Genomic DNA, 57,671 nt, shown 5'->3' with positions numbered 1-57,671 from the left:
AGGGGTGCAGTTAACTGGCTTTTTTCTAGATAATCTGCTGCACCGGCTTTCATAGCCTCCAGGTCGATTTCCCAGTCTCCTTGACCAGTGAGTAAAATGATTGGGGATGAACAGCCATTAGCTATGGCTTCACGCAGTAATTCTAATCCGCTGTGTACGCCTAAGCGATAGTCTACAAGATAAACATCATGACTGTGCTGGGCGATCGCCTCCTTTGCCGCTGCATAACTATCTACCCATGACAACTCGCAACCAGCCACTTGAAATTCTCTAAACCAATCACGAGTTAAAACATAATCATCTTCGTCATCATCAACTAAGAGAACTCTGATTGGAGTTTCTGTCATGTCTGCCTCCCACGGCTTCTAGTGGCAGTTGCACTATTTCAAACCAATATTTTCCTATATTTTTCATGACTTCCACTAAAGAGGCAAATGTCACTGGTTTGACAATAAAAGAATTTGCACCTAAATCATAGGTATGATATATATCTTCTTTTGACTCCGAGGTTGTCAGTACAACAACGGGAATATGCCGCAGAGATGGGTCTTGTTTAATATCTTTTAGCACTTCTAGTCCGTTTTTTTTAGGCATATTTAAATCTAGCAAAATTAACCCTGGACGTGGAGCCTGATTTTTGTGGGCGTACTTGCCGCGATTATACAAATAATCCAGTAATTCTTCACCATTGCTGACAAAGTATAAATCCATTGGTAATTCACTTTCTGCCAATGCCTCACGCACTAACATACTGTCATCTTCATCATCATCAGCTATTAATATTGTGATGGTTATTTTCCCATCCTTCACCTGCGTTCTCTCCTAAAAACTCGTGAATCACCATAACAGCGTCTAGAGGGCATATTCCTTAATCACCAAGAACCCTCAGGATGCCAATCCCCCGAGAGAGGATAATTTATTTTCTGGTGTTATCTAAATACATCCATATAAGTTGGCATCACAGGTACTTAAGTGTATTAATTTTACATTAACTGAATATACTCTGATGTACTTGTTTTTTGCTAATTACTGTAATCTTACTTAAATATTAAAATGCCATAGATTTCTGAGATATTGTTTATATTAGAAGATCTCATTTTACAGGATTTTAATAATCCCTCTCCAGGAATAAAAACTAGTGTTGGCAATTAACAGGTAATGTAACAATAAATCTTGATCCCTCTCCGGGTACACTTTGGGCTGTAATTTTCCCATGATGACGTTCAGCAATTTTCCGGCAAATGGCTAAACCCATACCTGTTCCTTGATATTCCTGACGTCCATGTAACCGTTGAAAAACATTGAAAATACGATCAACATACTTTTGAGCAAAACCAATACCATTATCTTCGACAATAATTTGGCAAGTTTCTGCACAAAGGCAAACTTTTTCAGATTGGTCAGAGAAAATTTGGCTATAAACTTTGACAACAGGTGGTGTTTGCAGGCGGTGAAATTTTAAAGCATTGCCAATGAGATTTTGCAGCAATTGGCGCATTTGTAAGGGATCAGCTTTAATTGTGGGTAAATCACCAACCTCAATACTTCCACCAGTTTGCTGGATACTCACTTCTAAATCTGACAATACCTCTTGTGCTATTTGTGCCAAATTTACCCAGACAAAAGGTTGTGCCTGAGTGGTAATTCGTGAAAGTATCAATAAATCTTTAATTAAAGTTTGCATCCTCAAGGCTGCATTTTGCATTCGTGCTAAATAATCGCGTCCTGGTTCACTTAAGTCATTTTCTAGAGTATTTTTGAGGCGATCGCCAAATGTAATAATTTTACGTAATGGCTCTTGTAAATCGTGGGAGGCAATAAAAGCAAACTGTTGTAATTCTTCATTAGAACGGGCGAGTTCTTGGCGTTGACGAGTTTCTTTGTCCAGGATTAAACTTTGATCCAAGGCAATACCTATTTGATCTGCCAGTTGTCGCAACAGTTCAATTTCCCATTTCGTCCACTGACGGGGATGTGTACACTGATGAGCAATAAGTAACCCCCAAAGCTGATGTTCGCGGAAAACAGGGACAATCAAATTGGCTTTGACATTAAATTGTTGTAACCATTTGACATAGCTAGGTTGAAGTTGAGCTTGCTCTATGTCAGTGATGGCACTAATTCGCCCCTGACGGTATTGTTCGATGTAACTTTCTGCTAAAGAAGCGTCAGTAATCTGCTGACCCAGAACCTCAGGTAATCCAGGTACTACCGATTCTTGCAGCACAAGATAAGAACCATCGGCGCGTAACCGCAAGATTAATACCCGGTCTGCATGAAGGAGTTTTTGTACCTCTGTCACACTGGTTTGCAAAATTGTATTGATCTGTAAAGATTGGCGAATTTTGAGGGTAATATCAGCAAACAATTGCGATCGCAAGTTTTGGCGTTGTAGTTCTGCTTGTACTTTTTTGAGTTCGCACAGTGCAGATCGGCGTTCGTTAATATCCATCATGCCGCCAATCATCCGGATGACTTGACCATTTTCATTCCTCACTGCCTGACCGCGATCTAAAATCCACTTGTAAGAGCCATTTTTACAACGGACTAAATGCTCACTCGTATAAAATGGGGTTTCCTGAGTACTATGTTGAGCAATAGCGTGTCTAACTGCATAAAGATGATCTGGATGTATCCTGGTCATCCATTCATCTAAATTATGGGCAATTTCGTGGTCTTCATAACCAAGTATTTCCTTCCAGCGCCGGGAAAAAAATACTTCATTGGTTTTCAGATTCCAATCCCAAATGCCATCATTGTTACCTTGTATAGCTAATTGCCAACGTTCTTCACTGGCTTTGAGGGCATCTTCGACTCGTTGACGCTCAATGGCTATAGCTAAGACATCAGCAACAGCTTGGAGAAAATAAATATCATCTTTGGTAAAGGTACGCTCTTGAGTTGTATGCGCCCCCAAGACACCAAAAGGGCATTCTCTGCCATGTATGACTACACTGATACCACCTACTACTTGATGCTCATGTAACAGGTCTGGGCCGCTAAATCGTATTTCTTGGTGTAGATTATTAACAGTGACTGGTTCTTGGGCAACTAAAGTATAGCCAGCTTGGGAATCGAGGTCGGTACTGACACTTGCTTGTCCCACTAGCCCAGGCTGCCAACCGATTCCTGCTCGCAGTAGTAAGGCGTCACTATCTGGTAAAAGTTCCAAAACTTTACAATATTCAACCTTGAGACATTGAGCAACAAGTGTCACACATAAGTTCAATAGTGTGGCCACATCTATGCCCGCTAGGGCCTTTTGGCTGAGTTCCGCAACCACAACTTGTTGACTAGCGCGAATTTCTAGTGCTGACTCTGCTTGCTTGCGTTTAGTAATATCTATTTCTACACCAGATATCCGTATAGCTACCCCAGAGGGGTCATGAAAGACCTTGCCTTTGCTAGCTAACCAGTGGATACTGCCATCAGGCCAAACGACGCGAAATTCGATTTCATAGTCTACCCCGTTTGCGATCGCCTGCTGCTCTATGCACTTGACGAAATTCTGATCTTGAGGGTGAACGCAATCAAGAAAAGTCTCATAACTGCCATCAAAAGTGTCTTTTTCCCATCCATAAAGAGCGTGCAGGGTATCTGACCAAGTAATTTGGTTATTCAAAAGGTTCCAGTGCCAAATACCCATGCGAACTGCCTCCAAAGCCATCCTTAGTTGGGCCTCTCGCCATTGTGCGGCCTCAGTTTGCTGGCGTAATTCTCGGATGGCACCATTAGCTTTCAGAAGACGGTGTAAACGCTGAGACAAGACTGGCCATTGAATGGGCTTGGTAACAAAATCTGTGGCACCTACAGCAAAAGCTTGTTCTACAGATGCTGGATCACCAAGAGCCGTAACCATTAATACAATTGTATCCTCAGCATCAGGAAGAGTTTGCAATTGAGCGCAGCAGGTAAACCCATCCATTTCTGGCATGATGGCATCGAGCAATATGATATCTGGGCGGAGGCGAGTATAGCTAGCAAGAGCCTCTAAACCATTACTTGCTTCTGCTATCTGATATCCAGCTTGTTTGAGCAAATGGCACAGATGTGTGCGTGTAAAAGAATCATCATCTACAACCAAAATCAGGACAGAATCTTTCTTGGTCATTAGTGCAAAATAGTTTTGACTATTGATTAAGAATTGTATCTAAAACTAATAATAATTCTTGTGCTGTGTAGAGTCGGAATACATCAGCCAATGGTATATATTTGCTTGTTATTAAACCACTTTCACCAATCATAGGTAATTGTGGATTCATCATTTGGTAATGTAAGAATGGTGTTTTAATACACTAATTTTATCTTGATGCTGGTAGTAATGTGCTAAAGTTTCAACGCCATCATAAGCACAAAGCGGATTAATACAAACTTGATGATGACAAATACATTTATTTCTGCAATTAAATCAAAAGCCGAAGATAGCTTTGCTATTACCTTTGCGCCATTGTCTCTTGAGGATGTTTACGCTAAAGCTAACGACCCAGCCAACGGTGCTGTAGTGGTGATGAGTGGGATGGTTCGCAATCAAACTGATGGAGAACCTGTGGTTGCTTTAGAATATCAAGCTTATGAACCAATGGCATTGCAAGTTTTTTATCAAATAGCAGCTGATATTCGTTCCTTATGGCCTGATGTCAATCGGGTGGTGATTTATCATCGCATTGGGCGGTTGTCGGTGGGAGAAATCAGCGTACTAGTAGCGGTTGGTTGCCCCCATCGTAGTGAAGCATTTGCCGCTTGTGGCTATGCTATTGATACTCTCAAACATAATGCCCCTATTTGGAAAAAGGAACATTGGGCTGATGGTTCTAGTAGTTGGGTAAGTATTGGTGCTTGTGAACAGTCAGAAGCAGGTTGTTAATACTTGTATTGTTTTTTACTTATTAATCTTCTATTACTCGAATTTCTTTTAAGCTCGACTTTAATCAATTTAGGCGATTTGCTTACAACAGCGCTGAGTGCAAAGCACACGCTCCGCGGTAAGCGCAGCTATGCTCGTCAGGGCTTTACGCTATCGTGTTGAGAAAAGATTGGTCAAGCTAAGAATAATTCTTATAGTTACGTTTTTCACCGTTACCAACTATACCCAAGACATCCAAACGGGAAGTTTTGAGGCTATCCAAAGCTTGTTTCAGTATAGAGGAATCTGTTTTGTCCATTTTTACTACCATCAAAATGCCATCTGTGTGAGGTGCTAGCAAGTTAGCATCAGCAAGTTCCAAGACTGGGGGAACATCATAAATTACTAAATCAAAATTGCTGTGAAAATCTACCATCAATCTCTTCATTTTTTCCGATGAGAGCAGTTTTGTCGGATCGGGTGGTATCGGCCCAGCAGTGATCACGGATAATTGGTTCATTGAGGGCAGTTCTTTAATCACTTCTTCCAGTGGTAAGTTCGTAGAAATTAAATTACTCAATCCCCATAGGTTATTGACATTTGATAGAGTGTGAATTATGGGTTGGCGAAGATCTGCATCTACCAGCAGGACTCGTTGTCCCATAACGGCAGCTACTTGAGCTAGATAAAAAGCAATGGTAGATTTACCATCACCAGGTAGTGCTGAACTAATAACAATAGAACTAATCTGGCGATCGGAACTGAGCAATTGAATATTTGTATAAAGTACCCGCACAGCTTCTAAGAATTTTTCTGAAAAGTAACCGCTGTGTTCTTCATTGGTAAAGAAAGGTAAACCAGAAATACTGCTAGCCACAGAAATAGGTACTTTAACCCAAGCATTTTTTTGGATCGTAGTGTGATCACGGTTGTTTTCCAATTGCTTTTCAAATGGAATATTACCTAAGACTGGCAGTCTGACCTTTTCCTTGAGAGTATTAACTGTATGGTAAGTACTGTCTAATTTTTCCATCAAAAAAGCAATACCAATACCTATGACTATACTGGCAACCAATCCTGTCAACAAACTGCGTCCCATATTTGCAGAATTAACAGGGGCCACTGGTTTCTCAGGTGATTGTATCAATTGCCACCCCAGTTCTGTCTGGGATCTTTGAATTTGAAGATTTTCGCGGGTAGATAAAAACCGATTTAAGCTGTCAGTTGCTACCTGTAACTGGCGTTGTATTTCAGTATATTGCCTTGCCAAAACTGGTAGTTGCTGCCGTCGTTGTTCCAGACTTTGTTCTAATTTGGCAATTTCTCGACTTTGTACTTCTAGATTTTGCAGCTGAGTTAATAATTCTGCCGACCTTGTATTTAAGGCGCGCTGTGACTCTTCTTGTAGCACAGACAACAACCGACTTCGTGTTTCTCTCAATTTTTGGAGACTTGGGTTAGCATCTTGTAAACGAACTGACTCTGTAGCTATCTGTACATCAAGTTGCTGGATTTGGGTGAGTAATTGCTGATACAGCGGAGAACTATTTAACACTGTCTCTCGGCCACTTTGCTCTTGTAGGAAATCGAGACTGGCACGGGTCTGTGATAATTGGAGATCAATAACTCCTCGTTGTTCAGACAATGCAGTGGTTTGAGTCGCAAGTGATGCAGCCTGACTTTCTGGATTGTTCAAGTCATATCTTTGCTGAAAAACTTGCAGTTCTCGTTGCAGATTATCTACACGAGTTTGGATGTCTGGCAGTTCTTGGTCAATAAACTGAGTCCCCTGACGCAATTTGGTTTGCCGTTTCTCTTGGCTGTATTCTAAAAACTCTTGAGCAATTTTATTTAGTACTTCTTGAGTCTTATTTGCATCTTGAGTTCGATAAGTGACTCTGATAATTTTGGTTTCATCCAACTGAGCAATATTTAGAGAATTGATCAGCGAACCGTATGTGAGATCTGGATAATCTATTTGTAGCTGCTGAACAATCTTTCCCAGCATTTCAGGGCTTCTCAGAACTTGGATTTGACTGTCATAATCTAGAGCAGAATTAGTCTTATTAGGATCTTCGACAATATTTACGACTTCATCATCCAACGGTTCTACCAACATCTCAAAAGAACTTTCATATTCGGGTTGCTGGGGATTCAGTATTAAGTTGGCAATCACCGCAGCCATCACAGCAATACTTACTCCTGCTATGACTAGCACTCGTCGCCTGACAACATCCAATAATCCTGAAAAATTTCCGTCATCTCCTTCTCCATCATCCATTGGTAAAGGTTGGGACTGAGGAAATACATTTATAAATTTACTATCGTCATTAGAGGTTGAGAATTGAGAAGAATGATTCTTAACCATATATTCATGCTTGGTAGTGTTTCACTGGGTATCAGTATGAGAAATTTTAATCAGAGTCTAAAGACTGTATACTGAAAAATCAGTATACTAACATGATAATGACATCATTTTTCAATAAACAGAACAAATTAAGTTACTAAAATTACTTTGATTTTTTTGCGGTTAAGTACATCGGTTAAGTACATCAGTTGACTCTAATGATAATACTTACGTAGTGGACTTCGCTGAATTGGCATTAAAGCATTAGTTAACTTATTTGAATATTATTACAGAAGTAAATGTATCCAAGAGCAACCTATTTACATAGTTTATAGCACGGGTGAAGATTGTCATAAAATTAAGATTGTATTACCTAGTTATGTTGATTCGATGAAGCATTTTAGGGCTTATATGAAAGAAATCACAACCTAATATAAATTTACTGTAAAGTAATTTAGGTAACGGGTAACATAGAAGCATCATATTCTAAACTTGCTGAAGAACAACAAGTAAGTGCTTATATACGTAAATGGAATTATACTGATGCTAGCCCATAGACTATACGTAGTCATAAACAACTAGAAAACCCTGGTAAACTAAATACAAAGAAGTAAACTTATTGTAAAAATGTTTAATTATGGGAAATTTGAAATCAGTAACCTGTAACTGTCAAATCAAAGTTTCTGCTACTATTTGCATTGAGTAAATGGCAATAAATTGTAGTAAATAAGTTTGCTGTACCCTTTGAGTGTTCCCTTTTATTAAGATTAGTTTTAACTTAAACAGAGTATTGCAAATAACTAAAGCGCACTTATTTTTATAGATAATTTAATACTTAATACTTATTATGATTTATCTGTGGAGGGTGCTATATAGTATACGATTCTCTGCATACTCTAGTGGATGTAGCGTAGTAGTTAAGCAAAAGCTAATAAGAATTAAAATTTTAGTGTTCCCCGGCAAATCATACAAATTTATGGCTTGGTCAGTACAGTAATATTTGCAATTAAAACTTCTAAATTTTTTTCAAAATAATAGGACGAAAGCCGATGAGACTTGATGAATGGATTAATTACAAATTATTGCAATCCATTTCTACTCGGTCAGAAACCAAGAACGAGAATAATAGAGAACCATACAAAGCGATCAAATTGTCTGTAGTTACCCAGTTTTTTCCTCCAGATTATGCAGCTACAGGTCAGTTAATAGAAGAACTTGTAAGACAGTTAGAGCAGCAAGGGGTTGATATAGAAGTTTTTACAAGTCAACCTGGATATGCTTTTAGGTCTGATAGTGCGGCAACATTTGAACACTCTGGTGGAATCAAAATTCAGCGATCGCGCACTGCTCAACTTTGGCCAGGTAGGATTCGTGGTAAAGCCGTAAATGGTGTTTTATATACTGTGCGGGCCGCATTGCATTTGCTCAGAGCTTGGCGGCGCAATAATTTAATGTTAGTGACTACGGCTCCCCCATTTTTACCATTAATAGGGTATTTAGCTTATGTTTTGTTCCGATTGCCCTATGTATGCATACTTTATGACCTTTACCCCGATATTGCGATCGCCTTGGGAGTAGTGTCTCCTCGTAGCTGGTTAGCGCGAATGTGGCGCGCCATCAACAGACAGGTTTGGCTAAATGCCAAGGGGATCATCGTGCTAAGTCCAGCCATGAAGCAGCAGGTGGTAGCGAATTGTCCACAAGTGGCTGATAAAATTTCTGTAATTCACAGTTGGGCTAACCCTGATTTAATTAAACCTCTTGCCAAACTAGAAAACTGGTTTGCGTGGAAGCATAACTTAGTAAATAAGTTTACTGTTCTTTACTCTGGTAATATGGGCCGTTGCCATGACATCGACACCATGTTCGCCGCTGCTAAGGAACTGCAAAACGAACCAATTCAGTTTGTATTTATTGGTGGTGGAGCAAAGCGTGATGAATTAGTAGCAGAAGTTGAGCAATTAGGGTTAGAAAACTTTACATTTTTACCATACCAAGATAAGAAAGATCTGCCCTATTCACTGACAGCTTGTGATTTGTCACTAGTTAGTGTAGATGCTTGTACAGAAAATTTAGTGGCGCCTAGTAAGCTTTACTCGGCTTTAGCAGCGGGAAGACCTTTGGCAGTGATATGTTCACCTAATTCATATTTACGGGGATTGATTTCTGAATCTCAATGCGGCGGTACATTTGATAATGGAGATAGTCATGGACTTGCTCAATTTATTCGTTTACTTAGTCGTGATCAACAACTAGGAGAAAAAATGGGCATGGCCGGTAGAGAGTATTTGCGATCGCACTTTACACCTAAGGTGATAGCGCAAAAATACTTTGAAGTTTTACAACAAGCTATCGCCCCTGGTAGGGTAAAAACTGTGCCTCAAAAGATTAAAAAGTAAATATGATGAATGTATTTAAACTTTGATAAATTTCATGTAAAGCATGAGTCAATGTGTGAAAAACGCTACACATCATGGTATAAATTTATCATTGCAAGATTAATTGCAGAGATTACAATTCTTGATAGCCAAAAATTAATTTTTGCTCTGAATTAAGAGTTGTAAATAGATGCAATCCGAAATCAGCTAGAAAAATAAAAAATTGCATTAGTTTCCCTTAAAAAATGTGTGTTCTCTCAGGAGTTGGGCTTTGACGGTCTTGTGATCTCAGTCCCTCCAACGTAACCTTCCCGATTTGTTGTGTATGTAGATTGACATGGGAGGTCGAATTGCAGAGAAGGTGTGACCGAAATCGAAAACGTTCTAAAAGACGGGCTATTTATTGCCCAATTCATAACTGTTATCTAGATAGTGTTAGTCAGAAATATCCAATGTTTGCTGACCAAGCAGGACAGTTACAACAACGGGGGATGAGTCGGCGTAGTGCATTGATGCTAGTCCAGACTCATACAGCAGTTCTCATAGAAGGTGAATGGTTAGAAGCTTTTTGGTGTGAAGAATGCCAGGAAACAAAATGGTATCATGTGCGGAAGTCAGGCGATCGCGCCTATGAACTGACACCAGCACCACAAGAGCTTTGGCAACAGGTAACAGGGGTAACTGACCCCAGGGGTAATCCTACTGTGGGAGAATTTACCCGCCGACATTCACGAATGGTTAGCAACCATAGCATCAAAGATTTTAAATTTGTGGGTTAAGTATCAAGTAATATGAACAGTCGAGATATCGTCTCCAAACAGGAGTTAGTGATTGAAGCCGGACGCTCCGAGCAGCAGTATTGGCAAGATTTATGGCGCTATCGAGAACTGTTCTATTTTCTGGCTTGGCGAGACATTTTAGTCCGCTACAAACAAACAGCTATTGGTGTTATTTGGGCGCTAATTCGACCATTTTTGACAATGGTAGTATTTACAGTTGTTTTTGGCAAAATTGCTAACTTACCTTCAGGAGGAGTCCCATATCCAATTCTAGTGTTTTCGGCTATGTTGCCCTGGCAGTTCTTTTCTACTGCCTTGAGTGAGTGCAGCAATAGTTTAGTTGCTAATGCCAACTTAATTTCTAAAATTTACTTTCCGCGTTTGATTGTACCCATCAGTGCCGTAATAGTCAGTTTTGTAGACTTTATGATTTCGGGCATAATTTTGTTGGCGCTGATTGCTTGGTATAACTATGTTCCTAACTGGTACATTTTGACCTTGCCCTTATTCATTGGCATTGCTTTTGCTGCTTCCATAGGAGCTGGTCTATGGCTAGCAGCGCTAAATGTAGAGTACAGAGACTTTCGCTATATCGTACCGTTTATTGTCCAATTTGGCTTATACATATCACCTGTTGGTTTTAGTAGCAACGTTGTGCCAGAGCAGTGGCGCTTGCTTTACTATTTAAATCCGATGGTAGGCGTAATTGATGGCTTTCGTTGGGCAATTTTAGGTGGAGATGCAAAAATCTACTGGACTGGATTCATTTTATCTATAGGATTAGTTTTATTTTTATTAGTCAGTGGCATTTGGTACTTCCGCAAAACGGAACGAACATTTGCTGATGTGATTTAAGTTAGGGTATTTGCCAATGTCTCAGAATATTATTTGTGTAGATAATTTAAGCAAAAAATATATTATTTCTCATCAGCGCGAGGGAGGCGATCGCTATCAATATAAAGCTCTCAGAGATGTCATGGCTGATGGTGCTAAATCTCTGGTGAAGACATTTATTAAACCTGCGGGCAAAAAAATACCTAATCCAGAGCGGGAGGAGTTTTGGGCATTACAAGATGTTTCTTTTGCGGTTCAACAAGGTGAGGCGATAGGAGTTATTGGACGCAATGGTGCCGGCAAATCAACGTTGCTCAAAATTCTGAGTCGAATCACCGAACCCACAAAAGGACGCATCTCCATCAATGGTAGGGTAGCCAGCTTACTTGAAGTAGGAACAGGATTTCACCCAGAACTCACTGGAAGAGAGAACATTTACCTCAACGGTTCTGTTCTGGGGATGAGTAAAATTGAAATTAAACAGAAATTTGATGAAATTGTCGCCTTTGCTGAAGTCGAGAAATTTTTAGATACTCCAGTAAAACGGTATTCCTCTGGAATGTACGTCCGTTTAGCTTTTTCCGTTGCAGCCCACTTAGAACCTGAGATTTTGATTGTAGACGAAGTGTTGGCAGTGGGCGATTCGGCATTTCAAAAGAAATGCTTAGGAAAAATGGGAGATGTGGCAACCAAAGAAGGACGCACAGTCTTATTTGTGAGTCATAGTATGCAAGCGATCGCTCAATTAACCAAGCGTTGTATATTGCTTTCTAAAGGTAACGTTCAATTTGATGGTAATACCAGCAAAGCAGTGCAATTGTATCTTACTGGGCAAAAAAATGATGCTGAAAAACCTGGTTATTACCAAGCACCTTTAAACAAAACTGGTAATTATGTAGCGTGGGCAAAGGTACACACTTCTGAGGGCGAAGGAATTCACTGCTGTGGTAAACCTATTGCTGTGGAGTTTGCTCTCCACGTAGCTCAACCCCATGAAAGTCTGTGGTTTTCTTTTCAGATAGTCAGCGCCCTGCAACAACCTATTTGTATTTTCTGGTTTTACGAACCCCAAGCTCGATTTCGTAATGAGGCAGGAACATTCATTATTCGATGTGACATTCCTACATTAAGGCTTTACATGGGTTCGTATACCTTAACAACATGGTTTTCCGAGCGTCGTAGTGAAACTCTTTTAGAAAACCTGAGAGAGATTTGTCAGTTTGAAGTCAGTATGCATGATTTCGAGCGGGCAGAATACCAATGGCAAGCTGATGAGTGTATTTACTTAGAAGATGCCATATGGAAAACAGTTTAATCATTCCATTCAGACTCAATCAAAAATAAAGCAAAATAAAGCGCAAAATTTTGCATAACTAATATCTACTTTCATTTTCTCTGATCCCAAAGCCCCAGTATTAATACTGGGGCTTTTGGCTGTTTATTATAGATGCTTTCACTGGTTAATTTTGTTGAAAAACTATTGGTTATAAATTATTTAGTGATAGCTAATCTATATAGAGCTTGTATGACATAAATTACTTCTTTTCATTAAGCAACCTTAAAAATCATTTTTATGCTATTCACAAGACGTTATTCCAAGTATATTTTGGTATTCTGTTGTACTTTGCTGCTGATTTTTAGCCAAGTAAAAGTAGCGTTACCTCAAGACTCGACAGGGTTTAAACAGGCAAGCAAAAATCCTTCTACTAAGGTCACTTCCCTTGCATTCAGTTCGGATGGTCAGACCTTAGCAACTGGGATAGAAGATTCCCGAATCATACTATTCGATGCAAAAAGCGGTCAAGAGAAACGAACTTTGAAAGGACATCAAGGTCTACCTGTTACGGAAGTAGTCTTCAATCCAAAAGGGGGTAAACTGGCTAGCGTGGGTCGAGATACTGTACTTCGGATATGGGATGTAGAGAAAGGAGAGCAAACCCAGAGTCTGACTGGACACGAAAACCCTACTAGAACAGTGGCTTATAGCCCTGATGGCACAACTATAGCTACAGCAGGTGAAGATAGTAGAATCGCCTTGTGGGATGAAAATAAACTCCTCCGTATCTTGCAAGGTCACCGTGGCTTTGTAAACGACATTGCTTTCAGCCCGGATGGTACAAGCTTAGTCAGCGCTTCAGAGGACGGACGGATAATCCTTTGGAACGTAGAATCAGGTAAACAAGTCTTGACTCTGCGAGGACATGCCCAGGGAGTTACATCTGTGGCTTTTAGCCCGACAAGAAACCTTGTAGCCAGTGCTAGCAAAGATAGTACAGTCCGACTCTGGGAGCTAGCCAAAAACACAGGTACGCAAAGCCAGATACTTGAGGGGCCAACTAAACCAATGGCGACAGTTGCATTCAGCCCCAATGGTCAGTTTTTGGCTGCTGGAGGTGACGAAAACAAATTGTTTGTGTGGAATGTAGCATCTGGCAAGCTATTTAAAAACCTGGCTAAAAATAAGGCTTCTAAAACAAACGTAGTTGCCTTTAATCCAGGCGATAATAACACCTTGGTTACAGGAGACGGTGACGGTGAGATTTCTGTTTGGGATGTAGCAAAGGCAACCAAGAAGAGTAGTAGCCGAGTACCGGCTCAAGGAGTCACAGAAAAAAGCTTAAAAGCGCAAAAATCTGATAATCAAATCAGTGAAGCTACTGTTAATTATAGTGATAAAACTCTCCTAGCAACGATACCATCTCCACCAGGAGGGCCTATTCTGGTTGTGACTAGTAGTTCCAACAAATTTGGTGACTACTACGCTGAAATTTTGCGAAATGAAGGAATCAACTACTTCAACGTCAGTGATATTTCCGCAATTTCCCCTGCAACACTTAGCAGCTATGATGTTGTCATTTTGGCTGAGATGAGTCTCACCTCTACTCAAGTGACAACATTCACTAATTGGGTGGGCAGTGGTGGAAATTTAATTGCCATGCGTCCTGACAAGCAACTTGCTAGTTTGTTAGGACTGACAGATACAGGTTCAACCCTGAGTGACGGCTATTTGCTTGTAGACACCTCGAAAGCTCCCGGCAATGGTATTGTCAATCAAACTATCCAGTTTCATGGCACGGCAGACCGCTACAACTTGACTAGTGCTTCTAGCGTTGCCACACTCTACACCAATGCCACAACCGCAACTTCTAATAATCCAGCTGTAACACTGCGTAGTGTTGGTAGTGGTAATGCAGCAGCATTTACTTATGATTTAGCGCGTTCAGTAGTCTACACTCGCCAAGGTAATCCCGCTTGGGCAGGACAGGAGCGTGATACATTCTCTCCCATTCGCTCTAACGACCAATTTTTCGGCGCTGGGAACCCAGACTGGATAAATCTGGACAAGGTTGCTATTCCTCAAGCAGATGAGCAACAGCGCTTATTGGTAAACCTGATTATCAAAATGAACTTGGCTAAAAAGCCACTACCACATTTCTGGTATTTCCCCAATGGCAAAAAAGCGGTTGTGCTGATGACAGGTGACGATCACGCTAATGGCGGAACTGGACCTCGTTTTGACCAATATAAAGCAGAGAGTCCAGTTAATTGTTCAGTTGATAATTGGGAGTGTATTCGTAGTACGTCCTATATCTACACTGGTGTAGCAATAAGTGACACTCAAGCAGCTGCTTACAATGCAGATGGCTTTGAAATAGCCTTGCACGTTGATACAGACTGTTCAGATTACACCACAACTTCACTGAATAACGACTATACTCAACAACTCAGTCAATTTAGCACCACGTTTCCCAGCTTACCTACCCCTAAAACCCAAAGGCATCACTGTCTAGTGTGGAGTGACTGGTCTAGCACACCGGAATTAGAGCTGAGTAAAGGTATACGGCTTGACACTACATATTACTACTGGCCACCGACTTGGATTTTGGATCGCCCAGGATTCTTTACTGGTAGTGGTATGCCAATGCGATTTACCAAGTTAGATGGTACAGTAATTGACGTTTATAAAGCAGCTACGCAGATGACTGATGAATCTGGACAGTCATTTCCTTATACTGTTGACACACTATTAAATCGGGCCATAGGAGCAGAAGGATACTACGGTATTTTTAATATCAATGCCCATACAGATCAAGCTCAAATATTAGAATCTGACGCTATCATAGCCTCAGCTAAAGCCCGTGGTATACCAGTTGTTTCTGCCCGTCAGGTGTTAACTTGGCTTGATGGTCGTAACAACTCTGCCTTTGACTCTTTAGCATGGACTCCAGGACAGACAAACCCCGCGACTAGCAGCACATTAAGCTTTAATATCACTAAAGCTACTGGTGCAACTGGTTTACAGGCAATGCTACCAACTCGGTCTACCAACGGCATCCTCAGCAGTATTACTCGTAGCGGCAACACTGTTTATACGCCATCTACTGGTAAGACAGAGGCTATAAAAGGTGTTGAGTATGCGATATTCCCTGGCGATACTGGTTCTTACGTTGCTACTTATGACCCAGACACAACATCTCCACAGGTAATCACAGATATCACACTTTCTCCGCCATTTCCTGCTGATGGAGCGACAAATGTAAGTGTTGGCACCACTTTATCAGCTACTTTCAACGAAGCAATTGATGCAGCAACAATTAACACCAGTTCCTTTGAATTAAAAGACTCGTCGAACGCGTTGGTAACTGCTACAGTCACCTATGATGCAGCAACTCGTACTGCCAAATTGAACCCAATCGCTAATTTGTCAAATAACACTAGCTATACTGCAACCCTTAAAAGCACAATAGTGAGAGATCAGGCAGATCAAGCCTTAGCACAAGACTTTACTTGGTCTTTTACTACCGCAGGATTAGCTTGTTCAGAGCAGCAACCTTGTAGTATTTGGACTAATTCAACAATCCCAACGAACCAATCGGAAAACGACACCAATACTGTAGAACTGGGAGTCAAGTTACGCTCAGATATCGATGGTTATATTACTGGTATTCGCTTCTATAAGGGTAATACCAACCCAGGCAACTATATTGTCAACCTGTGGAACACCAACGGGCAAAACTTAGCCACAGCAACTCGTAACAACTTGAGTGCTTCTGGCTGGCAACAAGTTAACTTTGCTAGCCCAGTAGCAATAACTGCTAATACTACCTACGTAGCTTCCTACAACACAAGTATTGGCCGATACGCATCTGATAATGGCTTCTTTGCTAGTTCTGGTGTAGTGAAAGCACCATTAACAGCCTTAAGTAATAGTGCAGATGGAGGTAATGGTTTATACAAATATGGTAGTAGCGGTTTTCCTACCGATACTTATCAATCCAGCAACTACTGGGTAGATGTTTTATTCAGCACTACTGTAGCTACGGACACGACTCCGCCAACAGTTATTTCAACCACTCCCAGTAGCAATGCAACAGGTATTGCTATTAACACAACAGTCAAAGCCGCTTTTAGTGAAGCAATGAATTCGGCAGCAATTAGTAGCAGCACTTTTCAGTTGCGTAACCCAAGTAACACAGTAGTAGCTGCTACCGTTACTTATGATGCAGCAACAAAGACGGCAACATTGACACCCAGCGCCGTCTTGACAGCAAACACCACCTACACTGCTACTGTTACAGGTGGTAGTTCTGGGGTAAAAGATGTGGCTGGTAATGCCTTAGCACAGGACCAGATCTGGTCATTCACTACGAGTGATGGAATCACCCTTTGGGATAACTCAGTAACTCCAAATGTATTACAAGACTCAGATACTAGTGCTGTAAACTTGGGTGTGAAGTTCCGTTCCGACGTGAATGGTTATATCAAGGCGATTCGTTTCTATAAAGGAAATAGCAACACAGCAAACTATACTGTCAACCTTTGGGACAACAGCTCTCAGACAAGTATAGGAACTGCGTCTGTGAGTAATCTGAGTGCTACTGGTTGGCAGACAGTTAACTTTAGTAGCCCAGTAGCAATTACCGCCAACACAGTGTACGTAGTCTCCTACTTGACAAGTATTGGTCGGTATTCAGTTAACCAGAATTACTTTGCCAACGCTGGTGTGGATACACCACCACTTCATGCCTTACAAAATGGAGTGACAGGTGGTAACGGAGTTTACAGTTACAGTTCAACGGTTGGCTTCCCTAACTCCACTTATCAGTCTAGCAACTACTGGGTAGATGTTGTGTTTAGTACAACACTGTAGGATAACGCACACATAGAGAAAAGGAGGGTAAAAGATAGTTTTGATTATAAAACTATCTTTTACCCCCTTGTTGATTCACAATCAAAAATTGTGATTTGAATGTAATTACCAAAACTATGTTCCACAATCAGCAGTTTTTGAAAAATAACTCAAAAATTTAATTTGCTGATTAATAAAACCATAGAACAAATTTACTAATAGTAAAAAGCAAGATATATATTATGAAACTATTATCTAGCGGCTACTACTGGCCTGCAAAAGAGGCTTTATGAAAAAGCTGATTCGCACATTCATGCCCATAGCACTGTCGTTTTGCATGGTGTTATACCTGAACTCAGGCTTTCAGCAGCCATCTCAGCGGGTACTTGCCGCCAATCCCTGCACCACTCCAAGCAATTCGATTGTTTCCGAAAACTGTAAAGCAGGCAATCCAGCCTCAGAATGGGATATCAACGGCATTGGTGACACTAGTATCCAAGGTTTCGCAACAGATATTAGCTACAATCGAGGTCAAACAGTTAACTTCAAAATTCAAACTAACGCTACTCAATACCGTCTGGATATTTACCGCATGGGCTACTATGGTGGGCAAGGTGCCCGTAAAGTAGATTCCGTTTCGGTGACACGAAGTCAGGCTCAGAACCAACCAAATTGTCTGACTAATGGGACAACTGGGCTAATTGATTGCGGTAACTGGTCGGTGTCAGCATCATGGCCCATTCCAGTAAATGCCACTTCGGGAATTTATTTTGCAAAAGTGGTGCGTCTAAATAATGGAGGTGCAAGCCATATTGTTTTCATTGTTCGGGACGATGCCAGCACTTCCGATATACTTTTCCAGACATCTGATACGACCTGGCAAGCTTACAACAACTATGGTGGCAACAGCCTTTATACAGGCTCTCCTGCGGGTAGGGCATATAAGGTCAGTTATAACCGCCCATTTAATACGCGCGTAGTTGACAACGGTCAGGATTGGCTTTTTAATGCCGAATACCCAATGGTTCGCTGGCTGGAGGCTAACGGTTATAACATTAGCTACTTTACTGGTGTGGATAGCGATCGCTTTGGCGACCTGATACCTAATCATAAGGTCTTTCTCTCAGTAGGTCACGACGAGTATTGGTCTAAACAGCAACGCGATCAAGTTGAAGCCGCCCGAAATGCAGGTGTCCATTTGGCATTCTTCAGCGGTAACGAAGTCTTTTGGAAAACCCGTTGGGAAAACAGTCTTGATTCATCAGGAACATCCTATCGGACTTTAGTTTGCTACAAAGAGACTAAAGCTAATGCAGTTATCGATCCGCAAAACCCACCCACATGGACAGGTACTTGGCGTGACCCACGTTTTAGCCCACCAGCGGATGGTGGTCTGCCTGAAAACGCCTTGACTGGAACAATTTTTAAAGTAAACGGGGGGACTACTGCTATTAAAGTGCCAGCAGATGATGGCAAGATGCGTTTTTGGCGTAACACTAACATTGCTAACCTGACAGCAGGGAGTACGGCTACACTAACCGATGGAACCTTAGGTTACGAATGGGACGAAGATATTGATAACGGCTTTCGTCCCCCAGGCTTGATTCGGATGTCAACGACCACAGTCAACAATGTTGAGATTTTACAAGACTACGGCTCTACTTATGGCATAGGTACAGCAATTCACCACTTGACATTGTACAAGCACAGTAGCGGGGCGCTGGTTTTTGGTTCTGGAACGATACAGTGGCCCTGGGGTCTGGATGGAAATCATGATCGCGGGAATACAACACCAGATGTACGGATGCAGCAGGCAACTGTTAATCTATTTGCTGACATGGGTGTGCAGCCTGCCACACTTCAATCTGGACTGGTACAAGCCTTTGCTTCAAGTGATATTCAACTTCCCACATCGGCAATTACTTTTCCTACCAATGGCGCAAGTGTACAAACTAACACCTTAGTTACAATCATTGGTACAGCCAGTGAAACAGGTGGCGGTGTTGTTGGTGGTGTAGAAGTATCAGTTGATGGTGGAACAAGATGGCATCCAGCAAATGGTCGTGCTAACTGGAGTTACAGTTGGCAACCCACAACTGCTGGAACATATACCATTAAAAGTCGTGCTGTTGATGATAGCGGCAATATTCAAACACCAGAAACACAGGTTACTGTCACAGTCGGAGCTAGATGTAGCGCCAATAACCCGTGTATCACTATTTGGGATAATAGCGCCACCCCAAGCATAATTACAGATCCCTCAACTTCTGCAGTAGAACTAGGGGTAAAATTTCGTTCCCAAGTCAATGGCTACATTACTGGTATGCGCTTCTATAAAGGGCTGCAAAATACTGGTACACATGAGGGTACTCTGTGGAGTAACAATGGAACCCAACTAGCAAGAGCAACTTTTATAAACGAATCTGCTTCTGGTTGGCAGCAAGTTAATTTTTCTAATCCCGTAGAAATTACAGCAAACACGACCTACGTTGCTTCCTACCACACTAATGTCGGCCGCTATTCCCTTAACGAAGGATACTTTGCCAGTTTCGGCGTAGATAGCTACCCGCTTTATGCCTTACGTAATGGTGAAAGCGGTGGTAATGGCGTTTATGCTTATAACGCCAACCCGACTTTCCCCACCTCAACCTATAACTCCAGCAACTACTGGGTGGATGTGGTTTTCAATACTAATGTTGGTTTGGCAGTGACTACTACAACTCCAAATGCCAATGCCACAGGAGTTAGCACCAATACACCCGTCACAGCTACCTTCAATAAGGCGCTTGATCCAGCAACAATTAACACTAATACCTTTGAGTTACGCGGTGTTAACAATGCACTAGTAGCTGCTACTGTCAGCTATAACTCAGCAAACAATACTGCAACGCTCACACCTAGCGTAGCACTAGCAGCAAACACAACCTATACTGCTACTGTTAAAGGGGGTGCAACTGACCCACGAGTCAAAGACCAATCAGGTAATGCTCTAGCAGCAAATGTCAGCTGGTCGTTTACTACTAATACTCCAGATACAACTCCGCCAACGGTGACTTCTACAACTCCAACTAGCAGTGCAACAGGGGTTAGCACAAGCACAACCGTCAGAGCCACTTTTAGTGAGGCGATAGATACAGCAACAATTAACACAAATACCTTTGAATTACGCGATCCAAATAACACGGCGATACCTGCCACTGTTTCTTATGATACAGAAAGCCGTACCGCTATACTTACACCTAGCAGTCCACTAGCAACTTCCACCAGTTATACTGCTACTGTTAAAGGGGGTGCAACTGGCCCAAGAGTCAAAGACCAAGCAGGTAATGCTCTAGCAGCAGACTTCATCTGGTCGTTTACTACAAGCGCCACATCAGTAATTAGTATCTGGGATAACAATGCCACACCTGCTGTAATCACAGACCCAGACATCTCACCTGTGGAATTAGGTGTGAAATTCCGCTCTGATGTCAACGGCTATATCAAGGGCATCAAGTTCTACAAGAGTCCCCAGAATACTAATACTCATGTCGGAACATTGTGGAATAGCAGTGGTCAGCAGTTAGCTCAAGTAACCTTTACCAGTGAGACTGCTTCTGGCTGGCAGCAGGCTAATTTTAATACCTCAGTTGCTATTAACGCTAATACTGTCTACGTGGTGTCTTACCACACTAGTGTCGGAAAATATTCTGTGACTGAAAATTACTTTACTTCTAGTGTGGACAAACCACCTCTGCACGCGTTGGCTAATGGTGTAAGTGGAGGTAACGGTGTTTATACTTATAGTGCTGGTTCTGCGTTCCCCACTAGCTCTTACGCTGCAAGCAACTATTGGGTAGATGTATTGTTTAGTACTACTCCGTAGAATTAGCACTAATTAGTGCATTAATTCCATCATATAAAACTTAACTGATTCGGGAGACAAGTTCTCCACTGAACAGATTGGGATTTGTTCACTTTCACAGGAAGGCTTGTTTATAGGCCCAATTTTACTTGGGAGTATACTAAATGTATAAATTTTAGTATATTCCCATTTTTTTCTTAGATGCGAGAAAAAAATAGACAAGAAATAAAAAAATGGTTGATCGTTATAGCAAGGTAGTCATATTATGCCAGTGAATGATGATGTGAAATTGGGTAGCAACGTCAAAATTTTTCATCCCCAATTAGTAAACCTCTATAGTTGTACTATTGGAGATGACACAAAAATTGGAACATTTGTAGAAATTCAAAAAAATGTCATTGTAGGTAACAAGTGCAAGATTTCATCACATAGCTTTCTCTGCGAAGGGGTCATTATTGAAGATGAAGTTTTTATTGGTCATGGAGTCATGTTTACTAATGACCTTTATCCTCGTGCAGCTAATGAAGATAGTAGTTTGAAGATGGATACTGATTGGGTTGTAGTGGAGACTTTAGTCAAACGCTGTGCCTCCATCGGTAGCAATGCTACTATCTTGCCAGGAATAAAAATTGGTAAAAAAGCTATTGTTGGAGCTGGAGCAGTAGTTACCCATGATGTTCCTGATTATGCAATTGTGGTAGGAGTACCTGCTCGTGTGATTGGTGATGTACGCGATCATAACCAAAACTTAGAAATAGCAGCGGCAAGTCTGAACTAAAGATTAAAATGCTTAAGAAAATTTACTTGCTCACTAACCAAATTAAATCCAAAACTATTTATCTAGTTTCACTTTTAAGCTCCGCCATTATTATGGCTAACACCACTCCTGCTGTTGCTGTACAACTGAAGTACAGTAATTTGGATAATATCAATAAAATTGAGGACTTAGTAGTTGATGATATCACTTATGATGTGACCTTCCATTATGGTTCATTTTTCAATTTGTTTGGTTCTCCTGATAGCTCTAGTTTTAAAACACCTGCTTTTTGGGATAATCCCCAAGGGGCTAAAAACCTTGTTAACAGCATTGCATTGTTACTTAATTCTCAACAGATTGTACCAACACAGATCAATAATTATCCATCAGCCTTGGTTCCATATCGAGGAGTATTTACCCCGAATGACTCTCTTTTTGTTATCAGTAAGGTAGATAATTACATCACAAAATGGGATAATTATAAAGGAGAGAGTCAAGATATTTTTACTCTCGGACATGAACAAGCAAACTATGCAATTTTGAGTATCAAAAAACCATTTAATGCAATTCCCGAAGCTAATATGTTACCTAGTGTAATAGTTGCTTTTTTAATTTTTGGTGGAATTGTTGCTAATAGAAAATAGAGCGATTAATTTAGAAAAATTAATAATTAAATCCTGAATTTGCAAAAAGCTAAAATATTCTTTACAGAAAGGCAAGCTAAAAAAAGGCTAAATAGTTTATTAGCTATGCTCAGGAATGAAATTACACTTGACTTCTGGATAACAAGCCTTGAAATGCTAATTTTGGGAATTTTTATAAGCTGTAAAGATAAAAGAAATCTGACTTAATTAAAGCCGAATACTATTAGAATAACAAGTTAGACATAATTTTTTAATAGCAGCAATTTCTAGTTTATTTCAAAAAATCTGATTAGTTTAGGAACAATGGGAAATATCAATATCGGTGTCATTGGCTATGGTTATTGGGGACCTAATCTAGTACGGAATTTTGCTGAAATTCCAGGCGCACAAGTTACCAAAGTCAGTGATTTTAAACCAGAACTACTAGCAAAGGTACAGGCTCGTTATCCCAGCATCCAAGTAACAACAGATTGTCAAGACATATTTAAAGATCCTAACATTGACGCGGTTATAATTGCCACACCAGTTTCCACTCACTTCAATTTGGCTTTAGCTGCATTGCAGGCTGGCAAGCACGTATTAGTCGAAAAACCAATGACAGCCTCCTCTGAGCAAGCAAGGCGACTGATTGAAGAGGCAGAAAAACGCAACTTGGTACTGATGGTGGATCACACCTTTGTCTATACAGGCGCTGTACGCAAGATGCATGATTTAATTGTCAACAATCAACTAGGAGATATTTACTACTACGATTCTGTACGCGTGAATTTAGGGCTTTTTCAGCATGATGTCAATGTCATCTGGGACTTAGCAGTTCATGACCTCTCAATCATGAACTATGTGTTACCATCCCAGCCTTATGCTGTCTCTGCTACAGGGATTAGCCACGTTCCAGGAGAGCCAGAAAATATTGCCTACTTGACATGCTTCTTTGAAAGTAACTTGATTGCTCACTTCCATGTTAACTGGCTAGCCCCAGTCAAAGTTCGTCGCACCTTGATTGGTGGGAGTCAACGCATGATTGTTTATGACGACTTGGAACCCAGCGAAAAGGTCAAGATTTACGACAAGGGAATTACCGTCAATGGCAATTCTGAAAGTATGTACGAAATGCTGATTGGTTATCGTACTGGGGATATGTGGTCTCCCAAGTTGGATATGACAGAAGCATTGCGGACAGAAGGGTTACACTTCATTGATTGTATTAATCAAGGCAAGCGTCCCATTACCGATGGCGAAGCTGGACTACAGACAGTCAAGATTTTAGAAGCTGCTACCCAATCAATCAAGCAGCGTGGTCAATTAATTGAACTGAATTTAGCAGAGGTAGCAGCATGATTCCATTTCTAGACTTGAAAACTCAATACCTTAGTATCAAAGATGAAATTGATACCGCAGTCTTAAAAGTACTAGAAAGTACGCAATTTGTTTTAGGGAATGAAGTTACAGCCCTAGAACAAGAGTTTGCCAATTACTGTAATGCTGAACAGGGCATTGCTGTCAATACAGGTACGAGCGCCCTTCATTTAGCACTGTTAGCAGCTGGTATTGGTGCTGGTGACGAAGTGATTACCATACCTTTTACTTTTGTTGCTACCGTGGCGGCGATTTGTTACACCGGAGCTACACCAGTTTTTGTAGACATTGACCCTGTTTCCTACACAATAGATGTCACCCAAATCGAAAAAGCCATAACCGAACGCACAAAAGCGATTTTGCCAGTGCATTTGTATGGTCAACCAGCGGACATGGGGCCAATTATGGAGATTGCCCGCCGTCATGGTTTGACTGTCATAGAAGATGCTGCCCAAGCTCACGGGGCTGAATATAAGGGTCAGCGAATAGGTAGCATCGGTGACATTGGCTGTTTTAGTTTTTACCCAGGAAAGAACTTAGGCGCTTATGGTGAAGGAGGCATGATAGTCACCAATAATCCCGAATATGCCCATACTATGCAGATGTTACGGGATTGGGGTCAAGAACGTAAGTATCACCATGTTATCAAAGGCTATAACTATCGAATGGATGGTATCCAGGGAGCCATTTTGCGAGTGAAACTGCGGTATTTAGAGAAATGGACTGAGGCACGGCGGGCAAATGCAGCACAGTACGATGGTTTACTAAAAGATTTCAGCTTGACCATACCTACAGTCATGCCCTACAGTCGTCACGTTTATCATGTATACGCCGTGCGATCGCCCCAAAGAGATGAACTACAGCAGAAGTTAAATGATCAGGGTATCCAAACAGGTATTCATTACCCCATTCCTGTACATTTGCAACCAGCTTATTCAGATTTAGGCTATAAAATAGGAGATTTTCCGCACTCAGAACTAGCAGCTAGGGAGGTATTTTCACTACCTATGTATGCTGAACTAACACCACCACAAATTAATACTGTGGCTGAAAGTCTTCAAGGCATTCTTCAGGGAGTTACTGTTTAATGTACGATACCCGTCCTGGTTTGAACTCCCAACGCCTCGTTAATCTAATGCAGCAAGCAGTTAAACGCTGCGAACTGCAACTAAATAACTTAATCGTACTTACAGAAGCGGCGACTGGAGCTTATGCAGTCACACCTGTATTAGCAGCGATCGCCGGAGCAAAAAAAGTGTTTGCGATCGCTCGCAGTAGCCGTTATGGCACTCTAGAAGAAGTGAAATCCCAGACACTGGAACTAGCTGCACTAGCAGGGGTGAGCGAGCAGATTCAATTTATCACGGAGAAAACTAAAGATATTGTCGCCCAAGCTGACATTATCACTAACAGCGGACACGTCCGTCCCATTAATGCAGAAATGATTGCCTGGATGAAACCCACAGCAGTCATTGGCTTAATGTATGAAGCGTGGGAATTTAGACCAGAGGATGTGGATCTTACAAGCTGTCAACAACGGGGTATCCCAGTGGTAGGTGTAAATGAACGCTACCCTGGTGTAGATGTCTTCTCATTTTTGGGTATCATGGCAGTCAAGCTCCTATTAGACGCAGGAGTTGCTGTTTACACAAGTAACATTTTATTGTTGTGTGATAACCTTTTTAGTTCATTCATTGAACGTGGTTTAATAAATGCTGGTGCTAATGTAGACACTGTTGACAGTATTGCAGCAGCGCCCACAGACAAAACCTATGATGCGATCTTGGTAGCTTTGCAACCCCGACCAGAACCTGTCCTATCTGTTAAAGATGCCAAGATGATTGCCAAGTATTGGCCAGGGACACTTGTAGCTCAGTATTGGGGAGACATAGAACGGTCTGCTTTTTCTGCTCATAATATCCCAGTATGCCCAGAAGTAGAGCCGAAAGCAGGACACATGGCTATTCTACCCTCAGCAGTAGGCCCAGAACCAATTATTAGACTGCAAACAGGTGGACTGAAAGCGGCAGAAGCTATTTGGCGACAATCCTTACAGCCCGATAACTCAGCTATGGAATTTGTGCAACTGCTGTGAATGTAGGTGGTGAATGGTTAATGTACTTCTAATCGGTATCGGTACAACTACCTTAAGTGCGCTGAAATCTTTAGTGTCAAAGTGCAGCGTCCAAGGGGTAGTGAGAAATGTAGATATTGAATCTGATGATCCCGTTGTCAGTCTCGCTCAACAAGCGGATATCCCTATATTTCCAGACACTTCTCAGCAACAAATTAAATCATTACTATTAAAATTTCAGCCAGATTGCGTAGTAGTTTCTTCTTATAACCAAATATTGCCACCAAATCTGATTGAACTGTCTACATTTATTAATGTCCATTATTCCCCTTTGCCCCATTATCGCGGTCGTGCGAATGTCAATTGGGCGATTATTAATGATGAAACTTCTGCCGCTATCACTTTTCATAAAATATCGCCTGGTTTAGATGAGGGAAATATTCTATTTCAACAGTTAATTACGATTGGTCTTGATGATACTGTAGGGACTATATACGAAAAATTAAATGAAATTCAGGAACAACATTTAGCAGATAAAGTTGTCAAAGCTTTTCATGGTTATGAAGGACTACCACAAAATCATGCTGAAGCTAGTTATTGTTGTACTCGCCTTCCTGAAGACGGTGAAATTAATTGGTCAATTTCTACTAGAAGTATAGACTGCTTTATTCGGGCATTAGTCTCACCTTTTCCTGGTTCATACACCTACTTTCAAGGGAAAAAGTTGTTGGTGTGGCGAGCCAAGCCTATAGATAACCCTCCTACCTATGTAGGGCGCATACCTGGCCGGGTTATCGGCAGATCAAAAACAGAAGGTTTTGTTGATGTCCTGACAGGTGATGGGGTACTAAGAATTTTGGAAGTTCAGTTGGAAGGTGAAGAAAAGACAGCAGCAGCAAATATTATTAAGTCTGTTAAAAGCACATTAGGTTTACGTGTATCTGACTTGCTAAATCGTATTCAAATTCTAGAAACACAAATTATCAAACTACAAAACAATGAAAAATAGTCGGGTATTAATTACAGGCGGTGCAGGTTTAGTTGGCTCTCATATTGCCGATTTATTGGTCAAAGAAGAGGTTTCTGAAATTGTTGTCTTGGATAACTTCACGCGCGGACAATTAACAAACCTTGCTTGGGCAAAAGAACACGGGCCTTTGGTAATTGTGGAAGGCGATATTCGAGATCAAAAACTTCTTGCAGAAGTCATGCAAGGTGTGGATATAGTCTTTCATCAGGCTGCAATTCGCATTACCCAATGTGCTGAAGAACCGCGTTTGGCATTAGAAGTTTTGGCTGATGGAACTTTCAATGTCTTGGAAGCAGCAGTGAAAGCCGGGGTAAAAAAGGTAGTTGCTGCTTCCTCAGCCTCAATATATGGTATGGCCGAGGAGTTCCCCACAACTGAATCTCATCATCCTTACAACAATCGCACTATCTACGGTGCAGCCAAGGTCTTTAATGAAGGTCTATTACGTAGTTTCTACGATATGTATGGGCTAGACTATGTGGCATTGCGCTATTTCAACGTCTACGGGCCGCGTATGGATATTTACGGTGTCTACACTGAGGTATTGATTCGTTGGATGGAGCGTATTGTTGCAGGTCAAGCGCCACTAATTTTCGGTGATGGCAAGCAGACAATGGACTTTGTGTACATTGAGGACATTGCTAGAGCCAATATCTTGGCTGCTAAAGCCGATGTTACTGATGAGGTGTTTAATATTGCTAGTAGTGTGGAAAGCAGCTTAAATGACCTTGCTTATAGTTTAGCTAAAGTAATGGGATCAGATTTGCAACCAGAATATGGCCCAGAGCGCAAAGTTAACCCCGTAGCACGTAGACTGGCAGATGTCAGTAAAGCTAAAAAATTGCTCGGCTTTGAGACACAGGTATCTTTAGAAGAAGGATTGCGTCAGTTGGTGAATTGGTGGCGCGAACAGAAATTGGCAAAGGAAGTAAGCAATGTCTGAGAAAATGCAGTATATTCCGATCGCAAAACCCTGGATGGGTGAACCCGAAGCTGAAGCAGCCAAACGGGCTATTATGTCAGGCTGGGTGACTCAAGGGCCAGAAGTCGCTGCGTTTGAGCAGGAATTTGCCGCTTACGTAGGATCTAAATATGCTTGTGCCGTCTCCAATTGCACCACAGCATTACACCTAGCGCTGTTAGCTGTAGGTGTACAGTCTGGGGATGAAGTAATTACCGTCAGTCACTCTTATATTGCTACGGCTAACAGCATCCGTTACTGTGGGGCAATACCTGTGTTTGTGGACATTGAGCCGCAAAGCTATAATATCAACCCCGTATTAATTGCAGATGCGATTAGCGATCGCACCCGTGCTATTCTCGTAGTTCACCAAATGGGAATGCCATGCGACCTGAAAGCTATCTTAGATGTAGCCCGTAGTCACAATTTACCAGTGATTGAGGATGCTGCCTGTGCGATCGGCAGTGAGGTTCTCTGGAATGGGCAATGGGAAAAAATCGGCAAGCCACATGGAGATATTGCTTGCTTTTCCTTCCACCCCCGCAAAGTAGTTAGTACCGGCGACGGCGGGATGTTGACTACAAATCATGCCGAATGGGACAAACAGTTTCGCCTCTGGCGACAACATGGGATGAGCGTTCCTGATACTGTGCGCCACGGAGCCAAACAAGTCATCTTTGAATCTTACCCGATGTTGGGCTACAACTACCGCATGACCGACATCCAAGCCGCAGTCGGGCGAGAACAACTCAAGCGCCTTCCGGAGATTGTAGAACGCCGCCGTTACTTAGCACAAAGATATAACGAGCAGTTGGCAGATGTACCGGGATTGAAACTACCGACAGAGCCAGCATGGGCAAGAAGTAATTGGCAAAGTTACTGTGTACGCTTAACAGAGAAGTGTGACCAAGTGCAAGTGATGCAAGTAATGTTGGATGCTGGCATTGCTACGCGACGTGGTATTATGTGCGCTCACCGCGAAAGCGCATATCAGATTGAAGCTTGGTCATGTGGTACTAGTCGGGAAGCTTGTAACTGTGAACCAGGAAAATGCGATCGCCTTACCGAGAGCGAACAAGCACAGGATCATGCCATTATTTTGCCACTGTTCCATCAAATGACCGAAGAAGAACAGGATCGGGCGATCATGGCTTTGAAAAGAGTTTGTCAGGTTGAGGTGTAGTAGCCATTAAAACTTAGCAGGATTTAGCAAAGTAACTGTATGGAAAAAATAGCTAATAATACACTCAGCTTTTGGCAAGAAGAAGGCAGTCGCCTGATTCAACAAAATTTTGAAGAATTCCATAGCTTAGTTACTCAAGCCAAAGGCTATCTGCTGCGTGGCAACTATGAGGCTGCTGCGGTGTATGCTGATATTGCTGCCTTTTATGCTATTTGCAAACATAGTGGTCTTTTTGTCAGTCCAGAACTCGAACAAGTTCTCCTCACAATTGGACGCAAAATCATACGCAACACTCATCCGATTCAGCGCCGAACTTTACCTAAATCACCAAAGCACGTACTTCATGTTGCCACTTCTGTAACGAGTATTGGTGGACATTCCCGAATGCTCTGGCGTTGGATTGAGCAAGATACAGAGCGATCGCACTCTGTGGTATTAACCCAACAAGCACCAAGGGAAGTACCGAAAATCCTTATAGATGCTGTCAGCCAGCGTCAGGGTCAAATATACGTTTTAAATGAAAGTGTTGGTAGCCTAATTTCTTGGGCTAAACAACTTCACAAGTATGCTACATCAGCAGATATAGTTGTGTTACACACATTATGTGATGACGTTATTCCTACTATTGCGTTTACCAACAAAGAACAATTACCACCAATTATTTTTGTCAATCATGCTGACACATACCTTTGGGTGGGAGCTAGTATTAGCGATGTTGTAGCTAACCTGCGCGAATCTGGAATGCGTTTTTCAAAAGCACGTCGCGGCATTGAACCAGAACGCAACGCTCTAGTTCCAATTATTTTGAGTCCCATACAGAGAACCATCTCTAGAAAAGAGGCCAAACGACAATTAGGACTTGCCGAAGATAGTATCCTCTTACTTTCAATAGCAAGATCATCTAAATATAAAACAATAGATGATATCAACTTTGCTGATGCACACCTTATACTATTAAAGAAGTATCAGCAAGCTATTCTCATAGTCATTGGGCCGGGTAATAGTGCAGACTGGTCAGCAGCTATTCAGCAAACAAATAACAGAATTAAAATATTTGCCGAACGTGAAGACACTGCTGTTTTTTATCAAGCTGCTGATATATATGTAGACTCCTTTCCCATGACTTCGATTACATCGATGTTGGAAGCAGGCAGCTATGGTACACCTCTAGTCAGCCGCCACTATTTTTCTGCTGCATCTGATGTCCTTGGTGGAGATGCTCCTGGCTTAAAAGGCAATCTCATCTATGCACATAATTTAGATGAGTATACCCAAGTATTATCAAAACTAGTAGCAAATGAAGAGTTTCGGCTATCTCTAGGTGAAGCAACAAGAACCAAGATAACAGAGACACATACAGGAAAAGGCTGGCAGCAATTTGTAGAAGAACTATACCAGCGTGCTACTACTTTGCCTCCGCTAAATGTAACTACTTTTGCAAAGGATCTAATTTCTCTAGGGGAACCAGATACTTTACTTCCATATTATTATCCCGAAAACCAGCATATTGACCTTAACGGCATGATTCAAGGACATATTAGGCTCATGCCCTTTCCTGAAAGATGCCAAAATTGGCTCCGACTAATTCAAAAATCTGGCTTTGGTCAGATCAGCCTTTTATTACCTGAGTGGTTTTATTTACGTTACTATTTGGGTTTGCGTACATAAAATTTGAAGATTGATTTATTCAAATTTTTAGCTTGTTTTTTTTAATTTGTTAGTCATAAAAATATGAATGAAAAAATAGCTTGTACTATTATTACAAAAAATTACTTAGCTTATGCTCGTGCCTTAGCAACTTCATTAACTAAACATAACCCTGATATCAAATTATATGTTTTGTTAGCCGACAGAGTAGATGAATACTTCGATCCTGCTCAAGAACCTTTCGAGTTAATTAAACTCGAAGACTTACCTGACCAGCCAACTGTCAAAAGAATGTGTTTTTACTACACGCCCTTTGAGTTATGTTGTGCATTAAGAGGTATACTTCATCAATTCATTTATGAGAAGAAACTTGCAGATTTATGGTTATTTTTAGACTCAGATATATTAATTTATAGCTCTCTTGAAGAGATATTTCAACAACTTGAAACCACTTCCATTCTATTAAACCCGCACTTAGTAGCTCCTATTAATCATCCTAATTATGAGGTACTAGAAGTAAGACTTTTAGGATCTGGTGTTTACAATGCAGGTTTTCTTGGAATTAGAAGAACTGATGAAGCTGGAAAGTTCATAGAATGGTTCAATCAAAGGCTTAACCAGTACGCCTTCCAAAGAAGAGGCGAAGGAGAAATAAATTTGCTTTTTGTAGATCAACTATGGTTAAACCTTGCTCCTAGTTTATTCAAGGAAGTCACATTATTAGTTCATCCAGGAGCTAATGTAGGATATTGGAGTTTAATTTCGCATCCAATCTACAAAAAAGATAATAATTATTTTATTAATGATAAACCTGTACTATTTATCCATTTTACTGGATGGAATATTTCTCAGCCTTCCATTGCTTCTAGATATTTACCTACTGAAAAAAATACTAGCATTTGGGAAGAAATAGGAAATAACTATAAGAAATTATTATTACAATGTGGTTACGAAGAGTATAAAAAATATCCTTATGTCTTTAATTCATTTAACAATGGTAAAAAAATTACTCCAGAAATGCGATACTTATATTATGAACTGATTAATAAATTTTCCAAAGATTTTCAAATAATGAATACAGATCCTTTCAAAAACTATGATTACTTAAGATTTTTGATTTTTAAAGAAAAGATAAAAAGTTTTTTACGTAAAATTCTAAGAATATACGAGTATGATTATTTACATATTAAATTATATCAAAAGCCTAAAGAATCCATTCTTAAGGAGGTATTAAATAAATTTTCCAGACTTTCCAAAAAATAATTCCAAACTCTTGAGAGGTTAACATAACATTTTATTCAGCATAAATTTGAATTTTAATACATATTAGTAAAGCTAAGATTTAAATGAAAATAGTTCACTTAACACCGACTTTTTTTGACAATTCATCAGTTATAGGTGGTGGCGAACGCTATCCAACAGAATTATCATTATGGATGTCAAAATTTTTAGATACGACTCTTGTCAGTTTTTCTTCAGTACGTAAATCTTATCGCCAAGGTAATCTCAAAATAGAGATTTATCCTGTTAAATATTTAATTCATGGAAACAAAGCAAATCCTCTTAGCTTTCAATATTTAAATTCTATTATAAATGCAGATATAGTACATATACACTATATTTATACCCTAGTTTCTGATATAGCTTGTTTAGCAGCTTTTTTGCTAGGTAAACTAGTTTTTGTTACTGATCACGGTGGAGGAGGAAGCCTGGTTTTGAACCAAAAACTACCAGTATTCAATAGTTATAGAAATGCGATCGCACAATCTGAATTTGCTGTTAACTTACTTCCTCCTGTTCTCCAAAAAAAAGCAGTTTTAATTAAAGGAGGCATTGATACAATTAAGTTTTGCCCCGATACCTCCTTGGTTAAAGAAAAAAAGATTTTATATGTTGGTAGGATTTTGCCTCATAAAGGCATCAATTATTTAATTGAGGGTTTCCATAAATTAAATCGCCTAGATTACAAGCTCAAAATTGTTGGCAGAGTTTACAACGAGGAGTTTTACCAGTATATCAAGCAACTAGCAGAAGGTTTGCCAGTAGAGTTTGTTCATGATGCAGATGATCGAAAATTGCTGCATGAATATCGCACTGCGCTGGTAACAGTTTTACCTTCAGTTCACACAGACTGTTATGGTAACTACAGCCCTGTTCCGGAATTAATGGGTTTTACTTTGCTGGAATCTCAAGCTTGTGGAACTCCAGCCATCTGTACAGATGCAGGAGCAATGCATGAGTTTGTAGATAATGGATATACAGGTTTTGTTGTCAAGCAGAATTCAAAAGAGGCGATCGCTGCTGCTCTTAGTCAAATGATTAACTTGTCTCCAGTAGAATACACAGAATTTCAAGCCAGTTGTCGTGAATGGGTAGAACCTTTGAGTTGGTCAACGGTTGTTCAAAAACATTTAGATATTTATAAAATTCCTAAATAATTAACTGCCAATTTTTGTATAAGGTAAATTTGTCATGCGATCGCTGCGTATACTGATAGCTACACACTCTCCTCTGTCTGCTGAATTTGGTGCTGGTCAAGTGGCAATCAATCTAGCAGAAGCATTGCGTGAACAAGGACACGAAGTTACTTTATGGTCTCCTCACCCCATGCCTAACATGACAAGATGGTGGCAAGGTCTTCAAAGTCTTCAATTAATGCGGTCAAAATTGGATAGTTTCTTGAGTAATCAAACACCCTTTGATGTAATTGATTGTTATGCTGCATTTATTACAAAGCAAGTTAGCAAATCAGGATTGGTGGTAGCTCGAAGTGTTCAACCTGATATTTTATACATAGCATCTAATTTAAATAATATAAAAAACAAAGGATTAAAAGATACAGTACTTCTGCCATTTAATTATTTATTTGCAACGGTAAATATATTGTTACTACTCCAAGGATGGAGAAGAGCAAAATATATTTTTTGTCTCGGTAGCTTGGAACTTCAATGGATGAATAAATGTTTTCCTTGGTGGAGAAATAAGATGATGTCTTATAATCATGCGCTTTCAAAAGCTGATCAAATAGAACTAGCCAAAGTCCGTTTAAATCGAAAAAAGAATCAGAAAGAAGGAACTCGATTTCTTTGGATAGGGCGTTGGATAGCCCATAAAGGAATTAAGGAACTTGTTGATTTTATAGTTAAAAGAGCAGCATTATACCCTCAAGACATTTTTACAATTGCTGGATGCGTTACTTCGGTTGAGAAAGATTTTCCAGTTGGATTAATTCAATCAGGTAGAGTAAAAATCCTGCCATCCTTTGAAAGGAGCCAACTTTATTCTATACTTGCCAACCATGATATTGGATTATTTACTAGTAGAGTTGAAGGTTGGGGACTTGTATTAAATGAAATGCTAGAGTCTGGAATGCCTGTTTTTGCAAAACCAGCAGGTGGAGTCATTGATTTACAACTATTTTCTAAGGATATGCTAAAATTTTTTCCACCTCCATTACAACAACTATTTGATGAACCCATAAAATCTATGTGTATGGACAATTATTACAATACATTCTCATGGGAAAAAATAGCAGAGAATTATATAAAATCTATATTAAATAATAATTAAAATCATACTGGTACAGATTCAAAAAATTATGAAAAAAGTTACTCTTGAACATAGTTGGCCTGAAAGTTGGAAATATAGCTATCCCTATGATTTGCTAGAAATTTATGGAGAAGATGCCAGTTCTAAAGGATATGCTTATGCATATGCTAATCGTCGTAGACATATCTTAGAGTTAATACAAAAAGTTGCAAAACCTGGAGCAAAAGTTTTGGATGTAGCTGCTGGGCAGGGAAATTTTAGTTTGATGTTAGCAGAATTAGGTTATGAAGTTACATGGAATGATCTTCGTGAAGATTTAATTGATTATGTCAAACTAAAATGGGAATACGGGACAATAAATTATACACCAGGGAACATTTTATCACTAGGTTTTGATTCGGAATTCGATGTTATTTTAATTGCTGAAGTTATTGAACACGTTGCCCATCCTGATGAATTTTTAAAGAAAATTTCTCAGATGGTTAAACCTGGTGGTTACATAATTATGAGTACACCTAATGGTGAATATTTCCAGAACCGTTTACCCAAATTTTCTGAATGTTCCGATCCAACTCAATTTGAGAGTGTACAATTTCAACCTAATTCTGATGGTCATATCTTTTTATTGCATCTATATGAAATTGAATTACTAGCTCAACAAGCTAATTTATCTATTTTAGAATCCATATTTTTCAATAATCCATTAACAAATGGTTATTTAAAGTTGCGAACTTTGTTTAATTTCTTACCCAGTAATTGGATTGATGGTTGCGAACGATTTACCAATAATACTCCATTAATTCTACGAACAAAAATTCACAATAGCATCGTTGTTTTATTTTCATGTTAAGCATAAGTAATTCAGTAGTTAAAATGTCTTATAAATTAGCTTATTTTGTATCTCATCCAATTCAATATCAAGCGCCTTTGTTATGTTTAATAGCAGCAAAAACAGATATTGAATTAAAAGTATTTTTCTATAGTGATTTTTCATTAAAAGCTTATCAAGACTCAGGCTTTGGGCAATACATTCAGTGGGATGTACCACTGACAGAAGGATATGATTATCAATTTCTGAAATGTTGGGGTTCTAAGCAGCCAACAGGAATGTTACGGCAGGCGATCGCTACTGATATCTTACAACAGCTAAAACTAGGAAAATTTGATGCTGTTTGGGTGCATGGATGGTCACAGATTTGTGGTTTGCAGGCTATCTCAGCAGCTCAGTCTTTAGGGATTCCTGTATTTATGCGAGGAGAATCTAACGGCTTACAGGAACCAAACAATCCAGTCAAGAAATTTTTTAAAGATGTTTTTCTCAAAATCCTATTTCAAAAAATATCTGGATTTTTATGTATAGGAACATTAAATTATAAATTTTATCAAAGCTACGGGATTAATCAAAATAAATTATTTTGGATGCCTTATGCAGTAGATAACGATTACTTCCAAAACCAAGCAACTTTAGCTCAGGCTAATCGAGAACAATTGCGACGATCACTCAACCTAACACCAGGCAGACCTATTATACTCTACGCAGCCAGATTGGCTGATGCCAAACGTCCCCAAGATTTGCTAGAAGCTTACCGCTTACTATCTTCAGACGGTGTGCAAGAACCAGAACCTTATTTACTTTTTGTGGGTGATGGCGCTTTGCGATCACAGCTAGAATCGGCTGCAAAAGCAACAAATTGGCAATCTATTCGCTTTTTAGGTTTTCGCAATCAGTCTGAATTACCTGCATTTTACAATCTGTGTGACGTATTTGTTTTACCGTCTAGTTTTGAACCTTGGGGTTTAGTTGTCAATGAAGTCATGAATGCTGCTAAACCAGTAATCGCTAGCGATCAAGTAGGTGCGGCAGTTGATCTCGTCAAAGATGGTGAGAATGGCTATATTTTTCCAGTTGGCTCAGTAACAGAATTAGCAGAATTTCTAAAGCGTACTCTTAACAATCCAGATAATGCCAGACAAATGGGAGAACGCAGTTTAGCAATGATTCAGAACTGGAGTTTTACTGAAAACTATACAGCTTTACTCAAAGCACTCCATACCGTAAGCGTTCACACTTAAGATTAAAGTTTATGTCTGGAATTAGTATTGCTTATAGTGGAGTCCATCGCATCTATCAAGTTGCCCTAGCGGCTCAGGATATGGATTCTCTAGATAAATTTTTTTGTTCCTTAATTGATGCCCCTGGAAAGTGGGGCAACCTGCTATCAACGATAGTTGGCTCTGATCGCTTAATTAATATGCGACGGCCAGAATTAGAGCCAAAAAATGTCCAAGAATTTCCTTGGCCATTATTAAAATTTTATCTCCTGCCAAAAACATCTCGAACAGATATGGCTCGGGCAGAAGTGAATGATTGGTTTGATCGGTGGGTAGCTAAACAACTAAAAAGTCTCGATAGCAAAATTTTTGTTGGAGGAGAAACTTGTGCTCGGTACTCTTTGGAAGTAGCCCGTCAAAAGGGTATAACTACTATTCTCGACTGTCCACAGGTACATCCTGATTTTCTGACTAGTATTCTCAATGCTTCGGCTGATGATCTGCAAATACAACGCCCTGAGCCTTTCGACAATCCCCAGATTGCTGAAACCAAGGGTTTAGAGTTCAGTATGGCAGATATCTTACTCATGCTTTCAGAGTTCCAGAAAAGAACTTTTCTAGCAGCAGGTTTTCCTGAAGAAAGAATGATTTCTATTCCCTACTGGATAGATACCGACTTCTTTCAACCTGTACCCATACCTACTCTTAGTAAATCAAAACCGCTACGGGTACTATTTGTTGGATCTATAGGCTTTCGCAAAGGCATTCCCTACTTATTACAAGCTATTGATTTGTGTAAAACAGATGTTGAATTAACATTATTAGGTTCTATCACACCAGAGATTAAACCTTTTTTAGCCAAGTATGAAGGCTCCTATACTTACGCTTCACCCACAACAAAAGTGGGAGTACGTCAACACTATTGGCAGGCGGATGTATTAGTCTTACCTTCCCTAGTGGATACATTTGGTTGGGTCGCTATGGAAGCAATGGCTTGTGGGTTACCCATCATAGTTAGTGATAATTGTGGGGTACCAGTTCCAGATGAAAGGTGGCGAGTTCCTGTAATGAATGCAGAAGCGATCGCTCAAAAACTTTTGGTTTTAAGAGATAATTGGGAATACTGCCATGAGCTTGGTCAGATAGCGGCTAACTTTGCTAAACAATTTACTCCTCAACGGCATAATCAACAGTTACAAATATTGTTTAAGCAACTTTTGTCATAGCAATAACCTCAATCATTAATACGTAAATATGGTTAAATGATTATACAGATTGTTCCCCAGTTACCTCCAGCCATAAACGGAGTAGGTGACTATGCATTAGCACTGGCTAGGCAACTTCGTCAAGACTTTGGCGTCACCACCTTATTTGTAGTTGCTGATCCTAATTGGACAGGAGAAGTAATCATTGAAGATTTTCCTATCAAGAAAGTTGCAAAACACTCTGCACAAGCTTTAAATTCTGTACTGTCAGAACTTGCTTCTTCCTCTACTTGTGTCCTTTTACATTATGTAGGTTACGGTTACGCTAAACGGGGATGTCCAGTTTGGTTAGTTAATGGATTGTACCAATGGCAGCAGAGAGTAGTTAAAACGACTTTAGTTACAATGTTCCATGAAGTCCATGCTACTCATTATCCGATTTGGAGTAGTGCGTTTTGGACAGAACCACTACAGAAGTACCTTATCGCTCGTATTTTACATCTTAGCGATCGCACTATTACTAACAAGCCCGGCTATGCTGGGGTTTTACGTAAACTATCTCCCCGTAAAAAGTTGCAAATTCCAATTTTACCTGTATTCTCTAGTGTTGGTGAACCAAATAAACTACTACCGCTAATTGAGCGAAAACCACGCTTAGTAGTTTTTGGGCAGTCTGGCAATCGATTAAAAGTTTATGAGCAATCAATATCTGCTCTAAAACGTGTTTGTCAAGAACTAGGCATCCAGGAAATTATCGATATCGGCTCTCCCATCAATCTTTCCATTTCTGAGGTTGATGATATTCCCATAATTATGTTAGGAAAACAACCTGCTCAACAAATTAGTAATATTCTTCAAGATTCCTGGGTAGGTTTTTTTAGTTATCCGCTTGATTTCCTCACGCGCTCAACTATTTTTGCTGCCTACTGTTCTCATGGAGTTATTCCAGTAGGAATAAATTCTTACGCCTGGAGTCCAGAAGACAATGGGCTGGAGGAAAAAAAGCACTACTGGTTAGCAGACAACCAAACTAAACAATTGAGTGTGGCATTAGGGGAGGTAATAGCTAATAATGCCTATAACTGGTATCAAAGCCATAATTTAACCATCCAAGCTAAATACTTTGCCAGCTTTTTTGCTGAAAACTTTTAATACTTCTCAAGTATGAATTTAACACCCTATCTCAATCGACCTGAATATTTTTTTAGACCTATACAAGCATTTAATCGCATCTTAAAACAAGACCAAGAGAAAGTTGAAAAATATAACTGGGTTCAACTGCCTTGGGGATGTAGTATAAAAGTTTCTACAGTAGGTAGCGAACCAGTCAATCTTTCATTACTTCATATGGGACTTTACGACTTGGTTGTGACTGAAACATTATGGAGATTACTAGATGCTGGAGAAACAGCAGTTGATGTAGGAGCAAACATTGGCTACATGACCAATATCATGGCAGCTAAAACTGGCAATACAGGAAAAGTATACTGCTTTGAGCCAAATCCAGATATTTATAGTGAATTAGTAGCGAATACTAATGATTGGCAGTCAAAATTTGGATTTCATCACATAAAAGTAGAGCAAATAGCCCTATCTAATCAATCAGGAAATGGGCTTTTATCTGTACCTGAAAATTCAGGAGAAGCAAAGCTGGTTGAATATCTCGAAGTCAAATCTGAAGAGCAATTAAATGATAAGCACCCACAAACTTATCAGGTGAATATAAAACGTTTAGATGAAGTAATAGATAAAACAATTGGAGTACTGAAAATTGATGTTGAAGGTCATGAATTAAGTGTTATTCAGGGAGCATCTCAATTAATTATTGACCACAAAATAAGAGATATAGTTTTTGAAGAGCATGAAGGCTATCCTAGCCCCGTATCAGATTTTCTAGAAACTCACGGTTATACAATTTTCAGACTTTGGAAAGGTTTCTGGAAACCTATACTTTATCGTCCTAATACAGTGCATTTCCATCCTTGGGAACCGCCAAGTTATCTGGCTACTCTCGACGAAAAAAGAGCTAAAAATCGCTTTGAAAAAATTGGTTGGTTGTCTCTAATGCAACATTAATAAATATTTAGTTTTTGAATATATGCAGCCTTAAAGAAAGTATTGCCACCTTTCAATGATGACTTACTGACTTAGTTAAATCTTATGAAAATTTTAATATATTCTTCTGTCTTTATACCTAGAATAGGTGGCATAGAAGTAATAATGTTTACTTTGGCTCATGAGTTTGTCGCTCAAGGGCATGATGTTAAGTTAATAACCCACACTCCAAACAATAAAACTGATTCTTTTCCATTTCAAGTTATCCGGTGTCCTACCATTACTCAATTTCTAGAATTAACCCGTTGGTGTGATCTTTGCCTTCATGCTTGTGTGAGTCTCAAAGCACTCTGGCCTCTTTTAATAGTTAAAAAGCCGTTGGTGCTTACTCATCATACTTGGTATCAATATCCGGGTTCTAAACTAACCTGGCAAGCAGCATTGAAGCATTGGGTGACTCGCTTTGCTGCTACTAACATCGCACCCAGTCAAGCGATCGCTGCTCAACTGCCAGTTCCTGTTAAAGTTATCCCTAATTCTTACCAGGATGATGTGTTTTATGAGATGCCAGAAGTTAACCGCGATCAGGAATTAGTTTTTCTTGGTCGCTTAGTTTCGGATAAAGGAGTTGATTTACTTCTCAATTCCCTGAAACTACTTAAACAACAAGGATTAGAACCGAATTTAACAATTATTGGTCAAGGGCCAGAAGAATCTAATCTTAGAAAGCAAGTACAAACCCTTGGCATTGTTGAGCAGGTGAAGTTTGTAGGTACTCAGTTTGGCAAAGCTTTAGCTCGACTACTAAATGCTCATAAAATAATGATAGTACCATCTCTATGGCAAGAACCTTTTGGGATTGTTGCTTTAGAGGGAATTGCTTGTGGCTGCGTAGTGGTTGGTTCAGAGCAGGGTGGATTAAAAGATGCAATTGGTTTATGTGGGCTTACATTTACAAATGGAAATGTAGAAGCTTTAACCCAAGTTTTAGCTGAACTACTGCTCAACGATAGTAAACTAAATATGTATCGAGTACATCGAGAAATCCATTTAGCGAAGCATAAAGCAGCTTCTGTTGCTAAAACATATCTCCAAGTGCTGGAAGGAATAATTCAGTGAATAAAATTATTTTTATTCTACCCCTTGCTATAATCTTTGTAGTTGTGATTACTAATATAAATTGGCGACAATTAATAAAAGCAGTTTTATTGGTAATAATTATTGATGGCGCTCTGCGAAAATGGTTTTTACCTCAAGCAAGTAATTTAATATATTTATTTAAAGATTTTATTTTAATCATCGCTTATATTAAATACTTTTTTTTATCTCATAAAAAACAACCATTAATCAATGATTTTTGGGTAACACTTGTTCATATACTGATAGGCCTTTGCTCTACATGGCTACTTTTTCAATCTTTCAATCCTGACTTAGGTTCGCCAATAATTGGTTTGTTCGGTTTAAGTCGATACTTGCTTAATGTTCCTCTAATATGGATTGTGCCATACCTGTTTGATACGGAAGAAGACCTTTATCGATTTTTACGTAATTACCTTCTAGTTTTAATTCCTGTATGTATCTTGGGTATTTTTCAATTTTTTAGTCCTGCTTCAAGCTTCATCAATATTGCCCCTGGGGGAGAGGAAGCATCTGAAGTAGTTGGCTTTGGTACAATGGAGAATGCACGTATTCGGATATCCAGTGTCTTTTCTTTTACAAATATATATACAACCTATCTCAGTGTTAAGTTTGGTCTTCTGCTCCCTTTTTTCACAGTTAAACAATCTGTTCGATGGCAGATCATTATTTACATTGAACTATTCTTAATGATTTCTAATTTTTTCATGACCGGTGCTCGTGGAGTTTTTCTATTTGCTTTAGTTCTTTTTGTTGTTTATTTTGGTATCAAAAGCTTTAGCACACTGAAAACTGTTGTCAAATTCCTCAAAAAACTCATTCTACCTGCATTTATCTCAACTATTTTATTAATTCAATGGTTTGCTCCAGCAATAGATGCGTTTTCAACTCGTGTAAATGATCCCGGAAGCAGCTCAGATATATTTGTTCGCGTAGGAAGGGCAATCTCTATTCAATCCGTTCCTGGCAAATATTTTTTAGATGGATACGGTACAGGTTCAACTCAATCAGGGGGTAAAGCTTTACAAAGAGTTTTAAAATTACCTGAAGGTTTACCTACCCCAGAAGTTGAAGAAGAAATTAATCGTATTGCTGTTGAAATAAGCCAATTTGGTGCCATACTTTGGTATGCAATGCGTATTGCTCTTTTAATTACACTTTGGTCAATTTATCGAAATCTCAAGAGTAATTTTCTTAAAGACTTGGCATTGGTTACTTTTCTTATTCATGCAATTTTGTTACCTTCTCAGGTTGTTGTTCATCCAGTTGCTAACGTTTATTATTGGTTTTTAAGTGGTTTTATATTTTTGTTACCTCGTCTAGAAAGTAAAAGATATTATAATCAATATCTATAATTTCCCTAAAGACAACAAAAACATATATATGCATTTTGAGAGAAAAATCCGTGAATAAAAATTTTACTTAATTAAAGAATATGAAACAGAAGATTAAAATACTCCATTTATGGGTCCCTAATTTATTTGATTTCAAAGGAGGAATACAAGTTTATCTACAGGATGTATTGCAAGTACTGATAGAGCAGTTTCCCGAATTAAAAATTCAAGTTTATAACAAACTTGATAAAGGGAATAAAGAAGAGAATCTGAATAGAGAAAATATTTTAATCAAATTTTATGGAAACACCGCTAATTATTTACGAACAATACATTTTGCTGGAAGTTTATTGATAGATGCATTACTGGAACGACCAAATTTAATTTTTTCTGGTCACATTAACTTTGCTCCCATAGCTTATCTAATTTATCGTTTAACAAATACTCCCTACTGGATTGTGGTTCATGGTGTAGATGCTTGGGAGGTAAAAAACCCAATTAAGCAGAAAGCTTTAAAAGCAGCAAAAATAATTTCAGTTAGTAACTATACACGTAATCGCCTACTCAAGGAACAAAACCTTGACCCTAAGCAAATTTCACTCCTACCTGTAACTTTTGATGCTAGTCAATTTGAGATGGCTCCTAAACCAAAATACTTATTAGAAAGATACGGTTTAGCTTCAGACCAGCCAATAATCTTAACTGTAGCTCGACTATCTCGTAGTGATGGCTATAAAGGTTATGACCAAGTAATTCGAGCATTGCCAGAAATTCGGCAACAAATCCCTAACATTCACTATTTAATAGTCGGCAAAGGCGATGATCGTCCTCGAATTGAGCAACTTGTGCAAAGTCTCAACTTGCAAGATTGTGTGACTCTCACTGGTTTTATTCCAGATGAAGAGCTTGTTGCTCACTATAACTTATGCGATGTCTTTGCGATGCCCAGCAAAGGTGAAGGATTTGGCATTGTTTATCTAGAAGCTTTAGCCTGTGGTAAACCAACTTTAGGAGGAAACCAGGATGGCGCGATTGACGCACTTTGCAACGGTGAACTAGGAGCATTAATTAATCCAGATGATGTAAACCAGATCGCTGAAGTTCTCATCCAAATTTTGCAAGGTACATATCCTCATCCTTTGATTTATAATCCTGAAGCATTACGCCAGAAGGTAATCAATACCTTTGGGTTTGTACGATTTAAACATACCTTGACTGAACTCATGAAAATTTCACCTATTGGATCTGATTCATGAGAATTCTTCACGTTATTCCCTCTGTTTCTATGGTAAGAGGTGGCACTAGCCAAGCTGTTTTAGATATGGTTCAGGCATTGCAAGCAAAGAATGTTGATGCTGAAATTGCCACTACAAATGACAACGGTGATGGCTTGCTTGATGTGCCACTACAAAAGTGCGTTGAATATGAAAAAGTACCAACTTGGTTTTTTCCTCGCTTTTCACCAACTGCTAAAGCCGTCAGGGAATACGCCTTTTCTTGGCAGTTAACACAATGGCTATGGCAAAATATGTGCCAGTACGATCTTGTACACATTCACGCACTTTTTTCTTATCCATCTACAATTGCAATGGCAATCGCCCGCCTGCAAAATCTACCTTATATTGTTAGCCCACATGGTTTATTGTGCGAGTGGTCTTTACAACAAAGTACCCGTAAAAAGCAAATGTATCTGAGGCTGATTGAAAAAGCGAACATTAATCACTGTCAAGCTGTTCATTTTACCTCTGAACAAGAACAGCAGGAAGTTTCTCAATTGGGGTTGAGCGCGCTGAATTTTGTATTACCACTCGGGCTTTCTTTCCCAAAGCAAATTGGTGATGCCCGTTACAAACTGCGACAAAGCCTCAACATTCCAGCCGAAGAACCAATAATTTTGTTTTTGTCTCGCCTGCATCCAAAAAAAGGATTAGATTTCTTGATTCCGTCTCTTAGCCAACTAGCTGATCGTCGCTTCACTTTTATTTTGGCAGGCAGTGGTAGCCCCGATTACGAATCCAAAATTAAATCGTTGCTTATGTCTTATGGACTAAGTAATCGCACTCATTTTGCTGGATTCGTAGAAGGTGAGAACAAAAATTTATTGCTTCAAGGCTCAGATTTATTTGTGCTGACATCTTATTCGGAAAACTTTGGCGTGGCAGTTCTAGAAGCTTTAGCAGCAGGGCTTCCTGTTTTAATCACTCCTGGTGTTGCTCTTGCATCTATGCTTGAACAACACCAGCTAGCTTACGTCGTACAACAAGATGTATCAGAAATTACTAATGCAATTCTTGATTTCCTGAACTCTCCTAAATTAGCTCAACAGATGGGTGAGCGTGCCCATAAATTTGTTTTAGAGAAATACACTTGGGAAAACATTGCTGGTAAAATGATTAGAGTTTATACCAGCAATGTTTAAAAAATATAAGTATTAACTCTTACACCTGCATAGTAAAAGTTTTTTCTTTAAAACTGTATTTGGTTTTTATTACCATATATCCTTATTCTATAAGTTAAAAAACTATAGCAGCATTTTTTAGATTGATGCTTAAAAAAGTTACCCCTCTCATCCTCACCTATAACGAAGCACCAAATATTGGGCGCACTCTACAAAATCTTGCTTGGGCAAAGGAGATTATAGTTATTGATAGTTATAGCAATGACGAAACCCTAGAAATTTTAAACTCTTATCCACATGTAAAAGTTTTTCAAAAAAAATTTGATACTCATGCAACCCAATGGAACTATGGTTTGGAACAAGTAAAATCTCCATGGGTACTTTCTTTAGATGCAGACTATATCGTCACAGATGAGTTAATTGCTGAAATTGAAGTTTTACCAATAATAGATAGCCAGATAAATGGATACTTTGCCAGATTTAAGTATTGCGTTTTTGGCAAACCATTAAGAGGTACAATACTTCCTCCTCGACAAGTGCTTTTTCGTAAAGACAAGGCAATCTACATAGATGATGGTCATACTCAGCTTTTACAACTGACAGGTAAATCAGCAACGCTTTCGGGATATATCAATCATGATGATCGCAAATCTTTTAGCCGTTGGTTGTGGGCGCAGGATCGCTATATGCTCATTGAAGTAAAGAAATTATTAGAAACTCCAGTAAATGAATTAAGCTTGAGTGATCGCATACGCAAACAAAAACTATTTGCTCCTTTTATTATCTTGTTTTATTGTTTAATTTTAAAAGGAGGAATTTTAGACGAATGGGCGGGTTGGTACTATGCTTTCCAACGTGTACTAGCTGAAATTATGTTATCAATTCGCTTGATTGAATATGAGAAATTTTATCAAAACCAGGCTAATAAAGATTGATGAATAGAACAAATCATAAATTTCGTAAATATAAAACATTTATTCTTATTGTAATTATTTTAATAGCTGTTGAAGTTTCATTGAGGCTTTTATTTGGTCTAGGCAATCCTGTTTTAAGCCAAGCTGATACTTACACAGGCTACCGTTTTCGACCAAACCAAACTTTAGTACGCTTTGGCAAACGCATACAATATAACGAGTACTCTCAACGTTCTGAATCCATAAATCTCCAAAAAACTAAAGGAACACTGAGAATTTTAATGGTTGGAGACTCAGTTCTTAATGGTGGTAATCCCATTGACCAAAGTCAAATAATTACTGAACAATTAAAAGCTAAATTCAAAACTTTCGGACAACCTACAGAAGTGTTAAATGCTTCTGCTGGCTCATGGGGAATTGGTAATCATTTAGGTTATTTGAAAGAATTTGGTACTTTTAATAGTGATGTTGTAATTTTTCAAATTGGCACACACGACCTGACTCAACCTACTAGCACAAGTGAACGAGTAGGAAATGATCCTAACTATCCAGATCATCCTCCTTTATTAGCAATTCAAGAAGCTTTTACTCGCTATATAGTACCTCGATTGTGGGGAAACGTAAACTTGAACCCATTCTCTAAACAAGAAATTCCTCAAGCTTCTCCTACGCAAATAGCTCAACAATTTCAGAAAAACATCGAGCTTTTTAAAGCAGCAGTCAAACTAGTGCGGGATCAGGAAATACCTATTTATGTGCTATTTACACCTAATCGTTACGATTTAATTCCAAAACCTGTAATTCCACCTTACAAACCGGAGTTTATGCAAGTACTTAATTCTTTACAAATAGAAGTATTTGATACTTACAAAGTTTGGTCTAATTTGCCTACTAATATTGTTGAAACTTACTTTCGAGACGAAGTTCATTTAAGTGAAGTCGGTAACAAAGTAGCAGCTAATTTAATTTTTCACCAGCTTTGCATTCAGGAGAAATTTCCAGGTTGTGTTGTTCTTTAGCATCACCTTTACCTACTTCTATGTAAAGCCAAAAAACCTTGTGCAGAATATTCTGCACAAGGTTTTGACTGGAACTATTTTACTATCCTGAAATCAAAAATCCTAAATTACTTCATCAACGGTAAACATAAATGGATTGCCATTGACTGGGTTAGAGTATCCATGCATGAAGAGTAACTTCTCTCCATTTGATCCAACAAAGTTCATCTGTTCTCCGTTAGCATTCTGTCCATCATCTACCATGTAATTAATAACTTGTTTACCCCAAAAATCCATCACTGTGATAAGGTTAGCGTAAATAGTTGAGTTAGATCCGGAACCACCATATCCAGCTTGATTGAAGGAAACTGTGACATTTACAGGGTCTTGGAGACGAGAATCACGCAAAACTCCCTTAATTGTGCCATCAAAGTATGTGTAGTGAATAGACCGTGAACCCCGACTTACAATGTATAAATCATCACCTGCTGTGCTAGCATATCCATGAAACATCTGGACTGGATTCTTGCCTACTTGAAATGATTTAAACGGAGTATCAGGAACAGCGGCAGTAGCGTTCGGTAGAATTAACGACTCAACATCATACATCCGGACAGTGCCATCCATAGAAGCGATGTATGCTGTTTTAAGAGGCTTGGTTTCGTTACCTGCATAGTATGATCTTGGAACTCTAAAACTGTTCCATCTTGTACCTGTTGCTACTGAGGTCGGCTGATTAATAGTTAGAACTTTTGATACAACTGGTATTTGCTCTGGTGCGTGACTAAATGTATGTGGCCATTGATTGGCAGCCGTACCTTCATTTTTGGTTTGGTCGAAGTTTGCCTGAGTAGTCAAAGTCATCTTACGATAGTACTTTAACATAGGACGCAGATCGATCAATGCAACCTTATTTTCTGCTCGGGAACTAACAATTAGATATCCGCTTTGAGCTGTCTGCTTCCAATAATTATCTCCCCATGATGTATTCCATGCTGTGTTGTACCACTTGTCACGTACAGACTGAAGGTTCAAATCATCGTTGAAATTATCACCGTATCCCCGACCAGTTCCTAATCTAGTACTGGTAGTCACATCGATTGCATTCGGTGCAGCAAAAGGCAGATCAATATACCCAATCAACTTGAGACCCTTTACAGTTGGCCATCCCGGAAGACCCCAGTAAAATCTTTTCTCTTGTGTCATCTGACGGGGTTTTACTGCTAGTACTGCTATCTGTCCTTTGCGGTTAACAGTATCCCAAACAGTTACAAAAACAAACTCGTTGTAGTTGCTAACTGCCATTGCCGTTGGGATTTTCCCTGCATCAAGTTTTGCTGAAAGGTAACTGAACCCTTCCTCAGTATAAGGATCGTTGCCATTTCCAGTAATCGTTATCAGTCCATTTTGGAAAGCTAAAAAACCTGTTACAGCAGCTCCACCATGTCCTCGGGCTGTGGCAATAGGAGGTAGAGGCAGTGTCCCACCGGAAGCATCATAAAGTTGCTTCACTACTGGAGTCGTAGGAGCACTCATATTATTCCGCCTCCACCAATCAGCTTTCCATTCTGGACGGTTTCTCAAGCACAATCCATTATCGGTCGAACTTTGAGCACCATCGGCACTTGTCATATTTGAAGAGCCGAACTGGAACTCGGAAGGCGCACTAGTATCAGGTGCAAATAGCATCTGACCTGACATCATCCACCCTATTCCAGGATCGCCGTCTGATCCTGGATTGACTCGGCACCAAGCACCAGCGTTTTTGCGGATGATCCCATCACTTGATGGCTGATATACGGTCGGGAAAGATTCTGCTGTTGAGTTAAAATCACTATATTTTGGGCCGAAACGATAATCGATCATTTCGCGCTTGTGATAGTTCTGCGCTACATTGGTATATTCTGACCAATTTACTGTTCCATCAGCGTTGAGAATCCGCTCTCTCCAAGAAGTAGTGGGAGTTGGAGTGGGAGTTGGAGTCGGTGTTGGAGTTGGTGTCGGTGTAGATTGGGAAACAGCAACAAAATTGACATCACGAAAATAGTTGCTATTACGGTAGGAGCTATTCGGAAAATTTCCGCGAGTTGAGTTGTACACTCCATTGGTACCATCGGCAACTGAGCTAAGATTACCATTGACTATGGAACTAGCTAGTTGATTTTCTGTGTAGGCATAATTGCTATTCGCGTTCACAGAAACCACATAAGTCGTATTAGCTCGAACACTCAATGGTGTACTCAGAGCCTGTTGCTGCCAACCAGAAGCAGTCTCGTTAGTAAAAGTGACGCTGGCCAGGAGAGTTCCTGTTGCCGACCAGATTTTACCAATATGAGTTCCTGTCTCGCTGGCAGGTTTCCAATAGCGAATGGAGCTAATCTGTCCGTCTGTGGTACTGCGGAATTTCATTCCTAATTCGTAGGGAATTCCATCAGTCTTGGAAATACTAGGAACTTGAGTTGTAAAAACTGTGCTTGTGGATGAAGTTGTCTGTGCTAATTTTATGTTGGTTAAAAACTTCTTTAGACTACCATTCTGAACAGAATTAGTGTTCTTGTCTTTGACTGTGATTGAATAGGTCGCTATTCGGGATGTATCCGTTGGAGTTAGAGTAGCTGCATTAGTTGGAATCGCCCCAAAGACAACAGCCCACAAGAGAACAGTAGGAGAATAAATTACTCTCCGAACATTATTGAAAAGCTTCATAAAATCCTCATCCACCAACTATTTTGATGTTGCAAACACATTTCTATCTAAATTCAGAAGTTCAGTAGTATTTAGGGATACATACTAAAAAATGAATCGCATGAAAGTATTAACTACCTTTGGCAGCTTTTCAACAATTGATTGCTTCTAGTAAGCCATAAAACTTGCTTACAGAATAAATTGGCTCCGAAATCTTAAATTGTGACTAACACTAAGTTAAATCAATGAAGAAACCAGGTTTTCAAAGGTGGTTTTAAATACGGTCGCACAAATCCAACAGATGCTGTGAACAGTCATTACTGTTACCTCTCAATAAACCTGAAATTTTCTTGTTTCGCCTGGGTAAATTTACCATAATTTCACATATTGTCAAAACAATTACAGAAAAACTACATGAATTTCCTTGATCCATAAAGTGTATGATGCAAGCTTGGCAAGGGTTTTACAAAGAAAAAAGTTTAAATTTATAGTACCGATTTAATAATGTATTTCACTGTGTAGTACACGCTTTAATATGAATTATCTATGAAGTGTTTCGTTTATGTGAAAAGATAATAGGAGATTATTTTGTGAAACAGATAAGTTAAATTTATGAAACTATGGGTAAGATTATTCAAATTCCAACTTACAAAATATTTGATTTTGGCTCCAGTAATTTTTGGACTGACCATACTATTGCTCATTCCTGTAAGACTAGCGATCGCCTATCACCAGTCTCCTCAACCTCAAGCTATCCTGACCCTCGGCGGTTGGACAGATCGGGAAAATTCTGCGGCTGAAATAGCACGTTGGTATCCTGATTTAAAAATTTGGGTTTCTTCTGGTACTCCACCTAAATTAGTAAAACCAATTTTTCAAGCTGCGGGTGTATCAGAAAGCAGACTTTATCTGGATTATCGTGCTGTTGATACAGTTACTAACTTTACTACCCTCATCCCAGAATTCAAACAACACGGAGTTCAGCACTTATTTTTGATTACTTCAGATTTTCATATGCCGAGAGCCAAAGCGATCGCAACTCTCGTCCTGGGTAGTCAAGGTATCGCTTTTACTCCAGTGGCTGTGCCATCGAATCAACCCCAAGAAGCTACTATCCGTATTATTCGCGATATTATTCGCGCCCTCTTGTGGATTTTTACAGGGCGTACAGGAGCAAGTATTAATCCTGCTGTTGATTAACAACAAATATGCGTTTAGATAAATCAGTCAACAATTGAGTTGATGCAAAAAGAAGCAACATGATCAAGAATGTGTTGAGTTGTGCTGCCTGTTGACCCCATCTACAATTATCATTAACTGAACTGTATTGAAATATTGGAACTCAGCCCCCTGTTTTAGATAATTGAGTCAGCATTCAGCCTTCAACTTTAATGGACGTTTATGGAAGAAATACTCAACTTAAAATCTTTATTGTTACAAGGTAACATCACGGAAGCATTAGCTATTGTTGAAGAATTAGAAGAAATGAGCCGTGAAGATAAAATTAATAATATCCGCAGCTATGCTAAAGTCTTGCTACTACATCTCATTAAGCAAAAAGCTGAGGATCGAACAACCCGGTCTTGGGATGTATCAATTCGTAATTGTGTTCGGGAAATTCAGCTAAAAAATAAACGACGTAAGTCAGGAGGCTCTTATTTAACATCAGAAGAGTTGAGATTGGTTTTTGAAGAAGCCTATCCCTCAGCTTTAGATAATGCCTCTTTGGAAGTAGAAGAAGGAAGATATGAAGTAGAAGATTTAGAATCAAAAATTGATCAAAACGTTATTATTAATCATGCCCTTAACTTAATTGCATAGATTTACATAGTGCATAAATTCTACACATATAACTAATTCCCTCCGATTTTCACATGCCTAGAGCTAAAGCGATCGCAACCATCATCCTTGGTAGTCAAGGTATCGCTTTTATTCCACTAGCTGTGCCATCGAATCGGCCGCAAGAATCTATCATCCGGATTATACAAGATGTTGCTCGCGTTTTCCTGTGGGTTTTTACAGGCCATACAGGAGCCAGTCTGAATCCTGCTAGTAATTAACTATAAATATGCGTTTAGATAACTATACTCTTAATACTTATACTCCTGGCGCTCCTTACTTGCAACAAGTTTTGTGGTACTTTTTAGGGTCACCCTTGGTTGAAAGTCGTTGGCTTCCCATGTCAGCCTTAAAGGTTTGGGTACTCCGCAGATTTGGGTCAAAAATTGGTCAAGGCGTTCGCATTAAGTCTGGGGTGCGGGTGAAGTTTCCTTGGCGGTTAACTGTAGGCAATTATGTTTGGATTGGGGAAGATGCTTGGATAGATAATCTTGCCCATGTCACCATAGATAGTCATGTTTGCCTATCTCAAAATGTTTATCTTTGCACGGGTAATCATGATTGGAATCATCCTGATTTTCAACTGATTACCGCTCCAATTCATATTCAGGAAAGTAGTTGGATTGCGGCTAAGTCAGTTATTGGCCCTGGTGTGACTGTTGGACGGGGAGCAGTTCTGACTTTAGGTGGAGTGACGGGGCGCTCTTTAGAGCCGATGATGATTTATGCAGGTAATCCTGCGGAACCTATAAAGGAACGGAAGAAGGGAGTAGGGAGTGGGGAGTAGATTTATTTTTACTGTATTTAGAACGGCTATATCAAAGCTCAATTAGCGATCGCCTAGTTTCTTGATAAATCTCCATGATTGAATTTAAAACTTAATTATTAATAGCAATCTTGATAAAAATATAACTTTTGTTGCAATTTTTTAAATTAATTGCAGTGTTCTATTGCAGTTTGTAAATGTTTTTTGTAAGCCGGAGGATTATTCCTTTAGACTGAATCTCAACTGATTCAAGTATTGGGATAAGCGCAAATGCATTCAATCAATGTATTGTGTCATGAATTTGTAGTTGCTGTATCCTTTGTTGCTTGTATTGCTGGCCTACTGTTACTGTGGGATCGCAAACAGCCAAAAGATAATCTAGAAGAAACAGAGAAAATTCTCTTTAGAATGAGCTTTTCTTATTGGCTCGTTTACTGTGTGGCGTTTGGCGTTGAGAAGATGATTTTACCTGACTGGGAAACTCTACTCATGTCTGTGAAAATAACTACGGCTTTGTCGTATTTTTTGACTTTTTCTTGTATTTTGAGTTTGCCGCTACATAAATTTGCAGTCCGCCATATTGAAGAATAATCAATAGTCAACAGCCGCTGAACTATAGATAAGAGACTATGGGGCTGATTAATTTTTCATGGCGATCGCTAGTGTATCTTTGAATGTGTCCTGATCTAAAGTGGTCAGGATAAATACCTCTTGTACCGTCTTACCCTGACGAGCGATGACTTTATACCCACCACGAATGGGTACAGACACACGCAGTTGCATTTTGGGACAATGACCCTTTGCACGCCCAATCACTCCTGGCGTCACAGTTTGAATCCCATGCTGTTGACAGAGGCGTTCTAAAATTGGGATGAGACCAGGAATATGAGTTGAGTGATTCCAGACTAATCTACCGTCTTTGTGAGCAGCGTCTTTATTGGCTTTACCCATGATATTTAAGCCGCTTCCAAAGGAGCCATTGTTAAACCAGCACGACGCAGCTGTTGATGATACAGTTCTGCTGGTTCTTGGGGCCCTACCCAAACAATGGCTTGTCCTTCGTAATGTACCTGATTAGTCAAATCCCACGCTAGATCACCAGTCATTCCGGGAATATACTTCATCAAGCACTCAGCTACGTGTTGAAAAGTATTAAAGTCGTCATTTAACACGATCACCTTATAATTCGGATAAGGCTTACGGGTAACTTGATTAGACCGTTCAGGCGCTACAGTCGGTGACGTACCCGTTGCGTAAATAGCTGCTGAAAGTCTTGTAACCATAAAACAGTTAGCCAACAGAATTTTACAAAACTACACTATAAATAACTAGTTTAGTCTATTGTCTGGAGACTGGGGAATAGAGCTAGAGGCTAGCGAATGCCAAACTTTTGAAAGATGCGTTGGGAGCTAGTGCGTCCTAGTTCTTCAAATTCGCTGCGTTCTTCGTTACTGAAAGTAGTAAACACTTTTTCCCCAGCATCCTCAAACTTTACTTCTAATCGCCCATTGTCAAAAAAGAAAGTTTCACTGTTATGGGTGCGTTGTACAGCTTTGACGTTCCCATTTTCAAACCAGATGATTAATCCATCGCCTAATTCGGTGAGGTATTCTGCTGCTTGTACAGGGCGATTGTTAAGTATACAAGTTGTGTAAGTTATATCGCCTTCAACCTTGCTATTTTCTTGACAACCTTCAGTTAGTTGTTCTAAAGCAATCATGCGAGTGTCATACAAGGCTTGAGGATTTGTGGTGTCAATATTGTTTGTGGCTTCCTCATTCTTGATGACATTACCATTATCATCGTAAGTAATACAGTCATCGGGAATGCCATCGTTATCGTAATCGATACGGTAACCGTTATCTTTGCCGTCGTTATTACAGTCAATAGCTTGCCCAATAGTTGTGCCAGTTTTCTGGGGTGATGTGGTTTTTTTCTGAGATTTGCTGGACTCAGTAGATGGCAAGTTTGGGGCAATTTTAGAGACTGCAACACTGTGAGTTACAGTAGGTGCTATGGAAGAATTACCAGGATTTGGTTGTGATGAAACTTGAGATTCTTGACAACCTAGTAGAACTCCCATCGTCATAAAAATTATAATTTGCAACCGTATATTTAACATATTTTTTACTGACAACTGTAATGGGACACAGTACTAAACTGCTTACGGAGATAGTTCAAAAGCAGTGGTACTGAAGCGTTACTTAGGAATATGGATTTAATAAAATACAGAACCTCACCCCCAACCCCTCTCCTTACCAAGGAGAGGGGAGACTTTGACGCAAGTCAAAGGCAGGGTGAGGTCAAAAACTAGACTTGCATGTTATTTAATTCATATTCCTTATATTAATGCGACTGATTCTAAATTTAGAATGTAGAAAACACTGGAAAATAACGACTCTAGGTTGAAGTTACAGATAGATTGACCTGAATCATTCTCAAATTAAATTCTCCATCGCCTGTTGTAAATCATTGGTTAAATCAGCAACAGCCTGCCTCGCACTTAAGCGATTTTCTTTATACACAGGATAACGCTCTGATACTGATATCGGCTTACCAATGGTAATTTTCACCCTTTGCTTACCTAGTTGGGGAAGTTGGGTAGCTTTATCACCTTTAATTCGGGCAATCATCTTCCATAAAATTAAAGTTGTCTCCGCAAACCTTTCTACTGTGGGTTTTTCGCGGATATAGCTGCCTGAAACCGCCACAAAACTCTCTACTAACCGCATATGCCACATTCGAGAATTGGCTTCGTTGGCAACGCGATCGCCTAAGGCTTTCTCTACAGGTGATAATGTTTTGATATCCTTATACTCTTCTCTAAATATATAATTCCAACCAGCTTGCTCTACCCGCCGACAGCGATCGCTTAATTCACCTTTCGGCTGTAAGTTAAAATACTGTTCGGATATTTGTAAGGCTGTATTTAATAAAGCTTGCAACCGCATAGCTAAGATTTCATTACGATTGCTGGTTTCTGTTGCCGTTGTTTTGGTATTCGGCAAAGTTTGATGATAAAACTGCGTGTAAAACTTTTCCATCAAAGAAAGTAAGTGTTCGGCTAAAGTTAATAACCTGGGATAAAGCGATTCTAAACAGGGATGCTGACTTTGTTCTTTGGGATTCACCACTAAACCACTAGCCGCTTCTAATTCACTTAATAAATCCGCGATCGCCTGCCAAGGAGCCGCCACATAACTATATTTCATCCCAACTGGTACAATTAAAACTTGTTCAGAGCGCCCTAGTTTCTGCAAGTCTTCTGCACACCAAAAGCCTAATTGGGAAATCCCTGGTTCCAAAGGACTGATGATCTCCGACAAACCATTGGTAGCCCCTTCTGGCGCCGCCGCCATCGGGAATTTGCCATTGGCAAACAAGTCCCGCGCCGAACGTAACCCCGTCCAGTCAGCTTTACCCCGTTGAATGGAAGTCCCACCCAAATGCGAAGCAATCCAGCCGGTATAGGCACCAGCCCATAGAGGAATGCCGCGATCGTAGATAAAATGAGCATGAATTGGTAGTTGTAAGGCTGCATTCTGCTGGCGTGCTACTTTGGGCATAATTTGAGAAAACAAGTAGCCCAAACAAAACGGATCATCTGTTTTGGGATGGCGAAATGCCAGCATAAACCGGATTTTTCCCTCTTGAAACTGACGATAAAGATCCACCAAAACCTCTACGTTATCTGCTTCAATTTGGGTAATAGCTGTTTGCCAGTTAATCCAACTCGGTAACAACAGATGAAAACCTCTCAAAATTAGGGGATTGAAGGCTGGGGGAATAAATTCTAGGGGTGCTTGTGCTTGATAAATTACATCTGACAAGGTAATTTGCTCCTGATGGATGGAAAATTATAAATTTAACCGATTACTTCTGGAAAGGGAAAATCACGATGCGACTGTCACAAATGTTATTCGTTACACTGCGGGATGATCCAGCTGATGCTGAGATTCCCAGCCATAAATTATTACTGCGTGCAGGTTACATTCGTCGCATCGGTAGCGGAGTTTATGCTTATTTGCCTTTGATGTGGCGGGTACTACAAAAGGTTTCCCAAATTGTTCGGGAAGAAATGAACGCCACAGGCGCACAAGAATGTCTTTTACCACAATTACAACCTGCTGAGTTGTGGAAAGAGTCGGGACGCTGGGATACCTACACCAAAGCCGAGGGAATTATGTTCTCCCTCATTGACCGTCGTGAACAACAATTAGGATTAGGGCCGACTCATGAAGAAGTAATCACGACTGTTGCCCGTGATATGATTCGCTCCTATCGCCAACTACCGCTACATTTATATCAAATTCAAACTAAATTCCGCGATGAAATTCGTCCCCGTTTTGGGTTGATGCGCGGACGAGAATTTATTATGAAGGACGGCTACTCGTTCCATACCGATGAAGCCAGTCTCAAGGAAACCTACCAAGATATGTATCAAGCCTATAGCAATATGCTCCGGCGTTCTGGGTTAGCATTTCGGGCAGTGGAAGCTGATTCTGGGGCTATTGGTGGTTCTGGTTCGACAGAATTTATGGTGTTAGCGGATGCTGGCGAGGATGAGGTTCTCTACACCGAAGATGGTAAATACGCCGCCAATGTGGAAAAAGCCGTTTCTTTACCTGTGGATGCGGAAACTTCACCGTTTACCAGCTATGAAAAACGGGAAACACCAGGAACAGACACCATTGAAAAACTGTGTAATTTTCTCAAATGTTCCCCCACACAAATTGTCAAAAATGTCCTTTACCAAACAGTTTACGACAATGGCACAATTGTATTGGTGCTGGTGAATATTCGGGGTGATCAAGAAGTCAATGAAGTGAAATTACAAAATGAATTGACAAAATTAGCTGCTAATTACGGTGCAAAAACAATTATTTCCTTAGATGTACCCGATGCCGAAACTCAAGCTAAATGGGCTAGTAAATCTTTACCTTTAGGTTATATTGCCCCTGATATTGGCTATGAGTATATTACTGCTAATAAACAATTGCATTCCCAGTTTTTACGGTTAGTTGATCAAACAGTTGTTGACTTAAAAAACTTTGTTACAGGTGCCAATGAAACTGGTTATCACGTAGTTGGTGCTAATTGGAATCAGCAATTTAACTTACCAGATTTGAAAGTAGATATACGTAAATCTAGACCAGGCGATCGCGCCGTTCATAACCCAGAACAAATCCTACAAACTGCCCGTGGTATAGAAGTAGGTCACATTTTCCAACTGGGTACGAAATACTCCCAAGCGATGGGAGCAACGTATACAAGTGAACAAGGCGAAGAAAATCCCTTATTCATGGGTTGCTATGGCGTGGGTGTATCCAGGTTGGCACAATCAGCCGTAGAGCAATCTTACGACAAAGACGGCATTATTTGGCCAGTTGCGATCGCACCTTATCAGGCGATCGTCACAATTCCCAACATCAAAGATGCGAAACAAGTAGAAATTGCCGAAAAACTCTACACTGAACTGAACAAAGCAGGTGTGGAAACATTACTTGATGACCGTGATGAACGGGCGGGAGTAAAATTCAAAGATGCTGATTTAATTGGTATACCTTACAGAATAGTTACAGGTCGGGCAATTAATAATGGCAAAGTTGAAGTAGTAAAACGCGCCACCCGTGAAACTCAAGAAATAGCCATTGAGGAAGTTATTAATACACTGCAACAATGGATTAAAGAAGCAGTAGCAGCATAATACACAACTTTTGAGGGGCAGGCATACTTCTCTACGAGACGCTACGCGGTAAGCGCAGCTATGCCCTTCAGGGCTTTACGACAAGCTCAGTACAAGTCTTGCCTGCCATTTACCCTAATAGCACTACCCTATAATTTTGTAGTCAGCGGCTCTAGCCCTTTAAAACATTGCCAGCTTAGTGGTGCAGAAAAGTCTTGAACCGCTTGTATACCAGGAGTCTGACTG

General features: G+C 39.8%; 45 protein-coding genes (1 of these 45 running past the window's edge). 36 read left to right on the top strand and 9 right to left on the bottom strand.

Features of this window, described 5'->3' with window-relative positions; genetic code table 11:
- The 3 genes from ACM0OS_RS08135 to ACM0OS_RS08125 form a co-directional block, all read right to left on the bottom strand.
- A protein-coding gene (locus tag ACM0OS_RS08135) for a response regulator (RefSeq protein WP_414542663.1) crosses the window boundary here: on the bottom strand, positions 1-347 show its start. 1,546 nt of this gene lie to the left of the window's left edge; the window shows 347 of its 1,893 coding nt (coding positions 1-347); the start codon lies at positions 345-347; its stop codon lies off the left edge, out of view.
- The gene (locus tag ACM0OS_RS08130; RefSeq protein ID WP_414542682.1) at positions 313-777 is read right to left on the bottom strand and encodes a response regulator; all 465 of its coding nucleotides are present in this window, start codon (positions 775-777) and stop codon (positions 313-315) included. The genes ACM0OS_RS08135 and ACM0OS_RS08130 overlap by 35 nt, the downstream gene beginning before the upstream one ends.
- Before the next feature lie 358 nt (positions 778-1,135).
- Positions 1,136-4,111 (bottom strand): PAS domain-containing protein, encoded by a 2,976-nt coding sequence (locus ACM0OS_RS08125; RefSeq protein WP_414542662.1) that lies wholly within the window; start codon positions 4,109-4,111, stop codon positions 1,136-1,138.
- A 267-nt stretch (positions 4,112-4,378) separates the two neighbouring features.
- Here ACM0OS_RS08125 and ACM0OS_RS08120 point away from each other — a divergent pair, with 267 nt between their 5' ends.
- Positions 4,379-4,864: a molybdenum cofactor biosynthesis protein MoaE gene (locus ACM0OS_RS08120; RefSeq protein WP_414542681.1), complete on the top strand. Its 486-nt coding sequence runs from the start codon at positions 4,379-4,381 to the stop codon at positions 4,862-4,864.
- 178 nt (positions 4,865-5,042) lie between these two features.
- Here the strand turns inward: ACM0OS_RS08120 and ACM0OS_RS08115 are convergent, their stop codons facing one another.
- Positions 5,043-7,211 (bottom strand): GumC family protein, encoded by a 2,169-nt coding sequence (locus ACM0OS_RS08115; RefSeq protein ID WP_414542661.1) that lies wholly within the window; start codon positions 7,209-7,211, stop codon positions 5,043-5,045.
- A 1,028-nt stretch (positions 7,212-8,239) separates the two neighbouring features.
- Here ACM0OS_RS08115 and ACM0OS_RS08110 point away from each other — a divergent pair.
- From ACM0OS_RS08110 to ACM0OS_RS07970, 29 genes are all read left to right on the top strand, one after another.
- Entirely contained in the window at positions 8,240-9,589 is a 1,350-nt protein-coding gene (locus ACM0OS_RS08110; RefSeq protein ID WP_414542660.1) for a glycosyltransferase family 4 protein, read from the top strand.
- A gap of 329 nt (positions 9,590-9,918) precedes the next feature.
- Entirely contained in the window at positions 9,919-10,347 is a 429-nt protein-coding gene (locus tag ACM0OS_RS08105; RefSeq protein WP_414542659.1) for a hypothetical protein, read from the top strand.
- Between the two features lie 12 nt (positions 10,348-10,359).
- Positions 10,360-11,202 carry an ABC transporter permease gene (locus tag ACM0OS_RS08100; protein ID WP_414542658.1) on the top strand — a complete coding sequence of 281 codons (843 nt, stop codon included), beginning with the start codon at positions 10,360-10,362 and terminating at the stop codon, positions 11,200-11,202.
- A 16-nt stretch (positions 11,203-11,218) separates the two neighbouring features.
- Positions 11,219-12,496, top strand: a complete 1,278-nt coding sequence (locus ACM0OS_RS08095; protein WP_414542657.1) for a polysaccharide ABC transporter ATP-binding protein — start codon at positions 11,219-11,221, stop codon at positions 12,494-12,496.
- Between the two features lie 258 nt (positions 12,497-12,754).
- On the top strand, positions 12,755-17,332 hold the full coding sequence (locus ACM0OS_RS08090; RefSeq protein WP_414542656.1) for a DUF4082 domain-containing protein: 4,578 nt from the start codon (positions 12,755-12,757) through the stop codon (positions 17,330-17,332).
- 268 nt (positions 17,333-17,600) lie between these two features.
- The gene (locus tag ACM0OS_RS08085; protein ID WP_414542655.1) at positions 17,601-21,176 is read left to right on the top strand and encodes a N,N-dimethylformamidase beta subunit family domain-containing protein; all 3,576 of its coding nucleotides are present in this window, start codon (positions 17,601-17,603) and stop codon (positions 21,174-21,176) included.
- Positions 21,177-21,420: 244 nt separating this feature from the next.
- Positions 21,421-21,933, top strand: a complete 513-nt coding sequence (locus tag ACM0OS_RS08080) for an acyltransferase (protein WP_414542654.1) — start codon at positions 21,421-21,423, stop codon at positions 21,931-21,933.
- Between the two features lie 8 nt (positions 21,934-21,941).
- Positions 21,942-22,556 carry a hypothetical protein gene (locus tag ACM0OS_RS08075; protein ID WP_414542653.1) on the top strand — a complete coding sequence of 205 codons (615 nt, stop codon included), beginning with the start codon at positions 21,942-21,944 and terminating at the stop codon, positions 22,554-22,556.
- Between the two features lie 303 nt (positions 22,557-22,859).
- The gene (locus ACM0OS_RS08070) at positions 22,860-23,894 is read left to right on the top strand and encodes a Gfo/Idh/MocA family protein (RefSeq protein ID WP_414542652.1); all 1,035 of its coding nucleotides are present in this window, start codon (positions 22,860-22,862) and stop codon (positions 23,892-23,894) included.
- Entirely contained in the window at positions 23,891-25,000 is a 1,110-nt protein-coding gene (locus ACM0OS_RS08065; protein ID WP_414542651.1) for a DegT/DnrJ/EryC1/StrS family aminotransferase, read from the top strand. Before ACM0OS_RS08070 ends, ACM0OS_RS08065 begins: the two co-directional genes overlap by 4 nt.
- Positions 25,000-26,007 (top strand): hypothetical protein, encoded by a 1,008-nt coding sequence (locus tag ACM0OS_RS08060; protein ID WP_414542650.1) that lies wholly within the window; start codon positions 25,000-25,002, stop codon positions 26,005-26,007. Before ACM0OS_RS08065 ends, ACM0OS_RS08060 begins: the two co-directional genes overlap by 1 nt.
- Positions 26,008-26,020: 13 nt before the next feature.
- Positions 26,021-26,995, top strand: coding sequence for a methionyl-tRNA formyltransferase (locus ACM0OS_RS08055; protein WP_414542649.1), 975 nt, complete (start codon positions 26,021-26,023; stop codon positions 26,993-26,995).
- Entirely contained in the window at positions 26,985-27,959 is a 975-nt protein-coding gene (locus ACM0OS_RS08050; protein WP_414542648.1) for an NAD-dependent epimerase/dehydratase family protein, read from the top strand. Before ACM0OS_RS08055 ends, ACM0OS_RS08050 begins: the two co-directional genes overlap by 11 nt.
- A complete protein-coding gene (locus ACM0OS_RS08045) occupies positions 27,952-29,160 on the top strand; it encodes a DegT/DnrJ/EryC1/StrS family aminotransferase (RefSeq protein WP_414542647.1) in 1,209 nt (402 codons plus the stop codon). Before ACM0OS_RS08050 ends, ACM0OS_RS08045 begins: the two co-directional genes overlap by 8 nt.
- 39 nt (positions 29,161-29,199) lie before the next feature.
- Positions 29,200-30,828, top strand: coding sequence for a glycosyltransferase family 4 protein (locus ACM0OS_RS08040; protein WP_414542646.1), 1,629 nt, complete (start codon positions 29,200-29,202; stop codon positions 30,826-30,828).
- A gap of 63 nt (positions 30,829-30,891) precedes the next feature.
- Positions 30,892-32,070, top strand: coding sequence for a hypothetical protein (locus ACM0OS_RS08035; protein ID WP_414542645.1), 1,179 nt, complete (start codon positions 30,892-30,894; stop codon positions 32,068-32,070).
- An 83-nt stretch (positions 32,071-32,153) separates the two neighbouring features.
- Positions 32,154-33,245 carry a glycosyltransferase family 4 protein gene (locus ACM0OS_RS08030; RefSeq protein WP_414542644.1) on the top strand — a complete coding sequence of 364 codons (1,092 nt, stop codon included), beginning with the start codon at positions 32,154-32,156 and terminating at the stop codon, positions 33,243-33,245.
- Positions 33,246-33,345: 100 nt separating this feature from the next.
- Entirely contained in the window at positions 33,346-34,377 is a 1,032-nt protein-coding gene (locus ACM0OS_RS08025; RefSeq protein ID WP_414542643.1) for a glycosyltransferase family 4 protein, read from the top strand.
- A 28-nt stretch (positions 34,378-34,405) separates the two neighbouring features.
- Positions 34,406-35,206, top strand: coding sequence for a class I SAM-dependent methyltransferase (locus ACM0OS_RS08020; protein WP_414542642.1), 801 nt, complete (start codon positions 34,406-34,408; stop codon positions 35,204-35,206).
- 23 nt (positions 35,207-35,229) lie between these two features.
- Positions 35,230-36,429, top strand: a complete 1,200-nt coding sequence (locus ACM0OS_RS08015; RefSeq protein ID WP_414542641.1) for a glycosyltransferase family 4 protein — start codon at positions 35,230-35,232, stop codon at positions 36,427-36,429.
- An 11-nt stretch (positions 36,430-36,440) separates the two neighbouring features.
- Positions 36,441-37,634, top strand: a complete 1,194-nt coding sequence (locus tag ACM0OS_RS08010; RefSeq protein ID WP_414542640.1) for a glycosyltransferase family 4 protein — start codon at positions 36,441-36,443, stop codon at positions 37,632-37,634.
- Between the two features lie 36 nt (positions 37,635-37,670).
- Positions 37,671-38,765, top strand: coding sequence for a glycosyltransferase family 1 protein (locus ACM0OS_RS08005; RefSeq protein WP_414542639.1), 1,095 nt, complete (start codon positions 37,671-37,673; stop codon positions 38,763-38,765).
- A 12-nt stretch (positions 38,766-38,777) separates the two neighbouring features.
- The gene (locus tag ACM0OS_RS08000; RefSeq protein WP_414542638.1) at positions 38,778-39,689 is read left to right on the top strand and encodes an FkbM family methyltransferase; all 912 of its coding nucleotides are present in this window, start codon (positions 38,778-38,780) and stop codon (positions 39,687-39,689) included.
- 84 nt (positions 39,690-39,773) lie between these two features.
- Positions 39,774-40,787 (top strand): glycosyltransferase family 4 protein, encoded by a 1,014-nt coding sequence (locus ACM0OS_RS07995; RefSeq protein ID WP_414542637.1) that lies wholly within the window; start codon positions 39,774-39,776, stop codon positions 40,785-40,787.
- Complete coding sequence (locus ACM0OS_RS07990; protein WP_414542636.1) at positions 40,784-42,160, top strand: hypothetical protein; 1,377 nt, start codon at positions 40,784-40,786, stop codon at positions 42,158-42,160. Before ACM0OS_RS07995 ends, ACM0OS_RS07990 begins: the two co-directional genes overlap by 4 nt.
- A gap of 80 nt (positions 42,161-42,240) precedes the next feature.
- Positions 42,241-43,395 carry a glycosyltransferase gene (locus tag ACM0OS_RS07985; protein ID WP_414542635.1) on the top strand — a complete coding sequence of 385 codons (1,155 nt, stop codon included), beginning with the start codon at positions 42,241-42,243 and terminating at the stop codon, positions 43,393-43,395.
- The gene (locus ACM0OS_RS07980) at positions 43,392-44,558 is read left to right on the top strand and encodes a glycosyltransferase (RefSeq protein WP_414542634.1); all 1,167 of its coding nucleotides are present in this window, start codon (positions 43,392-43,394) and stop codon (positions 44,556-44,558) included. The genes ACM0OS_RS07985 and ACM0OS_RS07980 overlap by 4 nt, the downstream gene beginning before the upstream one ends.
- Before the next feature lie 125 nt (positions 44,559-44,683).
- The gene (locus ACM0OS_RS07975; protein ID WP_414542633.1) at positions 44,684-45,472 is read left to right on the top strand and encodes a glycosyltransferase family 2 protein; all 789 of its coding nucleotides are present in this window, start codon (positions 44,684-44,686) and stop codon (positions 45,470-45,472) included.
- On the top strand, positions 45,472-46,470 hold the full coding sequence (locus ACM0OS_RS07970) for an SGNH/GDSL hydrolase family protein (RefSeq protein ID WP_414542632.1): 999 nt from the start codon (positions 45,472-45,474) through the stop codon (positions 46,468-46,470). Before ACM0OS_RS07975 ends, ACM0OS_RS07970 begins: the two co-directional genes overlap by 1 nt.
- A gap of 102 nt (positions 46,471-46,572) precedes the next feature.
- On the opposite strand, the gene ACM0OS_RS07965 is transcribed toward ACM0OS_RS07970, so the two are convergent.
- On the bottom strand, positions 46,573-49,155 hold the full coding sequence (locus tag ACM0OS_RS07965) for a DUF4082 domain-containing protein (protein WP_414542631.1): 2,583 nt from the start codon (positions 49,153-49,155) through the stop codon (positions 46,573-46,575).
- A 639-nt stretch (positions 49,156-49,794) separates the two neighbouring features.
- Between ACM0OS_RS07965 and ACM0OS_RS07960 the strand changes: the two genes are divergently transcribed.
- From ACM0OS_RS07960 to ACM0OS_RS07940, 5 genes are all read left to right on the top strand, one after another.
- Positions 49,795-50,334: a YdcF family protein gene (locus ACM0OS_RS07960; protein WP_414542680.1), complete on the top strand. Its 540-nt coding sequence runs from the start codon at positions 49,795-49,797 to the stop codon at positions 50,332-50,334.
- A gap of 201 nt (positions 50,335-50,535) precedes the next feature.
- Complete coding sequence (locus ACM0OS_RS07955; RefSeq protein ID WP_414542630.1) at positions 50,536-50,955, top strand: DUF29 family protein; 420 nt, start codon at positions 50,536-50,538, stop codon at positions 50,953-50,955.
- A 53-nt stretch (positions 50,956-51,008) separates the two neighbouring features.
- A complete protein-coding gene (locus ACM0OS_RS07950; RefSeq protein ID WP_414542629.1) occupies positions 51,009-51,194 on the top strand; it encodes a hypothetical protein in 186 nt (61 codons plus the stop codon).
- An 8-nt stretch (positions 51,195-51,202) separates the two neighbouring features.
- Complete coding sequence (locus ACM0OS_RS07945; protein WP_414542628.1) at positions 51,203-51,760, top strand: WcaF family extracellular polysaccharide biosynthesis acetyltransferase; 558 nt, start codon at positions 51,203-51,205, stop codon at positions 51,758-51,760.
- Between the two features lie 249 nt (positions 51,761-52,009).
- Positions 52,010-52,330, top strand: coding sequence for a hypothetical protein (locus tag ACM0OS_RS07940; RefSeq protein WP_414542627.1), 321 nt, complete (start codon positions 52,010-52,012; stop codon positions 52,328-52,330).
- 48 nt (positions 52,331-52,378) lie between these two features.
- Here ACM0OS_RS07940 and ACM0OS_RS07935 read toward each other — a convergent pair whose 3' ends face one another.
- The 4 genes from ACM0OS_RS07935 to ACM0OS_RS07920 form a co-directional block, all read right to left on the bottom strand.
- A complete protein-coding gene (locus ACM0OS_RS07935) occupies positions 52,379-52,690 on the bottom strand; it encodes a DUF2103 domain-containing protein (protein ID WP_414542626.1) in 312 nt (103 codons plus the stop codon).
- 5 nt (positions 52,691-52,695) lie between these two features.
- Complete coding sequence (clpS, locus tag ACM0OS_RS07930) at positions 52,696-53,022, bottom strand: ATP-dependent Clp protease adapter ClpS (RefSeq protein ID WP_414542625.1); 327 nt, start codon at positions 53,020-53,022, stop codon at positions 52,696-52,698.
- 89 nt (positions 53,023-53,111) lie between these two features.
- Positions 53,112-53,828 (bottom strand): hypothetical protein, encoded by a 717-nt coding sequence (locus tag ACM0OS_RS07925; protein ID WP_414542624.1) that lies wholly within the window; start codon positions 53,826-53,828, stop codon positions 53,112-53,114.
- A 349-nt stretch (positions 53,829-54,177) separates the two neighbouring features.
- Complete coding sequence (locus ACM0OS_RS07920) at positions 54,178-55,569, bottom strand: 1-acyl-sn-glycerol-3-phosphate acyltransferase (RefSeq protein WP_414542623.1); 1,392 nt, start codon at positions 55,567-55,569, stop codon at positions 54,178-54,180.
- A gap of 68 nt (positions 55,570-55,637) precedes the next feature.
- Here ACM0OS_RS07920 and ACM0OS_RS07915 point away from each other — a divergent pair, with 68 nt between their 5' ends.
- Positions 55,638-57,446 carry a proline--tRNA ligase gene (locus ACM0OS_RS07915; protein WP_414542622.1) on the top strand — a complete coding sequence of 603 codons (1,809 nt, stop codon included), beginning with the start codon at positions 55,638-55,640 and terminating at the stop codon, positions 57,444-57,446.
- Positions 57,447-57,671: the final 225 nt, after the last annotated feature.

This window comes from Nostoc sp. CCY0012, from assembly GCF_963920855.1.
Taxonomy (GTDB): domain Bacteria; phylum Cyanobacteriota; class Cyanobacteriia; order Cyanobacteriales; family Nostocaceae; genus Cyanocohniella.
Note: the sequence above shows the minus strand (reverse complement) of the source record. Positions and strands in the feature narration are given on the sequence as shown.

What these genes read in the sequence shown, in the direction of transcription:
- ACM0OS_RS08125 (WP_414542662.1), bottom strand. Translation starts at nt 4,111, where the DNA reads ATGACCAAGAAAGATTCTGTCCTGATTTTGGTTGTAGATGATGATTCT.
- ACM0OS_RS08120 (WP_414542681.1), top strand. Translation starts at nt 4,379, where the DNA reads ATGACAAATACATTTATTTCTGCAATTAAATCAAAAGCCGAAGATAGC.
- ACM0OS_RS08115 (WP_414542661.1), bottom strand. Translation starts at nt 7,211, where the DNA reads ATGGTTAAGAATCATTCTTCTCAATTCTCAACCTCTAATGACGATAGT.
- ACM0OS_RS08110 (WP_414542660.1), top strand. Translation starts at nt 8,240, where the DNA reads ATGAGACTTGATGAATGGATTAATTACAAATTATTGCAATCCATTTCT.
- ACM0OS_RS08100 (WP_414542658.1), top strand. Translation starts at nt 10,360, where the DNA reads ATGAACAGTCGAGATATCGTCTCCAAACAGGAGTTAGTGATTGAAGCC.
- ACM0OS_RS08095 (WP_414542657.1), top strand. Translation starts at nt 11,219, where the DNA reads ATGTCTCAGAATATTATTTGTGTAGATAATTTAAGCAAAAAATATATT.
- ACM0OS_RS08090 (WP_414542656.1), top strand. Translation starts at nt 12,755, where the DNA reads ATGCTATTCACAAGACGTTATTCCAAGTATATTTTGGTATTCTGTTGT.
- ACM0OS_RS08085 (WP_414542655.1), top strand. Translation starts at nt 17,601, where the DNA reads ATGAAAAAGCTGATTCGCACATTCATGCCCATAGCACTGTCGTTTTGC.
- ACM0OS_RS08080 (WP_414542654.1), top strand. Translation starts at nt 21,421, where the DNA reads ATGCCAGTGAATGATGATGTGAAATTGGGTAGCAACGTCAAAATTTTT.
- ACM0OS_RS08075 (WP_414542653.1), top strand. Translation starts at nt 21,942, where the DNA reads ATGCTTAAGAAAATTTACTTGCTCACTAACCAAATTAAATCCAAAACT.
- ACM0OS_RS08070 (WP_414542652.1), top strand. Translation starts at nt 22,860, where the DNA reads ATGGGAAATATCAATATCGGTGTCATTGGCTATGGTTATTGGGGACCT.
- ACM0OS_RS08065 (WP_414542651.1), top strand. Translation starts at nt 23,891, where the DNA reads ATGATTCCATTTCTAGACTTGAAAACTCAATACCTTAGTATCAAAGAT.
- ACM0OS_RS08060 (WP_414542650.1), top strand. Translation starts at nt 25,000, where the DNA reads ATGTACGATACCCGTCCTGGTTTGAACTCCCAACGCCTCGTTAATCTA.
- ACM0OS_RS08055 (WP_414542649.1), top strand. Translation starts at nt 26,021, where the DNA reads ATGGTTAATGTACTTCTAATCGGTATCGGTACAACTACCTTAAGTGCG.
- ACM0OS_RS08050 (WP_414542648.1), top strand. Translation starts at nt 26,985, where the DNA reads ATGAAAAATAGTCGGGTATTAATTACAGGCGGTGCAGGTTTAGTTGGC.
- ACM0OS_RS08045 (WP_414542647.1), top strand. Translation starts at nt 27,952, where the DNA reads ATGTCTGAGAAAATGCAGTATATTCCGATCGCAAAACCCTGGATGGGT.
- ACM0OS_RS08040 (WP_414542646.1), top strand. Translation starts at nt 29,200, where the DNA reads ATGGAAAAAATAGCTAATAATACACTCAGCTTTTGGCAAGAAGAAGGC.
- ACM0OS_RS08035 (WP_414542645.1), top strand. Translation starts at nt 30,892, where the DNA reads ATGAATGAAAAAATAGCTTGTACTATTATTACAAAAAATTACTTAGCT.
- ACM0OS_RS08030 (WP_414542644.1), top strand. Translation starts at nt 32,154, where the DNA reads ATGAAAATAGTTCACTTAACACCGACTTTTTTTGACAATTCATCAGTT.
- ACM0OS_RS08020 (WP_414542642.1), top strand. Translation starts at nt 34,406, where the DNA reads ATGAAAAAAGTTACTCTTGAACATAGTTGGCCTGAAAGTTGGAAATAT.
- ACM0OS_RS08015 (WP_414542641.1), top strand. Translation starts at nt 35,230, where the DNA reads ATGTCTTATAAATTAGCTTATTTTGTATCTCATCCAATTCAATATCAA.
- ACM0OS_RS08010 (WP_414542640.1), top strand. Translation starts at nt 36,441, where the DNA reads ATGTCTGGAATTAGTATTGCTTATAGTGGAGTCCATCGCATCTATCAA.
- ACM0OS_RS08005 (WP_414542639.1), top strand. Translation starts at nt 37,671, where the DNA reads ATGATTATACAGATTGTTCCCCAGTTACCTCCAGCCATAAACGGAGTA.
- ACM0OS_RS08000 (WP_414542638.1), top strand. Translation starts at nt 38,778, where the DNA reads ATGAATTTAACACCCTATCTCAATCGACCTGAATATTTTTTTAGACCT.
- ACM0OS_RS07995 (WP_414542637.1), top strand. Translation starts at nt 39,774, where the DNA reads ATGAAAATTTTAATATATTCTTCTGTCTTTATACCTAGAATAGGTGGC.
- ACM0OS_RS07985 (WP_414542635.1), top strand. Translation starts at nt 42,241, where the DNA reads ATGAAACAGAAGATTAAAATACTCCATTTATGGGTCCCTAATTTATTT.
- ACM0OS_RS07980 (WP_414542634.1), top strand. Translation starts at nt 43,392, where the DNA reads ATGAGAATTCTTCACGTTATTCCCTCTGTTTCTATGGTAAGAGGTGGC.
- ACM0OS_RS07975 (WP_414542633.1), top strand. Translation starts at nt 44,684, where the DNA reads ATGCTTAAAAAAGTTACCCCTCTCATCCTCACCTATAACGAAGCACCA.
- ACM0OS_RS07970 (WP_414542632.1), top strand. Translation starts at nt 45,472, where the DNA reads ATGAATAGAACAAATCATAAATTTCGTAAATATAAAACATTTATTCTT.
- ACM0OS_RS07965 (WP_414542631.1), bottom strand. Translation starts at nt 49,155, where the DNA reads ATGAAGCTTTTCAATAATGTTCGGAGAGTAATTTATTCTCCTACTGTT.
- ACM0OS_RS07955 (WP_414542630.1), top strand. Translation starts at nt 50,536, where the DNA reads ATGGAAGAAATACTCAACTTAAAATCTTTATTGTTACAAGGTAACATC.
- ACM0OS_RS07950 (WP_414542629.1), top strand. Translation starts at nt 51,009, where the DNA reads ATGCCTAGAGCTAAAGCGATCGCAACCATCATCCTTGGTAGTCAAGGT.
- ACM0OS_RS07945 (WP_414542628.1), top strand. Translation starts at nt 51,203, where the DNA reads ATGCGTTTAGATAACTATACTCTTAATACTTATACTCCTGGCGCTCCT.
- ACM0OS_RS07940 (WP_414542627.1), top strand. Translation starts at nt 52,010, where the DNA reads ATGCATTCAATCAATGTATTGTGTCATGAATTTGTAGTTGCTGTATCC.
- ACM0OS_RS07935 (WP_414542626.1), bottom strand. Translation starts at nt 52,690, where the DNA reads ATGGGTAAAGCCAATAAAGACGCTGCTCACAAAGACGGTAGATTAGTC.
- clpS (WP_414542625.1), bottom strand. Translation starts at nt 53,022, where the DNA reads ATGGTTACAAGACTTTCAGCAGCTATTTACGCAACGGGTACGTCACCG.
- ACM0OS_RS07925 (WP_414542624.1), bottom strand. Translation starts at nt 53,828, where the DNA reads ATGACGATGGGAGTTCTACTAGGTTGTCAAGAATCTCAAGTTTCATCA.
- ACM0OS_RS07915 (WP_414542622.1), top strand. Translation starts at nt 55,638, where the DNA reads ATGCGACTGTCACAAATGTTATTCGTTACACTGCGGGATGATCCAGCT.